The sequence below is a fragment of the Vibrio sp. 10N.261.55.C5 genome (genome assembly GCF_041470505.1).
Taxonomy (GTDB): domain Bacteria; phylum Pseudomonadota; class Gammaproteobacteria; order Enterobacterales; family Vibrionaceae; genus Vibrio; species Vibrio crassostreae_C.
The window spans coordinates 29687-87357 of record NZ_JBFRMS010000010.1; the positions used below are offsets into that span (position 1 = coordinate 29687).

34 protein-coding genes and 2 pseudogenes (1 of these 36 cut by a window edge) are annotated in these 57671 nt (G+C 45.0%); 17 read left to right on the forward strand and 19 right to left on the reverse strand.

Translation table 11 applies throughout. From position 1 onward, the window contains the following. Both AB4263_RS02995 and AB4263_RS03000 read left to right on the forward strand, forming a co-directional pair. Nucleotides 1-18168: tandem-95 repeat protein (locus AB4263_RS02995; protein ID WP_372097442.1), on the forward strand; the 18168-nt coding region annotated here is incomplete at its 5' end. A gap of 206 nt (nucleotides 18169-18374) precedes the next feature. Then, the gene (locus AB4263_RS03000; RefSeq protein ID WP_017072193.1) at nucleotides 18375-18728 is read left to right on the forward strand and encodes a hypothetical protein; all 354 of its coding nucleotides are present in this window, start codon (nucleotides 18375-18377) and stop codon (nucleotides 18726-18728) included. A 180-nt stretch (nucleotides 18729-18908) separates the two neighbouring features. Here AB4263_RS03000 and AB4263_RS03005 read toward each other — a convergent pair whose 3' ends face one another. The 5 genes from AB4263_RS03005 to AB4263_RS03025 form a co-directional block, all read right to left on the reverse strand. After that, nucleotides 18909-19805: an RNA polymerase sigma factor RpoD/SigA gene (locus tag AB4263_RS03005; protein ID WP_017060509.1), complete on the reverse strand. Its 897-nt coding sequence runs from the start codon at nucleotides 19803-19805 to the stop codon at nucleotides 18909-18911. A gap of 413 nt (nucleotides 19806-20218) precedes the next feature. After that, nucleotides 20219-20551 carry an Hpt domain-containing protein gene (locus tag AB4263_RS03010; RefSeq protein ID WP_017060508.1) on the reverse strand — a complete coding sequence of 111 codons (333 nt, stop codon included), beginning with the start codon at nucleotides 20549-20551 and terminating at the stop codon, nucleotides 20219-20221. Next, on the reverse strand, nucleotides 20545-22134 hold the full coding sequence (locus tag AB4263_RS03015) for a response regulator (RefSeq protein WP_372097444.1): 1590 nt from the start codon (nucleotides 22132-22134) through the stop codon (nucleotides 20545-20547). Before AB4263_RS03015 ends, AB4263_RS03010 begins: the two co-directional genes overlap by 7 nt. A 288-nt stretch (nucleotides 22135-22422) precedes the next feature. Continuing rightward, a complete protein-coding gene (locus tag AB4263_RS03020; protein ID WP_017060506.1) occupies nucleotides 22423-23973 on the reverse strand; it encodes a DHA2 family efflux MFS transporter permease subunit in 1551 nt (516 codons plus the stop codon). Between the two features lie 3 nt (nucleotides 23974-23976). Continuing rightward, complete coding sequence (locus tag AB4263_RS03025; protein WP_372097446.1) at nucleotides 23977-25041, reverse strand: HlyD family secretion protein; 1065 nt, start codon at nucleotides 25039-25041, stop codon at nucleotides 23977-23979. 128 nt (nucleotides 25042-25169) lie between these two features. Here AB4263_RS03025 and AB4263_RS03030 point away from each other — a divergent pair, with 128 nt between their 5' ends. After that, nucleotides 25170-26081 (forward strand): LysR family transcriptional regulator, encoded by a 912-nt coding sequence (locus tag AB4263_RS03030; RefSeq protein ID WP_017060504.1) that lies wholly within the window; start codon nucleotides 25170-25172, stop codon nucleotides 26079-26081. Nucleotides 26082-26241: 160 nt separating this feature from the next. Here the strand turns inward: AB4263_RS03030 and AB4263_RS03035 are convergent, their stop codons facing one another. The 5 genes from AB4263_RS03035 to AB4263_RS03055 form a co-directional block, all read right to left on the reverse strand. Next, complete coding sequence (locus AB4263_RS03035) at nucleotides 26242-27099, reverse strand: polysaccharide lyase family 7 protein (protein WP_017060503.1); 858 nt, start codon at nucleotides 27097-27099, stop codon at nucleotides 26242-26244. Nucleotides 27100-27346: 247 nt separating this feature from the next. Then, nucleotides 27347-28885, reverse strand: a complete 1539-nt coding sequence (locus tag AB4263_RS03040) for a glycoside hydrolase (protein WP_372097448.1) — start codon at nucleotides 28883-28885, stop codon at nucleotides 27347-27349. Between the two features lie 103 nt (nucleotides 28886-28988). After that, complete coding sequence (locus AB4263_RS03045; protein WP_372097450.1) at nucleotides 28989-29801, reverse strand: DUF2861 family protein; 813 nt, start codon at nucleotides 29799-29801, stop codon at nucleotides 28989-28991. After that, nucleotides 29801-30448, reverse strand: coding sequence for a response regulator transcription factor (locus AB4263_RS03050; protein WP_372097452.1), 648 nt, complete (start codon nucleotides 30446-30448; stop codon nucleotides 29801-29803). Before AB4263_RS03050 ends, AB4263_RS03045 begins: the two co-directional genes overlap by 1 nt. Then, a complete protein-coding gene (locus tag AB4263_RS03055) occupies nucleotides 30426-31835 on the reverse strand; it encodes a DUF3404 domain-containing protein (protein ID WP_372097454.1) in 1410 nt (469 codons plus the stop codon). The genes AB4263_RS03050 and AB4263_RS03055 overlap by 23 nt, the downstream gene beginning before the upstream one ends. A gap of 243 nt (nucleotides 31836-32078) precedes the next feature. On the opposite strand from AB4263_RS03055, the gene AB4263_RS03060 reads away from it, so the two are divergent. Both AB4263_RS03060 and AB4263_RS03065 read left to right on the forward strand, forming a co-directional pair. Continuing rightward, a complete protein-coding gene (locus tag AB4263_RS03060; RefSeq protein ID WP_017060498.1) occupies nucleotides 32079-32612 on the forward strand; it encodes a YbhB/YbcL family Raf kinase inhibitor-like protein in 534 nt (177 codons plus the stop codon). 56 nt (nucleotides 32613-32668) lie between these two features. Continuing rightward, nucleotides 32669-33466, forward strand: a complete 798-nt coding sequence (locus AB4263_RS03065) for a helix-turn-helix transcriptional regulator (protein WP_372097456.1) — start codon at nucleotides 32669-32671, stop codon at nucleotides 33464-33466. Between the two features lie 14 nt (nucleotides 33467-33480). On the opposite strand, the gene AB4263_RS03070 is transcribed toward AB4263_RS03065, so the two are convergent. Further along, complete coding sequence (locus tag AB4263_RS03070; RefSeq protein WP_102320431.1) at nucleotides 33481-34674, reverse strand: CynX/NimT family MFS transporter; 1194 nt, start codon at nucleotides 34672-34674, stop codon at nucleotides 33481-33483. Between the two features lie 132 nt (nucleotides 34675-34806). On the opposite strand from AB4263_RS03070, the pseudogene AB4263_RS03075 reads away from it, so the two are divergent. The 6 genes and pseudogenes from AB4263_RS03075 to AB4263_RS03100 form a co-directional block, all read left to right on the forward strand. Next, nucleotides 34807-35436: pseudogene (locus tag AB4263_RS03075) on the forward strand (D-serine ammonia-lyase); the annotation flags it as partial. A gap of 209 nt (nucleotides 35437-35645) precedes the next feature. Further along, nucleotides 35646-36446 (forward strand): hypothetical protein, encoded by an 801-nt coding sequence (locus AB4263_RS03080; RefSeq protein WP_065583740.1) that lies wholly within the window; start codon nucleotides 35646-35648, stop codon nucleotides 36444-36446. A 226-nt stretch (nucleotides 36447-36672) separates the two neighbouring features. Further along, on the forward strand, nucleotides 36673-37134 hold the full coding sequence (locus AB4263_RS03085; protein ID WP_372097458.1) for a hypothetical protein: 462 nt from the start codon (nucleotides 36673-36675) through the stop codon (nucleotides 37132-37134). Nucleotides 37135-37491: 357 nt separating this feature from the next. After that, the gene (locus AB4263_RS03090; protein ID WP_136973494.1) at nucleotides 37492-38355 is read left to right on the forward strand and encodes a delta-class carbonic anhydrase; all 864 of its coding nucleotides are present in this window, start codon (nucleotides 37492-37494) and stop codon (nucleotides 38353-38355) included. 231 nt (nucleotides 38356-38586) lie between these two features. Continuing rightward, nucleotides 38587-39441 (forward strand): annotated as a pseudogene (locus tag AB4263_RS03095) (DUF1214 domain-containing protein); the annotation flags it as partial. A gap of 437 nt (nucleotides 39442-39878) precedes the next feature. Further along, on the forward strand, nucleotides 39879-40421 hold the full coding sequence (locus tag AB4263_RS03100) for an MSHA biogenesis protein MshA (protein WP_372097533.1): 543 nt from the start codon (nucleotides 39879-39881) through the stop codon (nucleotides 40419-40421). Nucleotides 40422-40517: 96 nt separating this feature from the next. Here the strand turns inward: AB4263_RS03100 and AB4263_RS03105 are convergent, their stop codons facing one another. After that, nucleotides 40518-41900, reverse strand: a complete 1383-nt coding sequence (locus AB4263_RS03105) for an MATE family efflux transporter (RefSeq protein WP_372097460.1) — start codon at nucleotides 41898-41900, stop codon at nucleotides 40518-40520. Nucleotides 41901-42360: 460 nt separating this feature from the next. On the opposite strand from AB4263_RS03105, the gene AB4263_RS03110 reads away from it, so the two are divergent. After that, nucleotides 42361-43194, forward strand: a complete 834-nt coding sequence (locus AB4263_RS03110) for an alpha/beta fold hydrolase (protein WP_372097462.1) — start codon at nucleotides 42361-42363, stop codon at nucleotides 43192-43194. Between the two features lie 145 nt (nucleotides 43195-43339). On the opposite strand, the gene gcvP is transcribed toward AB4263_RS03110, so the two are convergent. The 3 genes from gcvP to AB4263_RS03125 all read right to left on the reverse strand — a co-directional run bounded on the left by gcvP (nucleotide 43340) and on the right by AB4263_RS03125 (nucleotide 48033). Beyond that, nucleotides 43340-46219: an aminomethyl-transferring glycine dehydrogenase gene (gcvP, locus tag AB4263_RS03115; protein ID WP_372097464.1), complete on the reverse strand. Its 2880-nt coding sequence runs from the start codon at nucleotides 46217-46219 to the stop codon at nucleotides 43340-43342. 89 nt (nucleotides 46220-46308) lie between these two features. Continuing rightward, complete coding sequence (gene gcvH, locus AB4263_RS03120; protein WP_017072176.1) at nucleotides 46309-46689, reverse strand: glycine cleavage system protein GcvH; 381 nt, start codon at nucleotides 46687-46689, stop codon at nucleotides 46309-46311. 51 nt (nucleotides 46690-46740) lie between these two features. Beyond that, complete coding sequence (locus AB4263_RS03125; protein WP_017072175.1) at nucleotides 46741-48033, reverse strand: serine hydroxymethyltransferase; 1293 nt, start codon at nucleotides 48031-48033, stop codon at nucleotides 46741-46743. Between the two features lie 440 nt (nucleotides 48034-48473). Between AB4263_RS03125 and AB4263_RS03130 the strand changes: the two genes are divergently transcribed. The 3 genes from AB4263_RS03130 to AB4263_RS03140 all read left to right on the forward strand — a co-directional run bounded on the left by AB4263_RS03130 (nucleotide 48474) and on the right by AB4263_RS03140 (nucleotide 52019). Next, nucleotides 48474-49097, forward strand: coding sequence for a helix-turn-helix domain-containing protein (locus AB4263_RS03130; RefSeq protein WP_086051012.1), 624 nt, complete (start codon nucleotides 48474-48476; stop codon nucleotides 49095-49097). Nucleotides 49098-49544: 447 nt separating this feature from the next. Further along, nucleotides 49545-50678 carry a glycine cleavage system aminomethyltransferase GcvT gene (gene gcvT / locus AB4263_RS03135; RefSeq protein ID WP_372097466.1) on the forward strand — a complete coding sequence of 378 codons (1134 nt, stop codon included), beginning with the start codon at nucleotides 49545-49547 and terminating at the stop codon, nucleotides 50676-50678. 279 nt (nucleotides 50679-50957) lie between these two features. Then, nucleotides 50958-52019, forward strand: coding sequence for a trypsin-like serine protease (locus AB4263_RS03140; protein WP_136981868.1), 1062 nt, complete (start codon nucleotides 50958-50960; stop codon nucleotides 52017-52019). Nucleotides 52020-52127: 108 nt separating this feature from the next. Here the strand turns inward: AB4263_RS03140 and AB4263_RS03145 are convergent, their stop codons facing one another. After that, complete coding sequence (locus AB4263_RS03145) at nucleotides 52128-52454, reverse strand: hypothetical protein (RefSeq protein WP_029236416.1); 327 nt, start codon at nucleotides 52452-52454, stop codon at nucleotides 52128-52130. Between the two features lie 201 nt (nucleotides 52455-52655). Between AB4263_RS03145 and AB4263_RS03150 the strand changes: the two genes are divergently transcribed. Then, the gene (locus AB4263_RS03150) at nucleotides 52656-52973 is read left to right on the forward strand and encodes a helix-turn-helix transcriptional regulator (RefSeq protein ID WP_017059843.1); all 318 of its coding nucleotides are present in this window, start codon (nucleotides 52656-52658) and stop codon (nucleotides 52971-52973) included. Between the two features lie 93 nt (nucleotides 52974-53066). Here AB4263_RS03150 and arfB read toward each other — a convergent pair whose 3' ends face one another. Continuing rightward, nucleotides 53067-53477 (reverse strand): alternative ribosome rescue aminoacyl-tRNA hydrolase ArfB, encoded by a 411-nt coding sequence (gene arfB / locus AB4263_RS03155; RefSeq protein WP_017059842.1) that lies wholly within the window; start codon nucleotides 53475-53477, stop codon nucleotides 53067-53069. An 87-nt stretch (nucleotides 53478-53564) separates the two neighbouring features. Here arfB and AB4263_RS03160 point away from each other — a divergent pair, with 87 nt between their 5' ends. Further along, complete coding sequence (locus AB4263_RS03160; RefSeq protein ID WP_017069882.1) at nucleotides 53565-54170, forward strand: beta-phosphoglucomutase family hydrolase; 606 nt, start codon at nucleotides 53565-53567, stop codon at nucleotides 54168-54170. 63 nt (nucleotides 54171-54233) lie between these two features. Here AB4263_RS03160 and AB4263_RS03165 read toward each other — a convergent pair whose 3' ends face one another. Both AB4263_RS03165 and AB4263_RS03170 read right to left on the reverse strand, forming a co-directional pair. Then, nucleotides 54234-56138: a diguanylate cyclase gene (locus AB4263_RS03165; protein ID WP_372097468.1), complete on the reverse strand. Its 1905-nt coding sequence runs from the start codon at nucleotides 56136-56138 to the stop codon at nucleotides 54234-54236. 237 nt (nucleotides 56139-56375) lie between these two features. Next, nucleotides 56376-57671: the 3' portion of a formate--tetrahydrofolate ligase gene (locus AB4263_RS03170; RefSeq protein WP_372097470.1), read on the reverse strand. 453 nt of this gene lie beyond the right edge of the window; the window shows 1296 of its 1749 coding nt (coding positions 454-1749); its start codon lies beyond the right edge, outside the window; its stop codon occupies nucleotides 56376-56378.

A 57671-nucleotide genomic window follows, 5' to 3' on the forward strand; every position in this document is an offset into this window, starting at 1 on the left:
ACGGCCAGCAGCCTAACGGTTGGTGGAGATGCGACGGTTGTAGCTAATGATGACGGCAGCTTCACCATCACGCCAGATGAGAACTTCAACGGTGACATCGATATCAGCTTCGATATCTCTGATGGTACTAACACCGTTCAAGCTTCAGCTGACCTAACCGTTAATCCTGTAAATGATTTACCAGTCCCTCAAGACCAACAGTTCAGTATTGCAGAAGACGGTACTTTACTGTTCACAGACGCGGACCTGCTTACAGGCGCGACAGATGTTGAAGGTGATAACCTGACGGTTGAAGACATCACTTATGAAGGCACTGATGGCGTACTGACTGACTTGGGTGAGGGATCATATAGCTTTGCTCCAAACGAAAACTTCAATGGTGATGTGAGCTTTAGCTTCGATGTGTCAGACGGTACCGATACCGTGTCTGCAAACATTGATGTTAGCGTGACTCCTGAGAACGATCCGCCTGTTGCGGGCTCAACGTCCTACACGGTGAATGAAGATAATTCGATTACCATTTCTGATGCACAACTATTGGCAACATCTTCAGATATTGAAGGTGATGTATCGATAGACAGCGTGACTTACTCTGGTAGCGACGGTGTCCTCGAAATCAATGGTAACGGCACTTACACCTTCTCGCCAAATGAGAACTTCAGCGGTGAAATTGCACTGGATGTGGTTGTTGCTGATGAAGATGGTACGACCGACTCAACGACCGCGGGCATCAATGTTCTTGAAGTGAACGATCCGCCGGTTGCAGGCCCTACGTCTTACACCATTGATGAAGACTCAGTACTTACCTTCAGTGAGTCTCAAGTGTTGCTTAACGCCTCAGATGTAGAAGGGGATGTTGAGCTTGTTGGTATTAGCTACGATGGCCCTGAGGGTATCTTCTCAGTAAATGGTGACGGCACTTGCAGCTTCGCTCCAAATGAGAACTTTAATGGCCAAGTTCAGCTTGATGTCACCATTCGTGATGAAGATGGTGCAGAAGTGGAAACCGTCATCAATGTTGACGTATTACCAATCAATGATGCGCCAGTGTCTGGTGATTTGGCTTACAACGTTAACGAAGATGGTTCAATCACACTGAGCCAAGATCAGCTGTTGTCTCAAGCGTCCGATGTAGAAGGCGAAGATCTAACCGCAAGTGACTTAACAGTTGGTGGTGATGCGACGGTTGTAGCTAACGATGACGGCAGTTTCACGATTACGCCAGATGAAAACTTCAACGGTGACATTGATATTCAATTCAACATCACTGACGGTACTGACACGGTTCAAGCAACCGCCGATCTTACTGTTAACCCAGTTAATGACTTGCCGGTTCCTCAAGACCAACAATTCAGTATCGCAGAAGACGGTACGCTTCAATTTACAGACGCCGGCTTACTTACCGGTGCCACCGATATTGATGGCGACGACTTAACCGTTGAAGGTATTAGCTATACAGGTGGTGATGGCGTACTGACCGACCACGGTGATGGTACTTATACCTTTGCGCCAAACGAGAACTTCAATGGCGATGTGAACTTCAGTTTCGATGTGTCTGATGGCACAGAAACCGTTAGCGCTAACATTGATGTGAGTGTGACTCCTGAGAACGATCCGCCAGTTGCGGGTTCAACCTCATACATGGTCAATGAAGACAATGCCATCACAATTTCTGATGAACAGTTGCTAGCTAACTCTTCGGATATTGAAGGTGCGGTGTCGGTTGATACTGTGACTTACAGTGGCACTGATGGTGTGTTCCAAGATAACGGCGATGGCAGCTATACCTTCCTTCCTAATGAAAACTTCAGCGGTGATATCAGCCTTGATGTGATTGTTGCAGATGAAGAAGGTGCAATTGATGAAACCACAGCAGGTATTACCGTTCTTGAAGTGAACGATCCACCAGTTGCGGGTCCAACGTCATACACCATTGACGAAGATTCGGTTCTGACGTTCAGTGAATCTCAGATTCTTGTGAATGCTTCGGATGTCGAAGGAGATGTAGAACTTGTTGGCATTAACTACGATGGCTCTGACGGTATCTTCACTGTAAATGGTGATGGTACATGCAGCTTTGCACCCAACGAAAACTTCAATGGTCAGGTTCAACTGGGTGTGACCATTCAAGATGAAGATGGCGCAACGGTTGAAACACACATTAACGTTGATGTATTGCCAATCAATGATGCGCCAGTATCGGGCGATTTGGCTTACACCATCAATGAAGATAGCTCCATCACGCTAAGCCAAGAGCAATTGCTAGCAAGAGCAGGTGATATCGATAGCGACAACTTAGAAGCTATCAACCTATCTACTGATGAAAATGCGACCATCCAACACAATGATGATGGCAGCTACACCATCACACCGAACGCAGATTACAACGGTGACCTAGATCTGAACTTCGATATCATCGATAACGATGGTGGTTCAGTTCAAGTTGGCCTAGACATTACCGTGAATCCGGTTAATGACTTGCCACAAGCGCAAGATCAACAGTTCACGATTGAAGAAGACGGTACGTTACTCTTCACCGATGCTGACCTGCTTGTAGGCGCGTCGGATGTTGATGGTGACGAGCTGTCGATTGAAAACGTGCTCTACACTGGTGCAGATGGTGTTCTTAGCGATAATGGCGACGGCACATATAGCTTTGCTCCAAACGAGAACTTCAATGGTGATGTTCAATTCTCATTCGATGTCTCTGACGGTACTGATTCAACATCAGCTGTTATTGATGTCAGCGTAACGCCTGAGAATGACCCACCAGTAGCGGGCTCAACATCGTACACAGTTCAAGAAGATGGCCAAATCACGATCAGTGATGAGCAATTATTGGCAAACTCTTCCGATGTAGAAGGTGATGTTTCACTGTCTGGAGTATCGTACTCCGGTGATGACGGCTCTTTTGTTGATAATGGCAATGGTACTTACACCTTTACGCCAAATGAAAACTTCGATGGTGATATTTCACTAGACGTTGTTGTCGTTGACGAAGACGGTGCAACCGCAACCACAACCGCTGGCATCGATGTTATCGCTGTGAATGACGGACCTGAAACTTCGGGCATTCAGGCTGAAGTCGATGAAGATAATTCAATCACCATTACTCAAGAGCAGTTACTCGCTAATGCGACCGATGTTGAAGGTGATGAGTTAACGGCATCTAACCTACAAACCAACGATCCAGATGCGACAATTGTTACTAATGACGATGGTTCATTCACTATTACGCACACAGAAAACTTCAATGGCGAGTTGGACTTCACATACAGCATCAGTGATGGTGAGAATGAAGTTCTGACGACACTCGACTTGACGGTTAACCCTGTCAACGATGCGCCAGAAGCGGGCGATGAAATCTTCATCCAAGCGCAAGAAGACCAAACAGTTGGTGTGACACTTCGTGAAGAACCAGCACTACGTTTAGACCAAGCGCCAGAAAACGGCATCATTGAAGCAAATGTGAATGACGAATGGGTGGTACTGGAAGTAGGACAAGAAGTTCCTGCAGATACCGAAGTGCGCTTTGTTCCAAGTGAAGATGCTCTTGCTGAAGGTACACACACCACACAAATCGGTACGTTTGACGATAACGCGAGTGTGGATGATTGGGGTACAGAAGTTGACCCTTATACGCGTGAGTTCTCAGATGGTGACTTAACGGTAACTGTGCAAAGTAACGATGACCCTCTTGGTGCCTGGAATGGCAACACCCACATTGGTCATGGTATCGGTGATACTGACCGCCAAGGCTTAAGTGGTGATGAGAAACTGACAGTTTCGGTTGAAGGTCAAGACATCAATGAAATCAGCTTCCACCTTGATGGTTTGGGTGGCTGGTTCATGGAAGAGTCTCGTCACTTTACAGAAGTAGAAATCAAAGCGTTCAATGAGGATGGCGACCTAATTGACTCGATGACTTACCACAAAGAAGACCGTGGTACTTTCGAGACAGATTACACGCTAACGGTTGATCAACCAGTGTCCTACTTTGAGCTCGGTACCGTGCAAGGTAATGGTACTTACGTCGTTCAAAACATGACAGTGTCACAAACTTGTCATGATGAAGCGGTGTTTACATCGATTGGTGTAGATGGCTCAGAGATTACTGAAACGGTTGAGTTGAATATCCATGCGGGTGACAACGAAATCGAGTTAACGGCTGATCTTCCGAATATTACTGTCGATACCGATGGTTCTGCCCAGTTTGCTTCGGTTGTGATTACCGAAGAGCAACTACTGGCGCAAGCATCTGATATTGATGGCGACGACCTTGATATTGAAAATCTAGAGCTAGTGGGTGAAAACTCAGAGCATGCAACACTCACCGATAATGGTGATGGCACTTGGACGGTAACACCGGATGAAAACTTCCATGGTGAAATCGAACTTGGTTACCAAGTTACCGATGGTGAGCTGACAGACAGCAATATCATCAATATCAATTTCGAATCAGTAAATGATGCGCCAATCGTTTCTGGCCCGATTGTTCTATCGACAGATGAAGATGAAGGTATCACGTTCAGTGCAGATGACTTGCTAGCGAACACCACAGATGTGGAAGGCGATACGCTGTCTATTTCTGACATCACTTACGGTGGTGATAACGGTGAGCTAGTTGATAACGGCGATGGTACGTTTACCTTCATGCCGAATGAAAACTTCAATGGTGAAATCGACATCGACTACAAGGTGTTTGATGGAACTGATGAAGTTGCAACGCATCTAGACCTAACGGTCGTACCAGTCAATGATGTGCCGGTTCCGGGTGAACCATTGCACACCCAAATGCTTGAAAATGGCTCCATGATCATCGAAGCGAAAGACCTATTGTCTGGTGCTACCGATGTTGATGGCGACATTCTTCATGTCGAAAACCTATTACTTGCAGACCAAACGCAAGGTACGTTAACGGATAACGGGGATAATACCTTTACCTTCGAACCTGCAGAAGACTTCTCTGGTGAAGTGAATCTGACTTTCGACATAAGTGATGGCCAAGCAAGTGCACCAAGCACTGCAAGAATTGACGTTGAAATTGTCAATGAAGGCCCTGAGGTGAGTGGTCCAATTGAAGCCACTGTTGATGAAGATGGTTCAATCACTATTACTCAAGAGGATCTGTTAGCGAATGCAACCGATGTAGATGGCGATAACCTTGAAGCGGTTAACTTTGCGACCAACGATCCAAATGCTGTTGTTGTAGAAAACCCAGACGGTAGCTTCACGATTACACCAAGTGCAGATTTCTTTGGTGAGATTGAATTTACTTACGATGTCACTGACGCAATCGAAACTGTTGCCGCTGACCTCAACCTAACCGTAAATCCAATCAATGATGCCCCAGACGTGCCTGACATGTCTTTCGCTACGGAAGATGGTCAAGCGATTACTATTACCGAAGCTGAATTACTGGCACAAGCGACAGACGTTGAAGGTGATGAACTGTCAGTTGTGAATGTAACGAGCGCAAGCGACACGGTAGAAGTCACAGACAATGGTGACGGAACATACACATTAACACCAGAGCAAGGCTTCTTCGGTAATGTTGACTTAGCGTTTGATGTGAGCGATGGCACTGATGTGGTTGCCGCAAACATCGACCTAAAAGTTGAGTTCGTCAACGATGCGCCAGAAGCGACACCGATGGTGGCAGATGTCGACGAAGATGGTTCAATCCTCGTTACACAAGAAATGCTGTTGGAGAACGCGAGCGACCAAGATGGCGATGAGTTGTTTGCAAGCGCGCTTGAAACTAACGATCCAAATGCCAGCATTGTAGACAATGGTGATGGCACGTACACAGTGACACCTTCAGAGAACTTCAATGGCGATATTGCATTCACTTATGAGGTGAGCGACGGTGAGCTGAGCACGTCTAATGATATGGCATTGACCGTGAATCCGGTGAATGACATTCCAATTGTTGCCCCAGGCATGTACCACATCGAAGAGGATGGCAGCATCCTGTTCACTCAAGAAGATCTGTTGAGTGGTGCGATTGATATTGATGGCGACGACCTAAGCGTTACTAGCATCAATTACTCTGGCGATGAAGGCACAGTCACCGATAATGGTGACGGCACGTTCAGCTTCGTTCCTGAAGAGCACTTCAGTGGTGATCTGCAGTTCAGCTTTACGGTAACAGACGGTACGGATGAGGTTGAACAAGACCTTAACGTTCATATTGAAGCAGTCGCGGATGCGCCGGATCTTGTGATAACCGATGGCGATGGTGTCAACGTTGATGATGAAGCAATTCTGGTTGAGCCAGGCGGCATTGTTGAGCTTAATATTGCGGCTGCACTGGTAGACCAAGATCTATCAGAAACACTGACGGTAACTGTGGATGGTGTTCCAGAAGGTTCGGTTATTCAATACGATAATGAAGGTGTTCTGAATGACCAAGAAAACGGTATCACCAGTTATAACGATACTGAAATCACAGTAACGTTTGAAGGCGAAACCGCGGGATACCAAAACGCAGCGGGTTACTACAAGGTCGATGAAGACGGCAACATCACAGGTGTTGAAGTTGTCTACGAGAATGCATCGCAAGTGGGTGGCGGCGGTGACCTTGTCCCTGGGCAAGATCAGTTCAGCTTCCAAGTCGAGGAAGGTGAGAGCTTTAACCTGTTCTTAATTCCAAACGGACATCAGCACAACGACTTTGATGCGATGCAAGACGGTCAGTATGAGTTCCGTGCTGAGGATGGTTCGCCTGCGAACATGGATACGGTTGATCCTCAACTTGTCTTTGTGGCTGCTGATGGAACCGAGACAGTGATTCAAGGCCAAAATGGTGACGCGATCTTCCATGGTGGTTCAAGCTCTCAGCTAAACCAAGATGGTATCGAACATACTCGTACTACGGTTAATGAAGACGGCGAGCTGGTTTACGGATTTGAAGATTTGTATGGCGGCGGTGATGCTGACTATTCTGACTTCAACTTCACAATCGATGTCGGTGAAGTGAACAGCCAAATCTACAGCGGTGAAGTAACGGTTGGCCCTGATGGTACGGTGAACTTACCAACAACGGCTATCGAAAATGCGTTACAAATCCAGTTACCAGAAGACTTCAATGAGCAGCTTGAAGTTCATGTAACCGCAACTGCGACAGAGTTATCGAATGATGATTCTGAAACGGTATCTCAAACCATCTACATTAACGCGACAGGCGCGCACATTGAGCACGCACCTGAAGCACTTCCGGTTTCTGCAACGGTTGAAGAAGATGGTTCAATCATCATTACGCAAGAAGACTTATTGGCTAATGCGCGTGATTTAGATGGCGATCAGTTGACGGCTCTGAATTTAGCAACCGATGATGAGAGCGTTACGATTACCGATAACGGTGATGGTACGTACACATTAACGCCAGATGCTGATTTCAATGGCGATGTGAGCTTTACGTTTGATGTGTCTGATGGTGATGATGTTGTCTCTACCAACCTTGAGTTAACAGTTTCACCAGTAAATGACGGTCCAGAAGCACAAGACCACGCATTCACAGTCGGCGAAGATGGCGTGTTAACGTTCAATGACCAAGACCTATTAACGGGCGCGACTGACATTGAGGGAGATGACCTAAGTGTTGAAGGTGTAACTTACACTGGCGCAGACGGTGTCCTAACCGATAATGGCGATGGCACCTACAGTTTCGCGCCAAACGAAAACTTCAATGGCGATGTGAACTTCTCGTTCAATGTATCAGATGGTACCGATACGGTAACCGCTAACATTGATGTGAGCGTGACGCCAGAGAATGATCCTCCGGTTGCGGGTAGTACGTCTTACACGGTTCATGAAGACAACTCTATTACAATCAGCAACGAACAACTGCTAGCGAACTCTTCGGATATCGAAGGCGAAGTCGCAATTGATAACGTGAGTTACAGTGGTAGCGACGGTGTTCTGGAAATCAACGGTGACGGTACATACACCTTCTCGCCAAACGAGAACTTTAATGGCGAAGTTAGCCTAGATGTTGTCGTGACGGATGAAGATGGAGCGACTGAAGCAACAACGGCGGGTATTACTGTCCTTGAGGTGAACGATCCGCCAGTTGCTGGCCCTACGTCATACACCATCGATGAAGATTCAGTACTGACTTTCAATGAGTCTCAAGTTCTGTTGAACGCTTCTGATATTGAAGGTGATGTTGAGCTTGTTGAGATCAACTACGATGGCCCAGACGGTATCTTCTCAATCAATGGTGACGGTACATGTAGCTTCGCTCCGAATGAAAACTTCAACGGCCAAGTTCAATTGGATGTAACCATTCAAGATGAAGACGGCGCTCAGGTTGATACGTTTATTACGGTTGATGTATTACCAATCAACGATGTACCAGTATCAGGCGACCTTGCATACAGTGTTGAGGAAGACGGTTCGATTACCTTGAGCCAAGAGCAGCTTCTTTCTCAAGCGAGTGATGTAGATGGCGACGACCTTACTGCTTCTAACTTGATTGTTGATGGAGACGCGACGGTTGTTGCTAACGATGACGGCAGCTTTACCATTACGCCAGATGCGAACTTCAATGGTGACATTGACCTAACGTTCGACATTAGCGATGGTACAGATACGCTGGTTGCGACGGCTGACCTAACCGTTAACCCAGTCAATGACCTTCCACAACCACAAGATCAAACGTTCAGCATCGGCGAAGACGGCATCTTGAACTTCACTGATGAAGACTTGCTGACAGGTGCGACTGACATTGATGGGGATGACCTGTCGGTTGAAGGCGTTACTTACACAGGTGCGGATGGTGTTCTTACTGATAATGGCGATGGAAGCTACAGCTTTGCGCCAAACGAGAACTTCAATGGTGATGTGAACTTCAGTTTTGATGTGTCAGATGGCACGGATACAGTTCAAGCCAACATTGATGTCAGCGTGACACCAGAGAACGATCCACCGGTTGCAGGTAGCACGTCTTACACCGTTCATGAAGACAACTCAATTACCATCAGTGACGAACAGTTACTTGCTAACTCTTCTGACATTGAAGGTGATGTGGCAGTCGATAGCGTGACTTACACTGGCGCTGACGGTGTCTTTGAAGACAACGGTGACGGTACTTACACCTTCTCACCAAACGAAAACTTCAACGGCGAAGTTAGCCTTGATGTTGTCGTAACTGATGAAGAGGGCGCAACTGAAGCGACCACCGCGGGTATTACTGTACTTGAGGTGAACGATCCACCAATCGCAGGCTCAACGAGCTACTCAGTCAACGAGGACGAAGTTATCACCATCAGTTCAGAGCAACTGTTGGCGAACGCTTCTGATATCGAAGGTGAAGTGGCGATTGATAGCGTTAACTACACAGGCTCAGATGGTATATTTACCGACAATGGTGACGGAACATTCAGCTTCGCACCTAACGCTAACTTCGATGGCGACGTAAGCCTTGATGTTGTCGTTACTGATGAAGAAGGCGCAACCGTAGCGACCAACGCAAGCATTGATGTTCTGCCTGTTAACGATGCTCCGGTATCGGGCGACTTGGCGTACAGCGTGGACGAAGATGGCTCAATTACCTTGAGCCAAGAGCAATTACTTGCTCAAGCGAGTGATGTTGATGGCGATGACTTAACAGCGGCTAACCTAACCGTTGGTGGTGATGCGACAGTTACAGCAAACGATGATGGTAGTTTCACTATCACGCCAGATGCTAACTTCAATGGCGACATTGATTTGAACTTCGACATTACCGATGGCGATGCGACGCTTCAAGCAACGGCTGACCTAACGGTTAACCCAGTTAATGACCTGCCAACAGTCGGTGAGCCACAATTTGTGACTCAAGAAGACACCAGCTTTACCTTCACAGAAGAACAACTGCTGCAAAATGCGGGCGACATTGATGGTGATAACCTATCGGTTGAAAATGTGGCTTCAGATAGCGGTACTTTGGTTGATAACGGCGACGGCACTTACACATTCGCACCGAATGAAAACTTCGACGGCAATGTGAATGTGACGTTCGACGTGAATGACGGTACCGCGACAGTACCAGCAGAAGCGACGATTGATGTTCAATCTGTGGTTGATATGCCAGAGCTGTCGATTGCTTCTGACCTAGTGATTGCTTCAGACAACTTCGAGTCTGGCTCAAACGGTTGGAATACAGGCACAGAAAGCTCTCAAGGCTTCGAGTCGGGTGACATGCTAGGTCGTATTGGTGGAACGGGCGGTGATGAAGCCGTCAGCAAAACTTACGACATTCCAAGTGATGTGAGCGAAGTTAATATCTCGTTCAACTTCTACGAAATTGATTCTTGGGATGGTGAGTCGTTCCAAATCTTTGTCGGCGGCGAAGAGCTAACGACATTAGATAATTCTGCGTTCCGTACTCAAGATGGCACAACAACGCTTTACGATTCAGAAGGAAATGAAGTCGGCGAAGTGGTTCACGGCGTATCGCAAGGTGAGGGCTTCAGTGGTTGGAACGACCAAGCACACCAAATCAACCTAACGGTACCCGTTGAAGACGGCCAACTTGAGTTAGGCTTCGGTTCAACCTTGAATCAAGGTGTAAGTGATGAGTCGTTTGGCATCGATAACATTGAAATCACAGTGTCTGACGCGGATTACCAAATCATTGGTACCGAAGATACACCTGTACCACTTGATATTGATGCGGCGCTTACTGATACCGATGGTTCAGAAAACCTTGCTATTTTGATTGAAGATGTGCCGGAAGGCAGCTCGCTTTCTGCAGGTACCGATAACGGTGATGGCACATGGTCATTGCAACCAGGCGAGCTAGAAGGGCTAGAGTTTATCCCTTCAGGTGACTTCAATGGTGATGTGGTTCTAATTGTAAATGCGACATCGACTGATGTTGATACGGGCACCACCGCGACGGCAACCCAAGATGTGACGATTCATATCTCGCCAGCGAATGATGCTCCAGAAGTTGATGGTGACATCAGTGCTGTGACAGCCGAAGACAACAGCATCACGCTAACTCAAGAGCAGTTGCTAGAGCACGCTGTTGACATTGATGGTGATGATTTATCAGCAATCAATCTAACTACCAATGATGAAAATGCGACCGTTCAAATGAACGACGATGGCAGCTTCACCATTACACCGAGTGAAAACTTCAACGGTAATATCGAATTTAGTTACGATGTAACTGATGGAGAAGACATGGTCGCGGCTGGCCTAGACTTGACGGTAACACCTGTCAATGATGCGCCAGAGCCACAAGACCAAGCATTCACTATTGGTGAAGATGGGGTTCTTAACTTCACTGACGCTGACCTGTTAACGGGTGCGACGGATGTTGAAGGTGATGACCTAACAGTCGAAGGTGTGACATACACTGGTGCTGATGGTGTGCTTACCGACAATGGTGACGGAAGCTACAGCTTTGCGCCAAACGAGAACTTCAATGGTGATGTGAACTTCAGCTTTGATGTGTCAGATGGCACGGATACGGTTCAAGCCAACATTGATGTGAGCGTGACGCCTGAGAACGATCCACCAGTGGCGGGTAGCACGTCTTACACTGTGCATGAAGACAACTCAATCACGATCAGTAACGAACAGCTATTAGCCAACTCTTCAGATATTGAAGGTGAGGTTGCGATTGATAGCGTGACTTACACTGGCAGTGGCGGTGTGTTCGAAGACAACGGTGACGGCACTTACACCTTCTCTCCAAACGAGAACTTCAATGGAGATGTGAGTTTAGCGGTTGTTGTTACCGATGAAGAAGGGGCAACAGAAGCGACTACCGCGGGAATCACTGTACTTGAGGTGAACGATCCGCCAATCGCAGGCTCAACCAGTTACTCAGTCAACGAAGATGAAGTTATCACCATCAGTGCAGAGCAACTGTTGGCGAACTCTTCTGATATTGAAGGTGAAGTGGCGATTGATAGCGTTACTTACACAGGCGCTGACGGTATCTTTACTGACAACGGCAACGGCACATTCAGCTTTGCACCGAACGCAAACTTCGATGGCGATGTTAGCCTCGATGTAGTGGTGACAGATGAAGACGGTGCGACAGTAGCCACCAGCGCAAGTATTGATGTTCTTCCAATTAATGATCCACCAGTATCGGGTGACTTGGCATACAGCATTGATGAAGATGGTTCGATTACTCTGACTCAAGAGCAGTTGCTGTCTCAAGCATCTGATGTGGATGGCGATGATCTGACCGCAAGCAACTTAAGCGCAGGCGATAATGCAACCGTTGTTGATAATGGCGATGGCACCTTTACGGTAACGCCAGATGCGAACTTCAATGGCGATATCGACCTAAGCTTTGATATTTCGGACGGCACCGAGTCGATTGTGGCGAACGCCGATCTGACGGTAAACCCAGTCAACGACTTGCCAACGACATCTGATGTTTATGCGAACGTTGATGAAGATAATGTCATCACTATCACGCAGGAGCAGTTACTTGCGAATGCCGCTGATATTGAGGGCGATGACCTTGTCGCTTCCGACTTAACCTTAGTGGGCGACGATGCAACGATTGTCGACAATGGCGATGGCACGTTCTCAATCACTCCAAGCGAAAACTTCAATGGCTACATCGATGTTGCCTACAGCATCAGCGATGGCGACACACCAATTGCCGCTAACTTAGGCTTAACCGTTGACCCAGTTAACGACGCGCCAATTGTTTCTGCTGATGTGGCGATAACCATTGAAGAAGACGGTTCATACACCATTACTCAAGAAGAGCTCCTACAATTCGCGACTGACATCGAAGACGATGACATGACCGCAATTATCGGAGAGCAGGGCGATGAAACAACCGTAACCGGTACAGTGTTGGATGCTGAAACTGGCAATCCAATCGCAGGTGCGGATGTTACGCTAACCGACAACGCAGGTCATTCTTACACAGCGGTGACCGATCAATCTGGTAACTACTCTGTGAGCGGTCCAGTTGTTGACCAAGGTACCGTTACGATTGAACAAGAAGGCTCAATTACTAGCAGCTTCCTAGTTCCAGCAGGCGAAGATACCAATGGTGGCGTGACTGCAATATCTGAAGTCCTTGAAGAAACAGATATGCGTATCGTGGTCACATGGGGTGACAGTCCACGTGATATGGACAACCACCTATGGCTCTACGATACAGAGAATGGCAGTGAGCTAGACCATATTTACTATCGCGACATGAGCCATGATTTGGGTGAAGGTAATGTCGTTCAGCAAGATGTAGATGACACGAATGGCGGTGGTCCTGAAACCATCACTATTCCAAATTATCAAGATGCTGACATGCACTATTCAGTACACAACTACACCAGCAGAAGTTGGGATGTAGATGGTGTTGAAGATGTACAGGTTCAGGTATTTGTTGGCGATACATTGGTTGAAACCTTTAGCCCTGATTTATCTGAAAGCCCATCGGGTGACCACTGGCATGTATTTGATATCGTGAACGGCGTTATTGTTCCAAGCCAAGATGTAGGCAGCGAGAATGCGTTTGATTTACCAACGGCAGAAGAAGCGCTCGCGAATGAAAACGGCATTGATATCTCTGAATTGCTAACCGGCGAGGAAGGTGATGATTCTGGTGAAACGGGTGGTAACGAACCAAGTGTTGGAGATGTTTCCATTGAGAACGCTCTTATCACTGACAATGGTGATGGTACTTACACCATTACACCGGAAGAGAACTTCAATGGTGAATTCTCGATTAGCTACAACGTAGACGATGGCAACGGTGGGGTTACTCCAGCGGAACTAGACGTGACCGTAACAGCAGTTAACGACCTTTCTGTAATTTACGACCACGACTACACCATTAATGAAGATGGTTCGCTGACCTTTACCGATGAACAGCTATTGGCTGGTGCAACGGATATTGATGGCGATGACCTTTCTGTCGAGTCGGTTAACTACGAAGGTACAGACGGTGTGTTCACGGATAACGGCGACGGTACTTATACCTTTGCTCCAAACGAGAACTTCAATGGTAATGTCGACCTAACTTACGATGTGAGTGATGGTACAGATGTTGTATCGGCGAATATTGATGTTCAAGTGGTTCCAATCAACGACGTACCGGTAGCGGGTTCTACGACTTACAGTGTTGAAGAAGACGGCAGTATCACCCTAAGCGATGCACAACTTCTAGCGAATAGCTCGGATGTTGAAGGGGAAGTGTTTGTCAGCGATGTAAGCTACAGCGGCACTGATGGTGTATTCACTGATAATGGTGATGGTACTTACACCTTTGCTCCAAACGAAAACTTTAACGGTGACATCAGTCTTGATGTCTCTGTTATGGATGAAGATGGCGCAACCGCTGAAACAACCGCAGGTATCGACGTCATTGCCGTTAATGACTTGCCAGTTGCAGGTTCAACGACCTACAGCGTTGACGAAGATAACGTGATTACCATCTCTGAAGCACAGCTTCTTGCGAACAGCTCAGACATTGAAGGTGATGTATCCGTTAGCGACGTTTCCTACTCAGGCGCAGACGGTATCTTTACTGACAATGGTGATGGTACTTACAGCTTCGCACCAAATGAAAACTTCAACGGCAATGTCAGCCTAGATGTCACCGTTGCTGATGAAGAGGGTGCAACGGCTGAAACCACTGCGGGTATTGAAGTTATCGCGGTTAACGACGCGCCAGTGTCAGGTGACTTGGCTTACTCAGTGGATGAAGATGGTTCAATCACACTAAGCCAAGAGCAGCTGCTTGCTCAAGCATCGGATGTGGACGGCGATGATCTTACCGCTGCCAACCTAACCGCGGGTGATAGCGCTACCGTTACGGCAAACGATGATGGTTCATTTACTATTACACCGGATGCCGACTTTAATGGTGATATTGACCTAAGCTTCGACCTTTCTGATGGTACTGAAACGGTTGTGGCAACGGCCGACCTTACTGTGAATCCAGTGAATGACATCGCAGTTGTAGAAGATGTCGCTTACACCATTGAAGAAGATGGTTCACTTACCTTTACAGACGAGCAACTGCTAGCGGGTGCCTCTGATATTGACGGCGATGACTTGTCTATCTCGGATGTGTCTTACACGGGTGCAGAGGGTGTGTTCACTGACAACGGTGACGGCACTTATAGCTTTGCTCCGAACGAGAACTTCAATGGCGATGTAAACCTTGGCTTCACAGTGACTGATGGCACTGAGACAGTCGATGCGAATATTGGTGTGACGGTAACGGATGTTAACGATGCGCCAGTAGCGGGTTCTACGTCTTACCAAATGAACGAAGATGGCACCATCACAATCAGCCCTGAGCAGTTAATTGCTAATAGCTCTGACGTTGATGGCGAAGTGTCGCTTGAAAGCGTGACTTACTCAGGCTCTGACGGCACCTTGGTTCAAAACGATAATGGGTCTGTGACCTTCACGCCAAACGAGAACTTTAATGGTGATATCAGCCTAGATGTGGTCGTGACCGATGATGACGGTGCAACGGCAACAACAACGGCAGGTATCGAAGTTCTGGCTGTGAACGATGGACCTGAATCTGAGGATGTGAAACTAACCACAGCCGAAGACAGCACCATTTTTATCACACAAGACATGTTGTTAGCTCAAGCTACCGACATCGATAACACCGCAGACGAGCTGTCGGCTTCTGGTCTACAAATCGACCCTAGCTTGGGTGAGTTGCTAGATAACGAAGATGGTACTTGGTCATTTACACCAAACGAAAACTTCAATGGCGATGTGCCAATGACGTTTAACGTTAGCGATGGCCAAGAGACAATTTCAGTCGACGGCAACATCGATGTTACGCCAGTGAATGATGCACCTGAAGCGCCAATGATTGAGATGCAAGGCGAAGAAGATGTGGTCATGGTGATTGACCCGGCTTACATCGCGGATCAAGTGACAGACCTTGATGGCGACGAGATCAGCATTGAGAGCATCACAGTTCGAGCTCCAGCGAATGCGACCTTAACTCAGCAACCAGACGGTATGTATCACTTAGTGACTACTCAAGACTTTAATGGCTTAGTAGAACTCGGTTATCAAGCGACTGACGGTGAAGAAGTGGTTGATGGCTCGCTGAATGTGGATGTCATTCCGGTTAACGACGCACCATTCAATGTCGGCAACGCAATGATGACCACAGACGAAGATGGCGCGTTCACCTTCGATGCTGGCGACTTGATGAACTTGTTCGGTGACATTGATACCGCGGACCTTGTTGTTTCTCGCATTATCACCGCAGACGGTGAAGATGGCGGAGAAGTAACAGACAACGGTGATGGTACTTGGACATTCACACCAACAGGCGACTTTGCGGGTGTTTCTGACCTGCAAGTTGTCGTGAGTGACGGTGAGTTCGAAACGGTTCTCGATGTTCCTGTGTACGTACGTCCTGTCGCAGATGGCGCGGTTATTTCAACCGACCATGATGGTCCATTAGTCTTCGGCGAAGATGAAACGGGTCACTTGGGTCTGAACGTTGGCCTAGTCGATGATTCAGAAACACTAAGTAACTTGGTGATGACAGGTTTCCCTGTTGGATTCGAGGTAACAGATGGTGTGAATACCGTGATGATCACCGAGCCGGGTCAATACATCGATCTGTTCGACTGGGATATCTCAAACATTCAAATGACGCCGCCTGAAGACTTCCATGGTGAGTTCTTCGTAACCGTAAGTGCAACAACCGTTGATTACGGAGATGAGCCGGAAGCGTTTGATGATGGTATCGATTCAGGTGATTTCGAAACTGTGGCGGGTGATTCCATCATCCTAACGGCGGACGACCTAATTGGTTTGGCTGAGAATGTGGATGCAGACAGCGATGATGAAGTGAAACTGGTTCATCTTGCCGACCGCAGCCAAGGTGAGATTGTCGATAATGGCGATGGCACTTGGACGTTCACACCAGCACCAGGCTTCACGGGCGAAGCAGACATTGCGTACGTAGTTGATAAAGATGGCGTGCTTCATGATGAGCAAACTGGCGTAGTCGTGAAAGAAGGCGACTCACAAGAGAATGCAGCACCAGAAGTTAACAGCATCACAACGACGGAAATCGCAGCGGATGCAACCTTGTCGTTCACTGATGAAGACATGTTAGCGAATCTGAGCGATGCAGAAGGCGACAGCTTGAGCATTGAGTCAGTAAGCTTGATGGAAGGTCAGGGCGTAATTGAGGGCGATAACCAAGGTAACTATCAATTCACTCCTGCTGAAGACTACACCGGCGATGTTCAAGTTGGGTTTATAGCGACCGATGGCGAAAATCGCATCGAAAGCTTCTTCAATGTGGATATCCAAAGTGGCGATGAAGCAGCGGCGAGCGAAGGTTATACCTTAGCTGATGATGGTTCACTAACTATCACGGATGCACAGCTGGTGGATGAGTTAGGCGTGAGTGATTCTGCACAAGTTGTTGATGTTGCAGACGCGAACGATGCTGGCTTCTTTGCCGAATCAGGTGAAGGTGAGTGGACTTACTGGCCGAACGAAGACTTCGATGGCAATTTAGCGATGAATGTTGAAGTTAACGACGGCGGTGAAGTATCAAGTCACAGCTTAAGCATCCAAGTTGAAGATGATTCAGTACAAAGTGATGAACCACAAGTCCAAGCTGCTCAAGCAACAGAAGAGCAACAAGTGGAAGTGGCTCAACAAGCTGATGACCAAGCTCAAGATGCTGAAACTGAAGACAGCGCAGCAGATGTAACTGCGGCGCCGGGCGATACTATCTCTATCTCGATTCCAGATGAGGTGAGTGGTAACGAATCGGTTGATTACGCTGATATGTCTGGCTTACCTGAGGGCGCTACTGTAAGTAACGCACTGGATAACGGTGATGGTAGCTTCACAATCAGTGGCAACTTAGAGCAGCCTGTATCTGTTGAACTTCCAGAAGGTTACGAAGGTACTAGCGAGATCCAATTCCAAGGTTACGACGAATTGGGTAGCTCAATAGACGGTGCTAGCGGTTCTGTTGAAGTTGAGGTCGATGATCAATACACCATGCAAGGCTCTACGCAAGAGCAGCAACCAGACATGGCGGGTATGGAATCTGGAGGCAGCGACTGGACAAGTTCAGGTGGTCAAGATCAAGGTGTTGACTTCACGGATGACTCTGGAAGCTTTGATTCAGATTCTCAAACTGGAACCGATCAAGGCAACGACTTCGACCAAAGCTCGATTTAATCGAGAGGGCTTGGTTTTAGTCTGAACCGACATTTAGTCTAAACCGACAAGTAGATAGGGCAGCGTAAAGTTGCCCTCATTAAAGCCATGTAGAGTTATTGATACATGGCTTTTTTTTATTTATTTTTTTGTTTCGCTAAATAAACTTGAGAACAGGTAAATATGTCCTTAATTATTAGAAGGGTCCGTTAGACAGGAGGGACGACATGTATCGTTATGTCAGTTCACCGCAAGCGTCGAAGTACATAGTGCCACCACCTCAACATCGAGAGTTGTCGAGTGTGGATGTGCCTGAGTCCGAATTAGAGATGCGAGAAATATTGAATAATTGGTTTGCTGATGGTTTAGCGCCCATTATTGAAAGTGAAGATGACTACATCTCTGCGAGCGATCACGTTCGATTTGAAAAGCTTAGCCGCACCGTTGGGATGTTGTTGAGAAACAAAGATTATTATTTTGCGGCTAAACGGATTTTATCAGTGTGGGAACAAGATTGTCTTGAAACCACTTATATCAATTATCTCATTTTGCGCAGTGAGCGAGTCACTTCTTTAAGGTAAGTTAATGGCGTGGCATTTGTCATTTTTCATTAGGCATTAGCGACTTAGGGTTCGTGTGCTTACGATCTTTTTATTTTTCTAACGAATCAGCAAACAAAAAGGGTAAGCTTGGAGGCTCACCCTAAAGGTCTTTGTTTTGGCTTAACGTTATTTTCAACTAATTCTCAACTGGGTTACGACTTACACCCAACCATCAAATTTGAGTCGTTTTTGAATTCTTTCGACCGCTTCTTTCTGCATTTGTCTAACACGTTCATTAGAAACATTCACATCCAACATTTGTCCGACCTCAGACAGCGTTTTCACCTTGTTATCAAAGAAACCAAAACGGTGGATGAGCACCTTTTGTAATTTTGGAGGAAGTGTATAGATGATTTGTTCTAGAGCTTGGGTAAAGGATTGATCCTCACAATCTTGTTGAGGGTCTGGGATATATTCACTTTCGCATTGATCAAGCACCATAGGCGCATGGCTAGTTCCAACCGTTGTCGTCACGTCAATAAACCCGCTTAACGCCACCAGTTGATCGACGCGTTCGGCCTTTACACCTGAACTGTCTGATAGCTCAGAAATTGAAACCTCTTTACTCATTTTTTTGCTTGCATCGAGCTTTTTTGAGGCGAGGCTGTTTATTTCTTTACACACGTGGGCTGGCAATCGAACGGTTCGACCCGTGTTCATGAGTGCGGCTTCAATGTTTTCGCGGATCCACCAAACAGCATAGGTTGAAAAACGATAGCCTGGTTCTGGATCGTATTTGTCGATGGCCTTAATCAAGCCAATGTTGCCTTCCTCGATCAGGTCGAGCAGGGTGAAATTATTGCCTTTACGTTTTAGGTAACTCTTTGCGATTTTCACAACAAGGCGCAGGTTTGATTCGATCATGACATCACGCGCTTTTTTATCACCCGCGCGATTCAATTTTGCGTAATACACCTCATCTTCACGCGACAGCAGATCAATGCCAACAATATCTTTCAGATAATGAGCATAAGGGTCTGCACTGGTAGAAAATGATTCGGTAATGGGTGTTTCATCCGTGAGCCCCTGAAACGCAGCAAAACTATCGTTGTTCATTTCCTTGTCCTTATCTAGCCGACTGAACGTTTTAGTTTTTTTATTATGCTACCAAGTGATTAACGCTTGGTTTCATTAGAGTGTAGATAACAATTTCTTCTTTACCAATAAATAAAATGCAATTTCGTATGTTTATGTCACAAAAAGATCTACAAATATTTAACTATTTTGCATCTCATCAAGTGTGTTGGTTTTTCGTTTAAAACATTAAGACGGATAGTTTATAAAGCATGTGTTATACATCGGTTTATCTAGATAAATGACGTGAATTTATAGGTGTGGGTTAGAACTATAATTGAGAGGAGAAATGATGAGAAAAATGTTAAGAGTCGAGGTTCAATGTTTCCAAGCACCTCAACTCTTTTAGCTGTGTCGGCTGTTAAGTATCGCCATGCACGTTTTAATTCTATCGACTAATAAGTGCTAAGAACCTCATCGATTTGCTGATTAATGATCTTCATTTCGCTGTAGATAACCGAAAGATCATCATCTTGCGGCGCAAGCTTATTGAGTGTGTTTTGTTCTACTCTTTCCAATGCAACTGTGGCCGTTTCTTCACCAAAGCTGGCTAAAATGCCTTTTAAGGTGTGCACGGTAAAATGAAGCTTGCCCCAATCTTGTTGTTGAACCAACTCTTCGATCTCTTGTAGCGAATTGCCATGGTCTTCTTGATATGTAGACAAAACGGCGTAAATGACGTCTCTGTCATTGTCTAAATAGGCGTTTAAAGCATCAAAGTCTAGCATGTGGACTCCTGTCGGCTGAATGTTGAAAATGGGCTAGGCGGCTTAGTGGAAAAACCATACCTTGATGAATCACTAATCCATTGATTCCATTTTGGAGGAAGTTCTAACTGTAAGATTTCTTCTAGATAGTCGTCGCTAAGTTTCTCATCTATATGAGCTTTATTGACGGCGTATATATAGTCAAGTTTGGCGGCAACTGAATATGGGTAACTGTGAATGTAGTCCTTTATTTCTTGGATCGAACCCAAATTTTCAATGTTTATACACGTTGAAGGGTCGACATTTTTGGACTCAAGTTGGTGATTTATGGCTTCTCCACGAGATTTGAGACATTCCACTGTTAAATGATAAAGAGAGTACTCACCAAAGTGGGCGAGCATGGGTAATAACTGAGTGAGCAAATAAGTCGGTTGGCTGTGGAAATTGTTCGTTAACAGTGTCGAAGCTCTAATCACTTTTTTGTGGGCAATCTGAGAGCTATTTTCGATGAGCAATATGCTGCTCTGAAATAGGGCGAGGCTGGCCAAAACTTGCTGCTGTTGTTTTACCGGAAGTTTCAGGTTTACCAACTCGGTGAATTGGTTGGCGTGCTCAAGCAAAATACGTTTGTACTTTAGTTGCGTCTCGCGCTGATACGTTGCTTTTAAGGAATTAAAGTGCGCACCAATGGAATGGATGACATCAATGTCAGCAGCTGAAATGTGGGTTGCATACATCTCACCTAACTTTATGATCATATGTGTGTTATCTGCGTTCTCAGCTAAGTCGATGGCCCTGATTGCACGATGGCTGATGCTGGGAGTCATCTCAAATGCACGAATCGCTAATTTAAGAGCAGGCAGCAGCATTTTATGTTTTTCATAGATACAGCTTAAGCAGTCAATCACGCTCAATGAGAGTGGCTGTGCTATTAGAAAATTGTGGAGCTTATCTATGGCTAAATTTGGCTTGCCTAAGCTGTCGAGAATCAGCGCCTCAGCCACCAATTTGGTTGGGTGCATGTTGGTTTTGGAGTTGTTAATGACGCTAGAGAGTAACTGCCATTTCTTACCTGCAATTAAATGTTCAATCAATGTCGCTTCGAACTGAACGCTAGTACCATTAGGGGAGATCGCCAAAGCTTGAGCTAATCTCTCTTGACTGGCAATGGGATACAAGTCATTCAGTTGGGTGAGTTTCTTTGAAACGGACACGGCACTTTGGATCTTTTTACCCAACGTTTGAGTATTAATCGGTTTAGAAACGAAGTGGTGTGCTTCACCTGAAAGGGCGGTTAATACTGTTTCCTGACGCATATCCCCAGAGAGCAAGATTGTCGCCACAGTATGATCGATGAGGCGGTTTCGATACAGAATGCCCAACAGCTCAAAGCCAGTAAAAGACTGTTCTAAGTGGTAGTCAATGAGGAGTACATGAAAAGAGTGTGTCTCGACCGCTTTAATGGCTTTTCGATAGTCGGTCGCAATAAAAATACAGTCGCGCGAAACTCCCAAACTAGCCAGTTGCTGCTTAATAAGTATTGTTGCGCTTTTAGAGTCGTCGACGATCAAAATTCGAAGGTCTGTTGGTAAGGTCAAATCCATTTTCCTTAATACCAAATGATATTTTTTAATTTAGGTGTCAAGTTGCACATTGTCAAGGTGCCTATATCACATACAAACACTCAATAAACTATTGGTAATTAAAGAGTATTAGATAACATTTATGAAAGCCTTCAAACGCAGGTGACTTTTACCTGATTTTAGTGGGGTTATACGTGTTTTAGAAATAAAAAAGAGGCAAGCCGATAAGCTCACCTCTCTGTTTATTATTCGATTTTTTATTCGAAATGTTGTTCTTTGCTTGAAGCTTTATTTACCGAAAATCCTGCGCTAATCACGCATGTTTAGAATCAATACTGCAGCTAAAGCCAAGAACGCCGTCATCATTAAGAACACATCGTTGTAAGCCATGATGGCAGCGTCACGTTGCATTGTGCCAAGTAAACTTGCTTGTGCTTGTTGCATCGCAGTTGCGGCATCACTTCCTGACTGAATGAAAAACGCTTGTTGTTGCTGAAGCGTCTGCCAACCAAGTTGACTCACTGAAGGTAGCGACTCCTTGATGTGTGCTAAGTGCTCACGGGTTTTGTTATCCAATAGCGTAGCGATAATCGCGATGCTGAAAGCGCCCCCTAAGTTCCGCATTACGTTGGTTAACGTTGATGCGTCTGGCGTGTCCATTTTGCTGATGTTCTTCATGGCAACCAAAGACAGCGGAACCATGATGAACGGACTACCAATAGCACGCAGAACCATAGATAAAATCAGCTGTTGCCCGCCAAAATCGATTGTCATGTGTGTATTTACGTAACAACTAAAACCGAACATCGCGAAGCCAAAGGTAACCAAGTACTTAGGCTTAATGATCTGTGTTAGCTTTGGCACAATTGGGAATATCAGAAGCTGTGGGAAACCCATCCACATTAGCACTTCACCAATTTCCATCGCGTTATATTGCTGAATTTGAGTGAGATACATCGGTAGAACATAGATAGAGCCGAGCAATGCCATTCCTAGAATCAAATAGGCGATACAAGACATCGCAAATTGCCCATCCCGCAATAGCCGCAGGTTAACCAATGGCTTCTTGTGTTGGAGTTCGTTTATCACGAAGTAAACCAAACTCACCGCCGACACGATACTCAAGCCAATAATAAAGCTCGAACTGAACCACTCTTCACGGTTACCTTCTTCTAACACCACTTCCAAACAACCTAGCCCTAATGCCATGGTGGCGATACCAAACCAATCGGCTTTTTTCAGCGTGCCAAGGTCGAGCTTTTCATCGTCCAAGCCATATCGGATCATGGTGATCACAAGCAAAGCTGGCGGAATATTGATGTAGAAAATATAGTGCCACGAGAAGTTCTCCGTCAGCCAGCCACCAAAGGTAGGGCCAATCGATGGAGCAAAGGTCGCGGTTACACCAAACAGTGCCATACCCACAGCACGCTTGTTGACCGGCAATAACTGAATCACCAGCGAGAAAGCAAGCGGGATTAGAGCACCACCACTGAAGCCTTGCATCGCGCGGAAAACGATCATCGAGGTCATGTTCCAAGAGAACGAACACAACAAAGATGAAATGGTGAAAATGGCTGTCGTCCACGTGATATAACGGCGTTTACCGAGCGCTTTAGAAAGCCAACCACTGAGTGGGATAGCGATCATCTCTGCGACTAGGTAAGACGTAGAGATCCACGAGCTTTCATCCAAGGTGGCTGATAGCGCACCTTGAATATCTTTGAGAGACGAGTTGGTGATCTGAATATCCAAGATCGCCATAAACGCGCCAATCAAGCCGCCAAATAGGGCGATCCAATGGCGTCTCGAAACCTCGTCATCATCATTTGTTTGGGTGACAACACCAGCGTTACTCATGGTCTAGCCTCGTTTATCGATGGTCGCTACCACAGACAAACCAGGAAGCAGTCGACCTTTCAACTCTTGCTGATCTGGAATAGTAATTTTAACCGGTACACGTTGAACGATTTTAGTGAAGTTACCGGTCGCGTTTTCTGGTGGTAGGAGCGCAAATTTAGCGCCAGTCGCAGGGGAGAAACTGTCTACCACACCTTCAAGAGGCTGCCCCGGGAACGCATCCAGCTCTACTTCAACCGTCTGACCTTTGTGAATACCACTTAGCTGTGTCTCTTTGAAGTTGGCTTCAATCCACACTTGGTTGTTTGGTACCAAGCTCATCAGTGGTGCGCCTTCTTGAATCAGCAAGCCTTCACGTACGCTGCGTTTACCAATCACGCCATCTGCTGGCGCGTAAATTTTGGTGTAATCAAGGTTAAGCTGTGCTTGATCTCTTTGTGCTTGAGCTTCAGTCACGGATGCGTTTGCTTGTTCGATTTCACTCGCAATCACGATTAGCTGATCATTACTTGCGACGAGGTTTGCTTTTGCTTCTTCAAGTTCTGCTTGGGTGACTTTTTGTTGTGCAACCATGCTATCGACTTCATCTTGAGACGCGTAGTTACGCTTTAGTAAGCTACGAGAACGTACCACTTGTTGAATCGCGCGTTCGTATTCAGCTTGTGCAGAATCAACGCGGCTTTCTGCTTGATTGATCTTGCTACGTTGTAACGTTTGTTGTGCCACTAGATTTTTGACGTCTGATTGCACGACGCTTAAATGGGCGTTTGCTTGAGCGAGTGCTGACTGGTAATCACGGTCATCGATTTGAACCAGCAAATCACCTTCTTTAACCGATTGGTTATCACTCACATAAGACTTAACAATATAGCCAGAGACCTTAGGGCTAATATTCGTGATGTCGCCTTGTAGGTAGGCATTGTCGGTAGATTCAAAGTACTGGCCATAGCCGTACCAGTATCCAGCACCGGCTAAACCCAATGACAGCATGATCGCAGTAGCAATAAGCGGAGCTTTTTTACGTTTTTTTGTGCTTACTGTTTGCGAAGCGTTGTTGTTCTCTGTCATTTTTTCTTTCTCATTTTGTTTTTATTTAGATGTAACGAATTGTAAATGAATTCGATTGATTGATAAGATAGGAAAAAAGGGAAACACTGTTGCAAAAATCTAACTAATGGCGCTTTGGGAGAAGTACGATGGACTTAAATGCTGTGACTGTTTTTACACAAGTTGTTGATTGTGGGAGTTTCACGCACGCAGCTGAAGCATTGAACATGACCAAGTCGACCGTCAGCCGAAAGCTAGACGAGCTGGAACAGCATCTAGGTGTGAGGTTGATCACTCGTTCGACACGAAGTTTAGTCTTAACGCCAGAGGGTGAGCGCTTTTATCAGTCGAGCATGCAGATGCAAGAGATCATGAACCAAGCTGAGCTAGAGGTTTCAGCCAATCAGGATTTGATCCGAGGGCAGTTAAATGTTGTGTTGCCTGTCGAATTGGGGCATCAAGTATTAGCTAAATACATCCACAGCTTCCTAAAAGAGCACCCAAACGTGACTTTGAACTTAGAACTGTCGAATCGAGAAGTCGACATCATTGCGGAGGGGATCGATCTTTACGCACAAATTGGTGAGCTAGTGGACTCGAGCTTGGTTTCTCGCTACCTCACAACATCAAAGCGTGTATTGGCAGCCAGCCCTGAGTATTTAGAGCAGTTCGATGACGTCTCTTCACCCGATGATCTTGAACCGCCATTCAGAATGATTGAGGTGGTGAACAAGGCCGCGCGTCTACCCAAGTGGCATTTACAATTAGAAGGCGGAGAGTCGATTTTGATCGATCTGCCGTGTCAGTTGCGGGTGAATACCATCACGGCATGCCTAACAGCGTGTGTGGATGGGCTCGGCTTGGCGGTGCTTCCTGAATTCATTTGTCGGGAACACTTTAAGACAGGTAAGCTGATTCGTCTGTTACCTGAATATGAGATGCCAGAAGTTTCAGTAAGCCTAGTGTATGCAGACAGGCAGTTGATGCCGAAACGTAAAAAGGTCTTTATCGACTATCTACTGACTGCCTTTCAAAATAGAGCCAATCAAATAACGAAATAAAGGCATATTGTATTGGGAGCAACAGAAGGAATCGGCTGCCTAACTGTTGATTAGTTGTAATTCATTGACAATGACCAATAACATTGAAAAGAGAAAAACGAACTTGTTAACAAGTTCGTTTTTTTCTGATTGCTAATGTAGTTGTAGGCTAAGTACCGAACTAGCTCTTTTTCTCTGTGTACTCTAGCTTGTAGAAGTGAGCTTCACTTTGTCCATTCGTAAATTGGTTGTATACGCCAGCTTTGAAGTAGCTTAATAGGTGACGCCAGTAGTCAATATCCTGCTCAACTTTACGTTCACCGTTTACGTCAACAATAAGTTTCTTATCACCCACGATTAAATCAAATGCTGTTGGTTTGCCTTGTGGTGCTTTGCCTAAATCATACTGAGAATATGCTACGTCTGATTTGCACATTTCCTTGTCTTGGTTTTTCTTGCCGAACGATCCTTTACAAATTACAGCGTTGTTTTTAATGATTGCCCAGAAATGCCCTTCAATACCATTATTGTCACGTTTCCATACAACACGAAGCAAAGGGTGAGGGACATTGTGAGTACCAAGATCATCTAAGCCTTTGTTATGTACTTGTAGGAATGTGATCTCGTCTTGCTTAGAGTCTGAGTTCTTCATCGACTCTTCAGGTTTTATGATCTCCACCTCCGAACTTAATGTGTATGTTTCATTTGTTAAGTCTGTGCGGAAGTTTTCCTGAACGCGTAGCTCGTTGCGCAGGTGGTCATTCTTCATGGTAAAGACTAGCGCTTCACTTTCTTTGTCGACATAGAAGTTGTTGTTCACAATGCCGTCGTAGTTATTATCGAGCGCAAAATAGTCTTTGTTGCCTTTCTTTCCGTTTGGATCTGAAATTTGAAGTTCAGAAACTGACAAAACATTTTGGTATTGAGAGTAATTAGAAGGTTCGCCTAAAGCTCCTTCTGGATTCGAAAACTGAACATTAGCGATTGCCGAAGAAGAAAAGGCAAGAAGGGCACAGCAAGTGAGTAGGGTCTTTTTCATCAAAAATATCTCTTTTGTATTATTATCATTCAATATAAGCATTGATATCACTTTTGAGATTTATGTGAAAACATCTGTGTTTGAAATTGTGGTCGGCACCCAATTTTCTTGTACAAAAATAGAGAGAATTAGGTGTCGATTGGGATTGGTACCTGAGTGTCAAAGGTGTGGATTTTTGCTCGTTAACAATACTACCTGCTAACCCGTAATAGTGAATAAGGTGAGGCTTAAAAACGGCACGTTCAAACTAGTTAGGCTCTGATTTCCACTCTAACGTTTGTCCGTTGCTCAATACGGCTTTTATAGCGCTCGGCGAGACTTTAAGGCCTCTCTGATGAAAGGTTTGATCTGAAAAATTGGCAATGATCTTACTCCCGTCACTGAACTCAGTTTGTTGAACATCGCCGCTCTTATCTAACCATACGGAATCGACTAACTGTTTATCCCATAACTGTTCGTGCATTGGTTCAAAGCCATCTTGATAGTGTTTGAGTGCTTTGATTCTCTGGCTTGAACTTGATAAAGCTTCATCTCTGGTCAAGTGAACCATCGGTGGTGTGTTGTACAGCATGGCGGTTAAGTCACGTTCTGCTTGTACATTAGTGAACTTAAGGCTGTCTGAATGCCAATGGTGCGTATTGATTACTTCATCATGGAAAACGGCTTGGTAAAGTGGAATTCGATATTGTGGCGAAAACAGTAGCGACTTATAGGGCTCTTTAACCTCGGCCGGCTTAAAGAAGAAGTCGGGCTTTTGGTCTGGGTACCAACGACCTAAGTAATAGGGAGATTGGCGGTTCTCTTTCATGTCTTTGTCTGTCCAACCAAAACCAACCGTTTCTAAGCCGTGTGCAAACGCGATGCCTTTTGTTGTTAGGCTGTTGCCGTCTTCAGAGCCTAATACTAACGAAGGTTGCTCGCTAAGCCACTTCATTCGGTTGTTGAACGCAGAAAGCATGTCTGATTCGTTTGTATTGTCATTGCCATTGCCATTGCCATTACTGTTGCTATGACTATCTATAGAGCCGCTGTAATCTTCACGTGCCATGGCGGTTGCATCAACATCTAAGAACAAGCTGTTGAAGTTGCCGAATCTCATAATGTCTTGAGCACGCTGTTTTACGTATTCGAAATTGGTTTTTGTATTTGAGGAAGCATTAGAGGATGCATCTGAAAAGAGCAGTTGATTGTTGGTTGCATTAACCATTTGATAGCTAATGAAATGATTGTTTTGCTGTACTGTCCAAAAAGGCATCTTCAAGTCTTGAGTAGTGTTGCTTCCAGAATGGTTACCGACGAGATAACTTGCCCAAAGCTTGTTGTCAGTAGGCACGCGCATACCTTCACTAAACGGAAGAAATAGTGTCTGAGTTTGTTGTTCGGCAAGATCAAACCACGCCAATTCGATGGGTTTGTTTCGTTTCACCTGTATATTTGAAGGTAAGCTGAACTGAAAAGTGAGCTGGTCTTGATTAAGCTCTGCCTTAACGTTTATTCCACTGGGTACTAAGGTCCAAGTGGCGATTTTTGCTGAGTCAGCTTTATCGGAAAAGCCAATGACCAGATTGGTCGCTTTCTGTGGTTGGCTATCAACGGTGAGAGCAGCACTGTTAACGCTTAAGCCGTTCCAATCGACCTCTAAAGTATTCGATGAGGTAGCGACGGTATTGTTGTTACTGGTGAGCGTTATTTGGCTCGCTTGTGCGTTGGATGAAAACAGACAAGCTGTTGTTAAAGCCACAATGGCAAAATTAGAAAGATTGAGTGGGTGACGTACGCTGAGCATATTTAGATTCCGTAAAGGGTAACTACGGTTATTACACCTAAGTAGCGCTAGTGCTTTGTCACCTATATGTCTCTATTTTCTGTTTGGCTTTAGTGGTTTTCCATTAGAAAGGCACGGCGACGCGCTGCACATATTGGACTTCAATAGCGCCTTGGTATTCAAACATTTCAACCGAAGCACACAAGTGCTTGGCTTTGGTTCCAAGTGGACTTTCTGTGGGAACGGGTGCTTGCGCTGTTTTGATTGGCACTTTGTAACCCAGCAGGTTGTAGTTTTCATCAAACCATTGCCAACTCACGTTAGCGTCGGGGCAGTTGTCGATCACCTTTGGAGGCGAGAGCACGATATGTGGTTCGCTGAGTTTACTTTCGAGCGTCAGCCATCGATTACTGTTATTTAAAGCGACAATAATAGGGTAGTGATTTGAACCTATCTTTAGTTGATAAACACCAGATTCGGGTTTGATGAACATTTCATTGGTTTCAATCTCTTGATACTCATTATTGGAAGCGAGTTGTCCATCGAGAAGGACTTTACCTTTAGGCGATACCAAAGAAAGAGTTTGAGTTTCTGAGCCTTTGCTGAGTTGCTCGGCAGAGACTTTGATTTGATAACCGTGCGACGACAGGCCATAGCGTCGAATGAAGCTGACTTGGATGTGGTGTTTTGGCTCAGCACTTTGTTTGAGTAAGGTTCCACATTGAGTCTGGCTCAGGATCTCTTGTTTGACTGGCAGCCAAAGCTCACTATCGAGTGATTTGTGATCGAGTGCGATTTGCAGCTCTTGCCACGCAACTTGAGGTTGGTCATCAAGTAGAGATTGATAGGTGTGCTGCAATGGCGTGTCGGTAAACCATGCCGCATGACTTGCGAGCGGCAATGTGTAGATCAGTGCGGTTAACGAAGTAACTTTCATTATGATTCCCCGGCCAAGCGGTAATCAACGCCACGATGTGTTTCTATATTCAATGTTGGCAGCTTCTGGCGTAAGCGCAGTATGTGATTATCAATAGTTCGGGTACTAGGAAAAGCCTGATATCCCCAAATCTTATTGAGTAATTCATCTCGGTGAAACACACGACTTTGGTTCTGAACAAACAGTACCAATAGCTGAAACTTTTTAGGTTTTAGTGTTACAGGGCTTTCATCCAGATAAGCGATCCGTTCCGACAAGTTGATTTGGATATTTGCGTAAGTTAAGAGGCTCACACCTAACGGACGTAGCTGGGTAATGACTCGAGCGAGTAATTCGTCGTTCGAAAATGGTTTAGTCACATAGTCTTTGGCACCCGCCATTAAACCTTCAACACGTTGTTGAACTTCTACTTTAGCGGTCAACACAATCACAGGCAGCGCTTTGAGGAGCAACCAGTTTGGAAGGTGTTGCAAGCTGTCCCCATCTTCAAGCTGTCGATCCAGTATCACAAGATCGGCTCGGAACCATTGCTTACTGGCATTCTCTGAATCCTTCGCCCAAAGGCATTGGTAACCATTGGATTCAAAGAAGCTGACGAGGCCTTGTCCAAGCAGTTGGTCGTTTTCAACCAGCAGTAGGGTGTTCATAAGCAATTTCCAAAATACATCGGGTTGGGTTACGAAGAATAATGAGGCGGCCATTCGCTTGCTTCATCAAGTGCTCGACAATAGTCAGGCCAATGCCCATGTTATCCAGTTCGTGCGTTTCACTTGGCGTGACACCAGACATGAGCCGTTGTATCGGTGAAGGGAAGTGCCCCTCGTCTTGTACCTCAATCGTCAGCTTGTCACCGAGTTCGACCTTTACCAAAACCTCACCTTTACCATGTTGTTTGGCATTCTTGATTAGATTATCCAAGCAGATGGTTAGCCAGTAATAGGGAAGGTTCAGTTCAACTTCACGCGCTTCACATTGATAAGAAATATTGTGCTTTTCATAGACATGATCGAGCCACTCTTCTAATGAAGCGTTTTGCTTCAACAAAGGCTCTGACTGATCCGAACTTAGGTACACTTTGCTGTTTTCGGTGAGCTGAGAAAGCCTTTGATAGTCAGATATTAAACGCCAAACCGCACTTTGAGTTTCATCAGAAAAGTCATCGTAGCGATTTCTAAACATTTCGACGGTTAAGCCTAGGCTAGTAATAGGCGTGCGCAGTTCATGAGTAAGAAGCTGTAAAACGAACTGCCTCTCTTTTCGTTGTTTTGTTCTTAGGTATAAGACTCTAGCGAGCCCGGAAAGCAACGTTAGCAGCAATGTAAAGATCAACGTTTTCATGATCAGATTGTCATTGCTAGGCTCGTTTAAGCACACGTTACTGTAACGAAAAGTACAGGTTTCACCTGCCAAAGATACCTCTTGTTGCTCTGCGATAGGTTGCCAAACATCTAAGGGAATAGCTTTCCAGCCTTGTTCGCCACTTAACCAAAGCACATCATCTTGTTGCCAAGCGCGGTATCCATTGAGCAGTGCTTCTCTGCCTTGTGCACTTAGGCTTTCTAGTTTGTTATATAAAGGGTGCTGAGGGTTGGTAAGACTCAAAAATGGGCGTATCTGCTCGGTCACATCTGGGTAAGCGGCTAAATAACGACCAGCAAAGCTGCCACCGGCAGGGTGACGTTTGGAGTGTGCTGCAAACCAAATCGAATCCAATGTTTGTTGCTGACACAGAGCGAGCTCGAACTCGATGGCTTCATGTAATGAAGGGTTACTGCTTTCAATCGCTTGGCAGTGATCTTGTATTGACGCTAACGCTGCGATGTCGTCCCAACTGAATTGGTTGAAATCAGGATAGCGGCTATTTTCATGGAGCAGAACTTTCGGATACTGAGCCAACTCTTGTTGAGATACTAAGAGTGGGGATGATTGCCAGCTCAGTTGATACAGAGTTTGCCATTTATCTTGCAAACTTTGGGCATTGACTAGGGTTGGGAGCCAAAAGATCAAGCAAAGAGCTAATGTAAACCTGCGCATCCAATCATTCTCGTTAAAAGTCGTGGGGCGAGTCTAAAGAGTTTTGGGCGCGATTTGTAACCTGAATGTCAACAAGTGTTCTTTTAACAACAAATTGTCGAGTGGGTCATGCTTTTAAATAATAAAGTACAAATACAGTAAGTATCATTTATTTGAAATAAAATAGATAATTGTGTACTTACTGTCATTATTGGGCGAAATGAGGGGACTATACTGGGCTCATACCTAATAAGAGGAACCATCATGAAACTCATCATCAAATCAGTATTGGCAATCAGTATTTTGGCTACAGGCTCTGCTCATGCGTTCGAATTAACCAGCAACGATATTCAAGAAGGTCACCCAATGGCAAAGACTTTTGAATACTCTAGTTGGGGTTGTGACGGCGATAATCAATCACCACAATTGATGTGGAAAGATGCACCAGCAGGTACCAAAAGCTTTGCTATCACAGCTTATGATCCAGATGCACCGACTGAAAGTGGCTTCTGGCATTGGGTTGCGTTTGATATCCCTGCAACTGTGAACGAGCTACCTCGCGGTGTCGACATCTCTAAAGTCGGTGGCAAAGAAGGTCGCATTGATTACGGTACAGTTGGCTACGGTGGCGTTTGTCCTCCAGAAAAAGATGGTATGCACCGTTACCAGTTCACGGTTTGGGCATTACCAACGGACAAACTTAACCTCGACGAAAATACGCCGTCGGCTGTGGTTGGATTCACGTTGAACAGCATGGCTTTAGACAAAGCTAAACTGACCGCAACTTATACACGTTAATAGCTTATGTACGTTAAAGCTTATACACGTACATAATAAGTAAACAAGGGGATGAGATGAATCATCAATATCAAGTGACGATCTTTCGTGCAGAGCAGTTACAAAAACTGCGTAATGTGAGGATTCTATCCCCTAGTATCATTCAGATTATTACAGGCAGTAAGCGCCTGTTTTGGAAAGATTCAGCGGCAGAGCTCTCACATTCTGAGCTGTTGTTTTGTGAGGCATCAGCTTCACTAAGTTTTGAGAACATGCCCCACAAAGGGCGCTTCTTGTCGCGAGTGTTCAGCTTTCAATTCCAACCTTCTCAGGCGATGCTTGATTTAAGTGAGGAACGGTCGAATGATCTGGGACTGCCTACAGTAAAAGTGGATCGAAACTTACAAGACTCACTCAATGCTCTGTTCTCTTTTGATACACAGAGCATGAGCAAAGAGACTCAACAGTTTTGGTTGCAGGGCTTGTACCAGCAATTAGCTGAAAAAGGGGTGTTGCATCTATTGTTTGTCAGTGCCAACGTCTCGTTTAGCCAAAAGCTCAGCCATTACCTTTCACATTCACCAGATGAGAAACATCCGCTAGAGTCGGTGGCGGAGCGTTTTGCGATGAGCCGAGCCACATTGATTCGGAAGCTCAAACTGGAAGGCATGCAATATCGAGAGGTACTGACTGAAGTTCGCTTGAGTCACGCGCTTTATCTGATGCAAAACGGACAGCAGAATGTGGCGATGTTGGCTCAGTCTTGCGGTTACCAATCGGAAGGGCGTTTTAGTCAGCGCTTTAAAGGCAAATTTGGTTTGTCGCCAAGTGAATACATCAAAACCGTCGTCAGCCATAGAGTCGCGACGCCATAGTCATTATGTTTGGCTTAAACGCTCACTTTCTTATCTCGTGCTGCCAATGCCGCGAAAATCGTGCACGCAAAGGCAACAGATGCGATCAACAGAATCGGCACACTCCAAGAATCTGTCTGAGCATGAAGCTTACCCACCAGCGTTGGACCAGTGGCTGCCAACGCATAACCGATTCCTTGAGCCATACCCGACAATGATGCGGCTTGGCTGCTATTCGATGTACGCAAGCCAACAAAAGAGAGCGCGATAATAAATGTCGAGCAGTTGGCTAATCCAAACAGTCCCACCCAAAAGATCGCAAACTCAGGCAAATACAGAAGACCAATCAATCCAACAAATACACTCGATGCACATAGAGTGATGAGCCATTGTTGATTGTCACTTTTGGCTAAGAACGGCAGTAACAGCAGCCCCGGAACCATAGTCGAAAATTGCAGAAATCCATAAATGTAGCCCGCGTCGATTTCGCTGTAGCCAAGATCGTTCAATATCTGTGGCAACCAGCCAGCCAAAGAGTAGAAGGTAAATGAGTTAAGCCCAAGCGCTAACGTTACTTGCCACGCTACGCCGCTTTTAATCATCTGTTTCATCGGCAGAGGTTTGTCTTGTTGCTTGTTATTGCTGGCCGAAGATGAGCGTTTTCTGATTTTAGGCAACCAGATCATCAAAGCTAATATTGGAAATACCAAGTTCATTAACAGCGCTAATTGCCAACCCGTGATCGTAAATAAGGTTAGATTTGAAAACGGCACCATCAAACTTGAGCCTAACGTCGAACCGATGCCCATCGTAAAGATGTACAGAGAAGTCACAGTAGCGATGCGTGTCGGGAAGCTAACTTTCACTACTACAGGCAACAACACATTACCAATCGCGATACCAAGCCCGATCATCACCGTGCCGATATACAAGGTTGGGGTTAACCCAGCAGAGCGCAGTGTAATACCCGTAGTGATCAGAACTAAGCCTAATAACAGGCTAGGCTCTAGACCAATTCGTTGGGATATCTTGGTGACTAATGGTGAGAATAAGGCAAAAGTTAACAGTGGCAAAGCTGTTAAGAAGCCTGCAGCCGATGACGTAAGGTTGAGGCCTTCCATAACCTGAGAAAGCACAGGAGCCAAGCTCGTAAAAGGCCCACGAAGGTTAAGTGCTAGGAATAGAATCCCTAACATCACGAAAATGCTATTACGAAGAGAGGCGCTCATAGGTTGTTCTACTGTTTGCTTATGAGAAGACAGGCTAGCCTACAGATCATTGAATGATTACACAAATACCGTTTAAATAGGTTTACTAATGATTGAACCTGCGCAGTACGCGCTTAGCCAGAAAAGTCACCCATGACTGTATTAAATATCGACAAGCTCATCTCGGACTTCCCACTGCTTCAACAATTGATTGCATTGGAAGAAGTGGTTTGGTTTAACCCAAATATGACGACTCTGGAGCGCGGTTTGCTTTATGTGGGTTTAGGCGAACAAGATATTCACGATGCGAGCATGAGGCTGCAAAGGTTTGCTCCTTATCTAGCCAAGGCGTTTCCTGAAACTCAAGCGACCAATGGCATCATCGAGTCTGAGCTTGTTGACATTCCATCTATGAAATCAGCATTGGGAGCACATTATCAGCAGCCAATAAAAGGGCGTTTGATGATGAAGAAAGACAGCCATTTGCCGATTTCAGGTTCAATCAAAGCGCGTGGTGGTATTTATGAAGTACTAACACATGCCGAGAAGCTTGCGATTGAAGCCGGGTTACTGTGTGAGAGCGATGACTATAGTAAGTTGCTCGAACCTGAATTCCGTGACTTCTTCCAACAATACAGCATTGCGGTAGGATCCACGGGTAATCTAGGCATGTCGATCGGTATCATGAGTGCCAAATTGGGTTTTACGGTCTCTGTTCACATGTCGGCAGACGCGAGAGCTTGGAAGAAAAGCAAACTTCGTGAGCATGGCGTCAACGTTGTTGCAAATATGAGCTGCTAAAAAGATAAGTCATGATAGAAGAGTGTTGTTTATAGCCTGTACACACTCTTTCTCACCTCTAAATCCCACCTTAATTCAAACAATAACTTGCGCAGATCGTTATCCAAAACACACATTTTATAAACTAAGCTTCTTAGATGTTCTAACTATCAGTTAGGTTGAGTGGCATTCAACTTGATAGGGATTGAGCAATGCAGACGGACAAAGTGATACAGACAAGACACATAAACACACCAGAAAAATTACTCCAGCGTTTAGATGCTATTGGGGAGTCTTTGGAAGCATCGGGTAAGGCTCATGCTTTGCTGGGATTGGGCTCAGTAGGTATTGAAACAGAACGACTTGATCAGTATTCAGATGTCGATTTTTTCGCAATAGTGCAAACAGGGCACAAGCAGTATTTCTTAGACAGTTTGCATTGGCTATCTGATATTCACTCAATCGACTACGCAGTGAGAAATACCGTCGATGGCTATAAAGTTCTGTACGCTGACGGAATCTTTTGTGAGTTTGCAGTGTTTGAACCCCACGAGTTAGCGCACATTCCGTTTGCTGAAGGGCGTATTGTTTGGCAGCAACATGAATTTGATACACAGTGTTGTGTTTCACCAATAAAAGGGGAGACAGACACTAATTCCCAAGATTGGATCATTGGTGAGGCTCTAACCAATCTTTATGTGGGTATGTCTCGTTATAACCGAGGCGAAAAGCTGTCGGGCAGTCGGTTCGTTCAATCTTACGCACTCGATCGTTTGATCGATCTTGTGGATCAAACTGAACAGTCTGAGCCTGAATTCGTTGATGAATTTATGTCGGATAGAAGGCTAGAAGCACGCTTCCCTAAGTTTGCCCAATTGCTACCAACCTTTACCCAAGGCTACGAGCGCACCGCTGAATCGGCACTTGCCCAACTAGCATTCCTCAACACCCACTTCGCAGTCAACCAAGCCATGTGTGACCGAATCTCTGAACTGTGTTCCAGTAAAGATTAAGCTTATAGCGTGTGAATCCCCAAGCCTAACTGACACCACCTTTCAGATGATAAGCGGCGGGCAACCTAATTGAGCTCTCGAATTATTATTCTTAAGCACTAAACCCGTACGCTTTTGTTTACTCTTCAAGACCGTGACTGTTCGTGTTTACTCCGCTTATCACTGGATGTCGTCAGCCAAATAAAATACAATCGAACAATGTTTTATTAATTCGTGCTTTATCATTATGATGAGAAACTTACTCATATTCATCGTTAGCCTGTTCTTCTTAACAGCCTGTTCTTCAACGAGTAATCATCAGCTAGACGACGAGATATTGAGCAACGAAGACGCTATGTCGAAAAGTATAGAGGGAGAGAGTAATCTCGAGACTTCAAAGGATACAAACGCTGAGACCAGCGTTGATTCTTCCCATGATTCAATCGTTAATCATCAACCACTCACTAACCTTGATTCAAATAAAGACACGATAGCTCACGCCAATGCAGAGCCAGAATCAGTGGGACCTTCTCAAGTAGCAGCGACAGAAACAACGGAAAGCGATGCTAAGAGTGGCGGTGAAAAAGGCATCGGAAGCTATTTTATTCGTCATAATAAACCGACTAAGACGGTGATTAAATCACTAGAGGGCGTGACAGATGCATTGAACGTCATGACGTTTGGGATATTTGCCACCGGTAACGGTTAAATCGTTAACTTAGAACCACAACCTAATAGATAGAATGAAACGTGAAGGCGAGCCAGATGGTTCGCCTTTTTTGATCTTCTAAATCTGGCCACCGTTGTTCCTAAGAATCATGCACACTTATCTGAGCGCTGAGTCAGGCGAGGGTTAACGAAAATAGGAAATTATTAGTTCTGGAAGGGAGTCGCCGAATTTACCCTGTTTGACTTGTTATATGTATCAAGGGTTCTAATACTCATCCCAAAGTAAGTAATGAAATCTAATCTTACAAAGACAAGTCTTATATTCACTTACGAGCATAGTAAGATGTTTGCTGTTAAGTCGGTTTGGGTTTAGTTATCAATATTCTAGGGAAGAAAAATGAAGAATAAGAGTGTGTTTTTAAGTGCCGCATTGGTGATGTTGTCAGCTCATGCAAATGCATCAGACGCGAGCCATGAGTCTGTATCAGATGGTGTTATCGCAGAACAAAGAGCTAAGCTTTCTGAAAATACCCAAGGACAAGGTTTTGGCCCGCAAGCCCCACGAGATTTGGGTTCATTAGAAGGAACCAATACCAGGCTGTTCTCGGATGCCCCTGATTCAACAGCGATGAACTTATGTAATATTCACTTCCATAAAAATGCTGAGCATAAAGGCGGCGAGTTTACTCAATACGCTGGTAACGGTGATGGTAAGGGATTCCAGAGTGGCTTTAAATACACAGGCAAGCTGAGTTCTGCTGAGCTGAAACCATTTGAGAGCAAGGTTTGTCCGAGCGAGCATGGTTCTTTGCATTCGGGTGACACCATTGAAGTTCACTATGTTTATTCAACGGCGCAAGTTGAACCGGGTGAAACATTGGGTGCTTGTTTTAACGACGCAATTACCAACCCGCAACTGCGTGTAGAAACCCAAGTTTACGTATTAGTGAATGACGACAGAGCACTCGACTTTGAAGCGCTCGCTAAACATTCAAAAGTGAACGGCTTACACCAAGCACCAAACATCCCACAAGATACGGGCTCAGCGATCCAATACGCAGGCTCTACAACGGGTCCTGGTTATAATGAGCAAGGTTCACCTTTCCAAGTAACATGGAGCGTTAGACCACAAGTCGCGAAAGTAAATATCGCGACAGTAGGTAGCTGGTGTGAAGGCAATGACTTTAACGAAGATCACGCCCACGGTGTGAGAAACTTGGTGGTTAACCCCGAGTTGTTATCACCCATTCGTAACGACTAAACGATTCTGGCGAACAAAATGATTAAGGCGAGCCAATAGGTTCGCCTTTTTAGTTGGATATAAATGCCATCGTTTAAACAGAGACTTGTTTGTTAGTCACAATGGTGCAATTATTTAACGAGTGATATTACTCAGATGCATGTCTTATGATGACTATCGAACAACAGCTTTCTCGGCTGGATCTAAACTTATTGGTGTCGTTAAGTGTTTTAATCAAAGAGAGGAACATAACGCGAGCTAACGCCAACCGATAAACAGCCTGTGGTTCGAATGAACCGAGACACTTACTACTCAATGGCTGTGATTAACGTTTCGCAAGGCGCGACGATTACGCTACCTGAGATTCCTGAAGGCAAATACATGTCGATGGAAGTGATTACAGAAGACCACCGCATTCAGCCAATGCAATACGGTTCTGGTACGTTTGATCTTTCTACTCATAGTGGAGACCACGTGTATGTCATCGTTCGTACTGATGCGACGTTCACCAAAGATGAAGTTCATAAAATCCAAGATCAGATGAGCATTGATGCAAAAGCAGACGGCAAATTTATGGCAATGCAAGTGGATGAGAAATCATTCGATGAGGTAGAGAAAAACCTTAAAATGGAAATGCCGAAACTACTGAAACGCGATGGTGCTCAGGCGACGTTTGGTATGTTTACCAGCCCTGAAGATGCTTCAAAAGAGATGTTTACCAAAGAGAAGTACGCAGTGGGCGCGGCTATCGGTTGGGGTGGCGCGCAGTTAGATGACAATATTTACGAAGTCTCTGGTAACTTCCCAGCAGACACTTGTCATCAGGCAACCTTTGATGATCCTAAGAACCAAGCGTTTTGGTCGGTAACGGTCTACAACAAGCAAGGTTTCATGTTTGGTGAAGTGGCGAACGTAAGCTCAAACACGGCTGAGAAAAATGCAGACGGCACTTACACCGTAAGCTTTGGTTGTGGTGATGATGCAGTAAACAACATCAAAACAGAAAACGATTCTGGTGTGTTTAACTTAGCTTTCCGTCATTACATTCCAAGCCAAAAAGTACGTGATGGATTCCGAGTGCTTCCTTACGTGAAAGCAGTGAACTAATGTTGCGATAGTCGTACAACGATTATAGATGCGCGTTATTACCAAATGGCAATAACGCGCTTTTTTATGGATTCTATTTCATTTCTTGCTTTCCTAAGTGTAGAAACACAAAGGGCGACTCAAAAATGGTCTAACTTTGATTATACGCAGCGAGCCTCAGTTCAAATAAATCAATTAAACCTTTTTCCATCGATACTTTCAGTTGCACCACGCATTTGATCGAATTTAAACCCGCTGACACCTTATGTGATAACGCTTCCAGTTATCTTTTCAGCCTCTAAAGGGAACAAATACCACAACCAGCGTTATAAAAAGCGATAGCCGTGGAGTGTTATGAGTCCTATTTGAGGTGTATAGTTATAGGTAATTCATTGGATTATTGAATATTTAAGTTATCAAAAGATGCGGGTGTTATGAAGAAAAACGGCTTTACGTTAATGGAACTAATCGTTGTGATCGTGATAATCGGTATTATTGCTGTAACGGCAGCGCCGAGGTTTCTTAATATCCAAGAATCAGCGAGAGAAGCGGTGCTTGAAGGTGTTGCGGGTGCAATGGAAGGGGTGATCACACAAGTAACCTCTAAAGCTATTATCGCTGGGCTTAATCCCGATGCATCAAACCCACGTGATCAGAGCAACTATGTAATCGATTTTGGTATCGGTAGTGTTGAGGTCGACTGGGGAACCCTTTGCCCAGAGAGCAGAGGCGAGTCGGGCGACAAATTAACGATGATCGACTTTATGACCTTATCAGATGATGACAGCTTAACCTCTGATTTTGGTAATCGACACACTGTGATCGGGTATGACTACGACTTTACCCAAGCTGAATTAGATAGCACGAACATAACGGATGCGGATCTAGAGACGCGCCAAGGTTGCTTTGTGCTTTATGACTCTTTTGGCCGAACAAATGGCAGCCAATGTCCTGATGAAGGATGTGAGTGTACAGTCCGTATTGTGAACAACAACTGTTAAGCGAACTCATCATTAGATTTTAGAGACAGAATAAAAAAGCGTGTTATTGCCGAGTAGCAATAACGCGCTTTTTTTGTATTAGTTTGATGATTTTTCTTAGTTTGCTATTGCTGCATCTGCTGGCGGCAAGTCACGCTTCTTAATCACGTATCGTAAGCGAAGTAGCATCAGAGCTGCTGAAACACTCAAGCCCGTTAGAATACCAATCCAAAAGCCTTCTTCACCCATTGCAGGAACAATGTGGTCTGTTAAGCCCAGTACCATGCCCAGTGGCAGTGCTAAGCCCCAGTATGAAGCGATAGCTAAGATCATCGGGATCTTAGTGTCTTTATAGCCACGCAGAGCACCGTTAGCAGACGTTTGCAATGCATCGCTGAATTGGTACATAGCGGTAAAGGTCAACAATACAGCTGCTGTCGCGCTTATTGTAGGGTCGGTTGTGTAAAGTCTAATGATCCACTCAGGGAACAGCAAGAACATCGCAACCGAAAGCAATGAAATTAACGCTGCAACCAAGATACCGACTTTGCTGCGCTCAATCGCTCCGAGTTCGTCTTTTTCACCCAAAGCGTGTCCAACACGAATCGTAATGCCAAACGAGATACTCATTGGAATAACGTAAGTCAGACTCGAGATGTTAAGTGCAATTTGTGCTGCTGCTACGTTCTCTGCACCAATACGGCCGATCATAAGAGCGATTACCGCAAAGATACTGCCACACACCGCGATGTTCATCCCGATAGGCAAACCTAATCTTAGAAGGTGAAGCATCTCTTTTGCTTTTGGCTTCGCGTCTGCAAAGCTGATAATGGTTTTGTAGTGATGATGGCCTTTGATGTAGGAATACAGCATTCCCGACATTAACCAGTACACCAAGCTTGTCGCCCAGCCACAACCTACAGCGCCCATTTCAGGGAAGCCGAACTTACCGTAGATAAGCACGTAGTTGACCGGAATATTTATCAACAGACCAACCACGGAAATGATCATTGGTACTTTGGTGTTGTTCATCCCTTCACAGAAGCCGTTCAAAGTGTAGAACAGGGCAATACCCGGCACACCGAAGGCTAGGGCAAATGCATAGTCACTGCCGATAGGGATGATCTCAGCGGCTACCCCAATCCATTCTAAGATCGGTTTAGCACTCACCAAGTAAGCGATAAGTAGCACACTCGCGATTAATGCCAACCAAACCATCTGGAAGAATTCAACAGAGATACTTTGGAAGTCACGTGCGCCGCGGTGGTAAGCGACAACAGGCGTTAGCGCCATAATCACGCCACGCAGTAGCAGTAACACTGGGATCCAAAGGCTAGTGCCAAGTGCAATAGCGGCAAGATCAGCAGGGCTTACTTGGCCAGCCATTGTCGTATCGACAAATCCCATCGCTTGGGTAGCTATTTGAGTCAAAATGATTGGAATCGAAAGATGCATAAGCGCACCCGATTCACGAGTAAAAGGACGAAGTTTCGTTAGCATGGAAGTTCACAACACCAATATAAATACACGAATGATGGCAGGATGGCCGGTGTGCATTTTAGGATGTGCCCCGTTGGGCGGGCGACAATATAAACACCTTACCGTATAGGGTCAAGCATTGGATTTATTGAGTTCAAGTTGCTCTGATATATACCGCCACGTCTTAGCTTCAAATCTAGTGCTGGATAACTCTCCTATTGCCACAATGCCAGCAGAAACACAAATAACCCAATTCCAAGCGTGACTTTTAAAAGTAAGCCAAGAGGGGCTCCACCTTTTGGCGCTTTATTGCAACATCCCATAATCGTTTCCTAGTTATATTGAGCTCGTGAGTTGACCTTAAACCTTCCCCTTACAGTAAGGTCAATAAGTTTATAAAACTTAACCAAATTAACCTTTCTTATCGTGTTGGATTCGTTAAGATAAATCCAAAGTCTGCGATTAGAAGTGTGAGGATAATGTGTTGATAGAAAAGTGGTTAGAGATCGATGGTGATCAGCTTTATTGCTTGTCGACTGATATCAAAGAGTCTCAGGAAACACTGGTGTTGATTCATGGGTTGGGTGAGTCGCATTTATGTTTTGCCGATGTGTTTGACTGGCTACCGAATTACAACTTAGTCATGTTCGACCTGTGTGGTTATGGCTATTCTCCTGCTTCGAATATATCCCACTCAACAGAAACTCAAGCAAATCGAATATTGAAAGCACTCGACTTATTGAGCATCCATGGTTGCTTTCTACTTGGGCACTCTTGGGGAGGCGATACATCGACGTTGATTTGTGAATACGACACGAGAGGCATCGTGCGTGGTTTCATTAATGCTGAAGGCGGACTGCACGAAGAAAGCATCATCCTATCCCAGATTATTGCAGATACATATTCTGAACTAAGCACTGACGAGTTTGCGAACTGGGTGAAAGGAGAAGGTTTCTCAAAACGTTTTCCCATGGCTTGGGGACACGGAGCAGGTGTTAAGTATCTTTCGTCAGTTAGAAGATGTGAGCCAGAGGTTCTTGGTCAAACCGCCAGTGAAATCTACGGACAACATGCGACTCAAGATATCCGTGGCGTGGTTGGCTGGGGACAAATTTTCGAAAACTTATCCATACCTAAAGTATATTTTTGGGGTGCTGACAGCCTAGAGGGTTGTGAGCGTGCGAAAGAGTTTATTAGTACGTTAGACAACGTTTCATTTGAGGGCGCAAACCACTGGGTGCAAAACGATCCGGCCAAGTTCTATCCGGAAGTAGATAAGTTTATTACTGGCGTTACAAATAGAACCAAAACTTAGATATTCAACAACGATAATAGAAAGTCTATATGTGGATTGTTGGTTAGCTGGCGCGATCTTTACCTCTCAGCTTGAAATGATTGATTCTCCAAAAACAAAAAAGCGAACCAAGTGGTTCGCTTTTGTTTATCTAAAATCTACAAAATTAGTCTTCGTAGTTGTCGATGCTTGGGCAAGAACAGATTAGGTTACGGTCGCCGTATACGTTGTCTACACGGTTAACAGTAGGCCAGTACTTCGAGTTCTTGGTTGCTTTCGATGGGAAGCAAGCCAGTTCACGAGAGTAAGGGCGATCCCATTCTGCGCCTGAAAGGTCAACTTGTGTATGCGGTGCGTTCACTAGAGGGTTGTTGTCTAGTGGCCATTCACCCGCTTTCACTGCTGCCATTTCGTGACGGATTGCGATCATCGCTTCACAGAAACGGTCTAGCTCTTCTAAATCTTCAGACTCAGTTGGCTCAACCATTAGTGTGCCAGCTACAGGGAAAGACATAGTTGGCGCGTGGAAACCGAAGTCCATTAGACGCTTAGCAATATCTTCTTCGCTGATGCCTGTGTCTTCTTTAAGCGGACGAATATCGATAATACATTCGTGTGCTACGCGGCCGTTAGTGCCACGGTAAAGAACAGGGTAGTGAGGACGTAGTTTCTCCATCACGTAGTTCGCGTTCAGAATCGCTACTTTCGTTGCGTCTGTTAGGCCAGGTTCGCCCATCATTGCGATGTAAGCCCAAGAGATAGGTAGAATTGAAGCACTACCTAGATCTGCTGCTGATACTGCGTAGTCAGAACCTTGTACACCATTTTCGATGTGACCAGGTAGGAAAGGTGCTAGGTGCGATTTAACGCCGATAGGACCCATACCCGGACCGCCACCACCGTGTGGGATACAGAATGTTTTGTGTAGGTTCAAGTGAGATACGTCTGAACCGATGAAGCCAGGTGAAGTTAGACCTACTTGAGCGTTCATGTTCGCGCCGTCTAGGTAAACCTGACCGCCCGCTGCGTGTACTTGTTCACACACTTCTTTCACTTGCTCTTCGTATACGCCGTGCGTAGAAGGGTAAGTGATCATGATGCTTGATAGGTTTTCTTTGTGCTTCTCGATTTTCGCAGCTAAGTCTGTCATGTCGATGTTGCCATCTTCATCACACTTAACAACCACTACCTTCATAGAAACCATTGATGCTGTTGCAGGGTTAGTACCGTGCGCAGAGCTTGGAATCAGGCAAACGTTACGGTGAGCTTCACCGCGGCTTGCGTGGTAACGTTGAATAGCGATTAGACCTGCGTATTCACCAGATGCACCAGAGTTAGGCTGTAGTGAGAAATCGTCGTAACCAGTGATTTCACATAGCTTCTCTTTAAGATCTTTCGCTAGTGCTGTGTAACCCGCTGCTTGATCAAGAGGTGCGAATGGGTGAATTGAACCAAACTCAGGCCATGTTACTGGAATCATCTCAGCAGCAGCGTTCAGCTTCATCGTACAGCTGCCCAGTGGGATCATGCCGTGCGTTAGTGAGAAGTCTTTGTTCTCAAGCTGTTTTAGGTAACGCATCATTTGCGTTTCGCTGTGGTGCGTGTTGAATACTGGGTGAGTTAGGAACTCTGATTCACGACGGCAGTTTTCTGGAATTGCTGCAAACTCGTTTGATGCAATGTCAGAAGATAATGCTTGAACGTCTTCTTTCACGTCGAAGATAGCGAATAGGGCATTCACGTCGTCGACTGTGGTTGTTTCATCTAAGCTGATACCGATCTTACCTTTAAGAAGGCGCAAGTTGATGTCTGCTGCTTGTGCTTTCGCGTACAGTGCATCTGTCTTCTCTTCAGAGTTGATTGTGATGGTATCGAAGAAGCTGTTGTTTGTTAGCTCGTAACCCGCTTTAGTCAGGCCAGCCGCTAGGATAGCTGTCATGTGGTGTGTACGACGAGCGATAGTACGTAGGCCTTCTGCACCGTGGTAAACCGCGTAGAAAGACGCCATGTTTGCTAGAAGTGCTTGAGCTGTACAGATGTTCGATGTCGCTTTCTCGCGGCGGATGTGTTGCTCACGAGTTTGCATTGCCATACGTAGTGCTTGGTTACCGTGAGTATCGATTGAAACACCGATTACACGACCTGGCATTGTACGCTTATGCTTTTCACGAGTACCCATGAATGCAGCGTGTGGACCGCCGTAACCCATAGGAACACCGAAACGTTGCGCTGAACCGATAACTACGTCTGCACCCATTTCGCCAGCTGGCTTAAGTAGAGCAGAAGCAAGTAGGTCAGTTGCAACCGTTACAAGAGTCTTGTTTGCTTGAGCTTTCGCAATGATGTCTGTTAGGTCGCGAACTTCACCTGTTGTACCAGGGTATTGAACCAACGCACCAAATACGTCTTGCTCTGGAAGTGTTTCAAGAGCACCAACCATTACTTCAAAACCGATGTACTCAGCACGAGTTTTAACAACTTCTAGTGTTTGAGGGTGAACATCGTCAGCAACGAAGAATACTTTGCTCTTGCTTTTGCCTGCACGCTTACACAGTGTCATAGCTTCGCCAGCCGCTGTCGCTTCATCAAGAAGAGACGCGTTCGCGATTTCCATACCAGTTAAGTCCATTACCATTTGTTGGTAATTCAGTAGAGCTTCAAGACGACCTTGAGAAATCTCTGGTTGGTATGGTGTGTAAGCAGTGTACCAGCCTGGGTTCTCTAAAACGTTACGTAGAATAACGTTTGGAGTGAATGTGTTGTAGTAGCCTTGACCAATGAAAGTACGTTTCACTTGGTTTAGGTTAGCGATCTCTTTAAGAGAGGTCAGCATGTCCATTTCGCTCAATGGAGCAGCAAGTGTCATTGGTTTTTCAAGACGGATTTGTGCAGGAACCGTTTCGTCGATCAGTGCTTCTAAGCTAGTCGCGTTGATCGCTTCAAGCATTTTTTGCTGGTCTGCTTTATTTGGGCCGTTATGACGAGCAACAAACTCGTTTTGAGTACCCAGGTCTTTCAGTAATTGGCTTTGAAGTAATTCAGTCATGATATGTTCTACTTTCTCTCTGGAGCCGTGAGCTAGCCCCTAAAATTAAGCTGCTCAAAAGAGCAGCTTTATCGTAATGAGGTTACCTATTAGTCTTCTTCGATAGAGCTTAGGTATTCTTCCGCATCTTTAAGGTTGTCTAGTTCAGACGCATCAGACATCTTCACTTTAACAATCCAGCCACCTTCATAAGGTTCTTCGTTGATTAGCTCTGGGCTATCTTCTAATTCTTCGTTGATTTCTACGATTTCGCCAGAGATTGGTGCGTAGATATCAGAAGCAGCTTTCACTGACTCAACTAGAGAGAAGCTTTCGCCAGCTTCGATTTCGTCGTCAGTGTCAGGCAGGTCAACAAACACAACGTCACCTAGCATCTCTTGAGCGTGCTCAGAAATACCGATAGTTACAGTACCGTCACCGTTGTCTTTTACCCACTCGTGGCTGTCTGCAAACTTTAGTGTATTGTCCATTGCTTATTCTCCAAAAATTTATGAGGTTTTAATTTAAATCTTAAAAACGGTCTAACGGTAAAGAGGGAAGCGCTTGCAAAGCTCTTTAACTTGCTTGCGAACACGTTGCTCAACTTCAGCGTTGCCTTCAGGGCTTTCAACTAAGCCATCAAGTACATCGCCGATCCATTCACCGATAAGTTTGAATTCTTCAGTGCCAAAACCACGACTGGTTCCAGCTGGCGTACCTAAACGAATGCCAGAGGTAATCATAGGCTTCTCTGAATCGAATGGTATACCATTTTTGTTACATGTGATCCCTGCACGCTCTAATGCCTCTTCAGTTACGTTACCTTTCAAGCCCTTAGGACGAAGGTCAACCAGCATTAGGTGCGTGTCTGTTCCGCCAGTCACAATGTCACAACCGCGAGTTTGCAACACTTCAGCAAGAACTTTTGCGTTGTCGATCACTGAATCAATATAAGTATTAAATTCTGGGCCAAGTGCTTCGCCAAACGCCACTGCTTTAGCCGCGATAACGTGCATGAGTGGGCCGCCTTGTAGGCCAGGGAACACTGCAGAGTTGATCTTTTTGTTGATGTCTTCGTGGTTCGTCAGAATCATACCGCCGCGTGGGCCACGAAGTGTTTTGTGCGTTGTTGTTGTAACAACGTGTGCGTGTGGTAGTGGGCTAGGGTGAGCACCTGTCGCGATAAGACCCGCGATGTGTGCCATATCTACCATAAGGATAGCGCCAACTTCGTCAGCGATTTCGCGGAATTTAGCGAAGTCGATAACGCGTGGGATAGCACTACCACCTGCAATAATCATTTTAGGTTGGCATTCGATAGCGAGAGCGCGTACCGCTTCGTAATCGATTTCAAGAGTGTCGCGGTCTACGCCGTATTGAACTGCGTTGAACCATTTGCCTGAAAGCGCAGGGCGTGCACCGTGCGTAAGGTGACCACCAGCGTCAAGAGACATACCTAGGATAGTGTCGCCAGGTTGAAGTAGGGCAAGTTTAACTGCGCCGTTCGCTTGAGCACCTGAATGAGGTTGTACGTTCGCGTATTCACACTTGAATAGCTGTTTAGCACGTTCAATCGCAATAGCTTCTACTGTATCTACGTGCTCACAACCACCGTAGTAACGACGACCTGGGTAGCCTTCTGCGTATTTGTTGGTAAGGCAAGTGCCTTGAGCTTGCATTACTGCTTTAGAAACGATGTTCTCAGAAGCAATAAGTTCGATTTGTTCGTTTTGACGAGTGTTCTCTGCTTGGATTCCAGCAAATACTGCGTCGTCAGTCGCAGATAGGTTCGTAGAGAAAAAACTGTCTAAGCTATGGTTTTGATAAGCGTTCATTGTCGAGACCTTTCATTAAGCTAATGGTGATTGTTTTTATAGTCCATTAGGTCTTACGTTGATTTCTGCATCGGTATCGTTTGCGTTATATAGGTGTATAAATAGTGCGTTGCTTCTTATTTATACGACCATAGCGTCAAAGCGATCGTTGTAGGGTCAATGCAGCACGAATTGGTTCCCAAAAATTTCGGGTAAAAAACAGCTCTTACAAATGTTAAATCTATCACTTGCTGCAAGCTGAAGCAGCATCTCTTCATCTAACAAGTCGATAACATAGCTCCGATAAAATCAATTTTCAACAAAAATTTCCAATAGGAAACAGATTTTCTCGTTTTGCTACAGGGAGCACGCTTTATTTCCCTGTGTGCTCTTTAATCAACAAAGCGCTTCATGCAACAATGAAATCAATAGACAGGAAGTAAGAAATGAATGAGGGACCTATGTCAGAAGACATTTATGATGAGTACCCATCTTTAACGTTGGCGAAAGAGACGTTAGATCAGAATATCGAACCACTTAGGCTCGGCCAGCGTATTAAAGATATCCGCAGCAAGCTGGGCATTACGTTAGAAGAGGCGAGCCAACGTACTGGTTTGGCGCGCTCTACGCTGAGTAAAATCGAGAACGAACAAATCTCACCGACGTTCCAAGCGATGCAGAAATTGGCTATGGGTTTGCAAATTGATATGCCGCAACTCTTTGAACCACCAAGAAAAAAGGTTGCCACAGGACGTCGTGACTTAACTAAAGCAGGTCAGGGCAAACCTCACCCAACTCCGACTTACGAGCATGAACTGCTCGCGACAGAACTTTCGAATAAGAAGATGATGCCGTTCAAGAGCCGAGTGAGAGCACGCACCTTTGAAGAGTATAACGATTGGGTTCGCCACGATGGTGAAGAGTTCCTAATGATTATCTCCGGCGATGTGATGTTCTACTCAGAATTCTACGAACCGGTGCCTATGAGTGAAGGTGACAGCATGTATTACGATGCCAATATGGGTCACATGCTTATCTCGACTAGCGCAGAAGACGCGCTCATTTTGTGGGTGACAGCAAAATAAATTAACAAAGGTCGAATTTCTTATAGTGGATGCAAACGTTTGCTTTTGTTTCTAACGTTTGCTAAATGACGCGATATTGATGTGAAAATCATCAATATCGCGTTTTTGTATGCATCGAATAATTGTTTTTAAATTGTTAAATGTCACATTTTGAGCCGTTTTAATCTTGTTAAGGGTGTAAAACTGACTCAGCCTTGTTTATTATAGTGAACACGGTTTACTCATGTTGATTGAAGTTTACTGAAGTGAATTCTTAGAAAGTGAGTTGTAGAGTTTTTGTACTGCTGTCTGTTTTTATAACGCTAGTAATAAAAGCCTATATAGAAGACATCACTTTTTACTATCTACTGTTTCTAACGTTAACCCATATCGTTAGAGGCGACTCTAAATAGAGATATAAGCGGCAGATTCGATTTGGAAAGCCTGCAACGCTTCATGGAGAATAAAATGACTCAAGAACACGCTAATCAAGACCTACTAAAAACACCTCTGCATGCACTTCACGTTGAAGTCGGCGCAAAAATGGTTCCTTTTGCTGGCTACGACATGCCAGTTCAGTATCCACTAGGTGTAAAGAAAGAGCACTTACACACTCGTGACGCTGCTGGTCTTTTTGATGTTTCTCACATGGGGCAACTGCGTCTACACGGTGAAAATGCAGCCGCTGTTTTAGAATCTCTGGTTCCAGTAGATATTATCGACCTGCCTTCTGGTAAGCAGCGCTACGCCTTCTTTACTAATGAACAGGGCGGCATCATGGATGATCTTATGGTTGCTAACCTTGGCGATCACCTACTTGTTGTTGTGAATGCGGCGTGTAAAACACAAGATATCGACCACCTAACGGCTCACCTTCCTGCAGACGTAAAAATGGAAGTGATTGATGACCGCGCTCTATTAGCACTTCAAGGTCCGAAAGCGTCTGAAGTTCTGGCTCGTTTCCAACCAAGCGTTGCAGACATGCTGTTCATGGATGTTCAAAAAGTCGATATCGACGGCGTAGAGTGCATCGTAAGCCGCAGTGGTTATACCGGTGAAGATGGCTACGAAATCTCAGTACCGAACGATCACGCTGAAGCACTTGCTCGTAAACTAACATCAGAAGAAGAAGTAGAGTGGATTGGCCTTGGTGCTCGTGACTCACTTCGTCTTGAGTGTGGTCTATGTCTGTACGGTCACGATCTAGATACAACAACAACGCCGGTAGAAGCTAGCCTTTTATGGGGTATCCAAAAAGTGCGTCGTACTGACGGTGAACGTGCAGGCGGTTTCCCTGGCGCTGATATCATCCTTGAGCAAATCGCGACTAAAGACGTTCAACGCAAGCGTGTTGGTCTTGTTGGTCAGACTAAAGCACCAGTACGTGAAGGCGCTGAGCTGTTCGATGCTGAAGACAACAAGATTGGCGTTGTAACAAGTGGTACTGCGGGTCCTAACGCGGGCAAGCCTGTTTCTATGGCTTACGTTCGTACTGACCTAGCGGTTATTGGCACTGAAGTATTCGCTGAAGTTCGTGGCAAGAAGCTACCAATGACAGTAGAAAAAATGCCATTCGTACCTCAGCGTTACTATCGTGGCTAATCTCTTTTAAGAGAAACCACTAAGCTAAATGAAAGCCTATTGTTTGCTTCTCTTTATTGGGAAGCCTAACGGTAGGCTTTTTTGATTTTGGTAGCGTATGTCTTTGGTAACGTATTGCTTTTAACGTTACCCACTAACAACGGTTACTTAAAATTCGTTTATAAAATGAGATATGTGGCGATATCGTTACAAATACTTACTATAATCACGATTGTGACGTGTTATGGTGACAATTCATCATTTTTGTAAATAAGTAGTAGGGGTTACAAGGAGTTAACTATGAACGTAAACCATACAATGAGTCCGGTTCGTAAAGCCGTTTTAGGGCTTTTAGCGCCATTAATTTACACATCAAGTGTTATGGCAACGGAAAACACGGACGAAAGTACTCCTGATTTGGGTGTAACACCCTATATTGTGAATGGTAGCGACGCTTCAGTCACGGAATTTCCTTCGATGGCAAGCTTGTTCATTGATCGTATTGATTATGACGGTGTTTACTCAACAGGCCCTTACTGTGGTGCGACAATTTTAGATAACTATCATGTACTGACTGCTGCACACTGTATTTATGGTGATGAGAATGCTCAACTTTTCACGGTAGTTGTTCCTCAATTGGAAGATACTTCTCTATTCCCTAACGGTAGCATCCAGAAAGTACGAGTATCTGAGGTGTATTATCGAACGGATTATTCAAACAGTATCAATCAACTATTAAGAAATGATATTGCGATTTTAAAGTTAGAAGCTTCTCTTAACCTTCAATCCTCAGCTGAAACTGTGATCCCTCAATTTGATACATACCTTAATGCTGCGAATGATTTCGTTGCAGTTGGCCATGGTGACATCGAGACTGATGTTGATGGTACGACATTGCTACAACAAGTTGACCTGACATATGTTGATACTCTTAATTGTAAAGCTGTTTTCGGTCCGTTAGTCACTGATAAACAAATTTGTTTCAACGGTAACGGACCGAATAATGGCTTATACGGGGGTACATGCCAAGGCGATTCTGGTGGTCCGGTGTTTTGGAAAAATGGCTCTACATATGAACAGGTCGGTATAACGAGTTTTGGGCCGACTACTTGCGGTGATGACATCGGCGTAACATCTGTATTTACAGAGGTATATGATTATAAAGATTGGATTACGGATGTAACTAAAGGGGTAAATGATAGCACGGAAACTGTCCAGTTTACCGCGACAGAGGCAAAACGAGTTGCTGTTGCTGGGACAAGTGCGTCAACTGGCTCTGGTAGCAGTGGCGGAGGTATTTCATTTGGTTTGCTAGGGATGCTGATGTTGATTGCTGGTGTTAGAAAAGCAGTTAAACGTTAGATCTTCAATGTTTTGAACAAGTCGACGCTTTATTTAAAGATAGCGTCGACTTTTTATTTTTTACTTTTGCAGGTGTGCAGGTGTGCAGTTGGTTAGTTGCTTGTAGAACTAGTTACTCAGCTCGATAACCGCTTTACGGCTGTATCTTTCTAGAATCTCATCCATCTCTTTTATCGCAGCATTGATGCTTTTAATCCCACCTTGAGCCACACCTTTTTCATTTTCGTTCAATGCAGAAAAAGCTTGCTTTAATTCCTTACCTTCCAACATGTTCCCGTGCAGCAACACCTCTTTGTACGTGAGTAGCTTATGTTGTATTGCAATAATTTCTGGGCGGGGATTGTCTGATTCTAATGCGTGACTAATGCAAGGAAATGCCAATGTATAGCGATTCGCAATTTCCAATTTGACGTCTTTCTTATTCGCAATATGCAATTTTTAATTATTTCCCAACACTTGAATACTCAAGTTACCTAGCCTGTACGTTCACAACTGATATCAGTGTGAAGGTTTATGAAACGTAACGGTTTTATCAAGCGAATAATATGCCTTTGATGGCTTATGTAAACCATCACAAGTCAATATGGTCTGCTTCTTGCTGAATTTAGGACATAACTGTCTTTTGAGGATGAGCTTATGTCACAAGAACCCATAATATTGGCGCTGATTGAGCGTAGGAAACAAGCCAACTTGTCTCAAGAAAAGTTAGCCTCGAGTGCAGGAATGAGCTTAAAAACCTATCAAAGGATTGAACGCGGAGAGGCGGACATCAAGATGTCTCAGTATCGTTCAATCACTAGAACCTTAAAAGTGACGGATTTGGATGTGGTGCTTGATATTGTTGGCGCATCACAAGTAACAGCGGAAGATGTAGCTGCGGTCAGTCGTCTGCTGACCAGCGAAGAGCGCCTGTTGTTGATCAAGCTGATTTTGTCGGTCAAAAAGAAGCAGTAGTCTTTCTTTCAAATAAACAGCGTAATAGATCGATTCGTTAGTCAAATTGACAGATACTTCTAGGGTAATGTGTTCTCTGAGGGCATGAAGCCATCAGCTCACTCTTCCACGCAGCTGTTTGGTGGTGCTTCTTTGTTTTTTGCTTTCTAAACGTCTTTTCTGAGAGCCACGCGTCGGCTTAGTTGCTCGTCTTACTTTTTGAACCTTTGTCGCTTCCAAGATCAATTCTTTCAAGCGCACTAAAGCATCATCTCGGTTTTGTTCCTGAGTTCTATACTGTTGCGCTTTAATGATAATCACACCGTCTTTGGTGATGCGGCTATCTTTGTGTGCGAGGAGCTTTTCTTTATAGAAGTCAGGTAGGGTAGAGTGCTTGATATCAAAACGTAAATGTATCGCGCTCGATACTTTATTGACGTTCTGACCGCCGGCTCCTTGTGCTCTGATCGCTGTTAACTGGAGTTCCCAGTCTTGAATCGAAACAGAGTTAGATATTTGTAACATAAACATCCATTTTGAACGGTAATATGGCGCCATGATACTGAATATTGGTTATGGTATCAGTAACTTTATTTAAGAGTGGTAGTAGTGATGAAAATAGATTTAACGGCATATGAAGGATTAATCTTTGATATGGACGGTACGTTGATCGATACAATGCCTGCACATGTAAAGGCGTGGGAGCGAACGGCTGAAGAGTTTGGCTTTCATTTTGAAGCGTCTTGGCTGCATAGCTTAGGTGGCATGCCGAGTTATAAGATAGCCGGTGAGGTGAACAGCAAATACGGTTTATCGCTCGACCCACAAGCGGTTTCTACGTTTAAAATGGCGTCGTTTGCGGCTATCGAAGACAAAGGAGACGTTATCCCTTGTACTCACTCTCTGTTGTTAGAGCATCTGGGTAACAAGAAGATTGCAGTCGGAACGGGCAGTCAACGTAAAAGTGCCGAACAGTTACTGGATAAGACAGAGATCTTGAGTAAGCTCGATATTCTCGTGACAGCAACAGACGTTAAGAATCACAAACCAAATCCGGATACTTTCTTAGATGCGTGTTTTGGTATGGGTTTGCAGCCAAAGCAGTGTGTTGTGTTTGAAGATACGAACCTAGGTAAGCAGGCTGCTCATGCTGCGAACATGGATTGTATTCTAGTGGTAGAGGGGAACAAACTAGAGTTCTATCCTGCACCAAGCTGATTGCAAGGATTGGGTTGTTAAACCGCCAAACTAATAGCCTAGCGGAACAATACTGATTTTCTGTTAGGCGATTTCGCTCATTTCGCTGTCTAGGAACAGGCACACACTGTTTCGACCTGCTGCTTTGGCTTCATAAAGTGCTAAATCGGCGCACTTGTAGTTAAGAGCAGGGTCGTTGGTCAGGTTGGTAATTCCACCACTGACCGTCACCACGTTATCGAGCTCAATACTGACTGCGATTCTCAATCTGTTAAGTACATACTCAGCTTCTTCTGTTGTGGTATGAGGCAGAATAACGCCAAACTCTTCGCCACCAATACGAGCCACAAAATCAGTTTCTCGGCACTCTCGTTGTAATACTTGAGCAACGGTTTGAATGACGCGATCTCCATAATCGTGACCAAATCTGTCGTTGATGCGTTTGAAGTGGTCTATGTCCAAAATCGCTAAACAAGACTGTTCGCGAGTAGGGTAACGATTAACACGAGAGCACTCATCTCGCAGCTCAAGATCGAATTTACGGCGGTTCCAACACCCAGCTAAGGCATCTTTTTCACTCAGGTTTCTCAGTTTGTTTTCTAGCTCTTTGTGTTTACTTATATCCACAAATGAAGCGACATAAAACTGAATCACGTCTTTCGAGTCTTTAATGGTTTGGATTCGCAATATTTCCGTGATCAAAGACCCGTCTTTACGACGATTAACCACTTCGCCTTCCCACATGCCTTTCTCTTTGATGATGCTCCACATCTTGATGTAGAACTCTTCGTTGTAGCGACCAGAGGCAAACATGGACGGTTGGCGGCCTTTTACGTCTTCTAACTCGTAGCCACTCACACGGGTGAACTCTTGGTTTACTTTGATGATTCGGTTGTTTCTGTCGGTAATCACCAAGGCAGACATGCCATTCATTGCGGCCTTAGCAAGTTGGCTCTCGATACTGTTCTTCTTGTGGTTGCTGTTCCACAATACGAAGCCAGCGGAGATCATCGAAATCAAGAAAGACAAGGTGATGATCTGAACGACGATCGCTTGTTTTTCTTCTCGGTATTGACTGCTGAACTGCTGATTTTCAATGTGAAGAACCATGTAAATAGGGCCTTCAAACTGTTTGATTTTAGGGCTGATGTCGGAATGAAAATACCAGTTCTCACCATCGAAATAGCTCGAAGATGTCTTGTCTTGAATCGCAGTCCAAAGCTCAGGGTATAACTTTGCGTAAGTCTGCTCTGAACGTGATTCAATTACATGTCCGAAAGATTCCGTAGGATCCGGCCCCATGATTATGTGTCCGGTTTTGTTGAGAATAATAGGAACAGCAGAAGATGCACCAATTTGATAGTGAAGGCGCTTATAAATCTCAAGCATGTTCAGGTTTGCGATGAAGTAACCAATAATGCGGTTGTTTTCAGCGACTGGCGTCATAATGCGTAGCGCTGGAATCAAAGGGCGAACGATCTCTCCGTTTTCGACTTCAAGATCAATACCGCGAGAGCTAATCTCACCAATCTTTAATTGCTGTAGTACCTCATAGTAATCACGCGAAGACTTGTTCTGCAGTTCACTATCTGGAACCACGATTGCTTGATTGGCTTTATAATTAACGCGAAACACTTCGTTGCCAGCTAGATCGAGGTAACGAAGCTGGGAATAGTATTTTTGGCCACGAGCTAACATCACCCAAAGATCTTGCAGGGTTTCTTTATGGATAATAGAAGGTTCTCGAATCGCTCGGAGTAGTGTTTGAGAGTCGGCGATTGAAGGAACAGAGTTAGAGATTTGCTCAACAATAACAGCGAGTTCATGAAAGCTGTATTCGATTTGATTTTGGCTAGACTGCTTAATATTTAGAGTGTGCTGAGCATCAATTCTGTCAAGTTCAGAATTGATGTAGAGGGCAGGGACTAGTCCTAGGGCAAAGATGGTACATAGAAATTGGCTGACTAGTTTTTTTATACTTGTATTCATCACTGTCCTCAAAGAATCAGCGCAATACTATATATTTTATAGGGTTTTTAATGTGATCTTGACCGAGAAGTTAAGACAAGATTCGCATATAACTACGATTTAAGTGCAACTTTTTGCAGTTAAGCTTGATTGTTGAGCAATCACTTCGTTAGTAAATGATTGCTCAATATAGAACACAGCTCCGAAACCTAAGCTAAATTAATCGCGATTAATTGCCGATTATCTAACTAAGGGCAGCTAGCTTAGGCCGACGATATTTCCATTACTATCAATATCTAACGACATGAACGCCGGTTTGTCAGGCAAGCCTGGCATGGTCATTACATTGCCGCACAACGCGTAAATAAAGCCAGCACCAGCACACAATTTTAGTTCTCTAACAGGCACGTCAAATTGGGTTGGTGCACCTTTTACGTGTGCTTCTGTCGAGATTGATAGTGGTGTTTTTGCCAAACAAACCGATAGGTCGCTATAGCCATGAAGTTTGAATTCAGCCAGCTGTTTTTTAGCCAGTGGAGATAGCGAAATACTTGCCGCGCCATAGCCAACTTCAGCAACTGCCATCAGCTTTTCTTCTAGGCTTTGCTCTGAGTGATACAAAGGCTTAAATTCACTCTGTTTTTGGCAAGCTTTTACTACAGCGTGAGCCAGTTGAGTTGCCCCTTCGCCACCTTGACCAAATGCTTCGCTTACTTCAACGCTAACGCTTGGATCGAAGTCGGTGATCATCTGCTTCAAAGCATCGAGCTCTTGCGCTGAGTCTTGTGGGAATCGGTTAATCGCAACAACTGTAGGCACTTGGTATTGCTTAACGTTGTTGATGTGCCATTTTAGGTTCTCAAAGCCTGCAATTAGCGCGTCTTGGTCATCATTAAAAATTGAATCTGGTAATGGAGTGCCCGGTCTCAAATCGTATAAACCAGAGTTGGCCTTTAATCCACGTAATGTTGCAACAACCACAGCGCAATCGGGCTTCTTGTTCGACGCTTTCGCTTTTATGTTGCACGCTTTCTCAAAGCCCATGTCTGAGCCGAAACCACCTTCAGTTACCACAAAGTCACTCAGCTTTAACGCTATTTTATCGGCAATAATTGAAGAGTTACCATGTGCGATGTTCGCGAAAGGCCCGGCGTGAATTAGGGTAGGAACGCCTTCAAGGGTTTGCATCAATGTTGGTTCAATAGAATCCTTCATGGTTACGGTCATTGCGCCTGCAACGTTGAAGTCATCTGCGGTCAACGGCAAGCCTTGTTTGTTGTAGGCAAGTACCACTCGTCCGATGCGCTTTCTCAAATCTTGAAGGTCATTGGCTAGAGCAAGAATGGCCATTAGCTCTGAAGCAGCTGAGATATCAAATCCATCTTCTCGCTCAAAGCCGTTAATTGTTTTGTCTGCTTCGTTCTTGCCAACCGTGATCATGCGTAGTGCGCGATCATTGTGGTCAAGTACACGTCGCCAAACGATTCTGCCTGGGTCAATATCCAAGGCTTTTAAGCCAGAACGCGCTTCAAACGCCTCTAAGCCTTCCCGTTG

Bases quoted from the DNA above. Each gene is read 5' to 3' on its own strand.
- AB4263_RS03065 (WP_372097456.1), top strand. From the start codon at position 32,669: ATGAATCATCAATATCAAGTGACGATCTTTCGTGCAGAGCAGTTACAA.
- AB4263_RS03035 (WP_017060503.1), bottom strand. From the start codon at position 27,099: ATGAAAAAGACCCTACTCACTTGCTGTGCCCTTCTTGCCTTTTCTTCT.
- gcvP (WP_372097464.1), bottom strand. From the start codon at position 46,219: ATGACTGAATTACTTCAAAGCCAATTACTGAAAGACCTGGGTACTCAA.
- AB4263_RS03125 (WP_017072175.1), bottom strand. From the start codon at position 48,033: ATGAACGCTTATCAAAACCATAGCTTAGACAGTTTTTTCTCTACGAAC.
- AB4263_RS03160 (WP_017069882.1), top strand. From the start codon at position 53,565: ATGAAAATAGATTTAACGGCATATGAAGGATTAATCTTTGATATGGAC.
- AB4263_RS03015 (WP_372097444.1), bottom strand. From the start codon at position 22,134: ATGGATTTGACCTTACCAACAGACCTTCGAATTTTGATCGTCGACGAC.
- AB4263_RS03030 (WP_017060504.1), top strand. From the start codon at position 25,170: ATGGACTTAAATGCTGTGACTGTTTTTACACAAGTTGTTGATTGTGGG.
- AB4263_RS03060 (WP_017060498.1), top strand. From the start codon at position 32,079: ATGAAACTCATCATCAAATCAGTATTGGCAATCAGTATTTTGGCTACA.
- AB4263_RS03090 (WP_136973494.1), top strand. From the start codon at position 37,492: ATGAAGAATAAGAGTGTGTTTTTAAGTGCCGCATTGGTGATGTTGTCA.
- AB4263_RS03010 (WP_017060508.1), bottom strand. From the start codon at position 20,551: ATGCTAGACTTTGATGCTTTAAACGCCTATTTAGACAATGACAGAGAC.
- arfB (WP_017059842.1), bottom strand. From the start codon at position 53,477: ATGTTACAAATATCTAACTCTGTTTCGATTCAAGACTGGGAACTCCAG.
- AB4263_RS03000 (WP_017072193.1), top strand. From the start codon at position 18,375: ATGTATCGTTATGTCAGTTCACCGCAAGCGTCGAAGTACATAGTGCCA.
- AB4263_RS03025 (WP_372097446.1), bottom strand. From the start codon at position 25,041: ATGACAGAGAACAACAACGCTTCGCAAACAGTAAGCACAAAAAAACGT.
- AB4263_RS03150 (WP_017059843.1), top strand. From the start codon at position 52,656: ATGTCACAAGAACCCATAATATTGGCGCTGATTGAGCGTAGGAAACAA.
- AB4263_RS03070 (WP_102320431.1), bottom strand. From the start codon at position 34,674: ATGAGCGCCTCTCTTCGTAATAGCATTTTCGTGATGTTAGGGATTCTA.
- AB4263_RS03050 (WP_372097452.1), bottom strand. From the start codon at position 30,448: ATGAACACCCTACTGCTGGTTGAAAACGACCAACTGCTTGGACAAGGC.
- AB4263_RS03100 (WP_372097533.1), top strand. From the start codon at position 39,879: ATGGAACTAATCGTTGTGATCGTGATAATCGGTATTATTGCTGTAACG.
- AB4263_RS03140 (WP_136981868.1), top strand. From the start codon at position 50,958: ATGAACGTAAACCATACAATGAGTCCGGTTCGTAAAGCCGTTTTAGGG.
- AB4263_RS03085 (WP_372097458.1), top strand. From the start codon at position 36,673: ATGATGAGAAACTTACTCATATTCATCGTTAGCCTGTTCTTCTTAACA.
- gcvH (WP_017072176.1), bottom strand. From the start codon at position 46,689: ATGGACAATACACTAAAGTTTGCAGACAGCCACGAGTGGGTAAAAGAC.
- AB4263_RS03165 (WP_372097468.1), bottom strand. From the start codon at position 56,138: ATGAATACAAGTATAAAAAAACTAGTCAGCCAATTTCTATGTACCATC.
- gcvT (WP_372097466.1), top strand. From the start codon at position 49,545: ATGACTCAAGAACACGCTAATCAAGACCTACTAAAAACACCTCTGCAT.
- AB4263_RS03130 (WP_086051012.1), top strand. From the start codon at position 48,474: ATGTCAGAAGACATTTATGATGAGTACCCATCTTTAACGTTGGCGAAA.
- AB4263_RS03055 (WP_372097454.1), bottom strand. From the start codon at position 31,835: ATGCGCAGGTTTACATTAGCTCTTTGCTTGATCTTTTGGCTCCCAACC.
- AB4263_RS03020 (WP_017060506.1), bottom strand. From the start codon at position 23,973: ATGAGTAACGCTGGTGTTGTCACCCAAACAAATGATGATGACGAGGTT.
- AB4263_RS03005 (WP_017060509.1), bottom strand. From the start codon at position 19,805: ATGAACAACGATAGTTTTGCTGCGTTTCAGGGGCTCACGGATGAAACA.
- AB4263_RS03045 (WP_372097450.1), bottom strand. From the start codon at position 29,801: ATGAAAGTTACTTCGTTAACCGCACTGATCTACACATTGCCGCTCGCA.
- AB4263_RS03080 (WP_065583740.1), top strand. From the start codon at position 35,646: ATGCAGACGGACAAAGTGATACAGACAAGACACATAAACACACCAGAA.
- AB4263_RS03040 (WP_372097448.1), bottom strand. From the start codon at position 28,885: ATGCTCAGCGTACGTCACCCACTCAATCTTTCTAATTTTGCCATTGTG.
- AB4263_RS03105 (WP_372097460.1), bottom strand. From the start codon at position 41,900: ATGCTAACGAAACTTCGTCCTTTTACTCGTGAATCGGGTGCGCTTATG.